This is a genomic window from Planotetraspora silvatica (assembly GCF_016863315.1).
Classification (GTDB): domain Bacteria; phylum Actinomycetota; class Actinomycetes; order Streptosporangiales; family Streptosporangiaceae; genus Planotetraspora; species Planotetraspora silvatica.
This window is the reverse complement of sequence record NZ_BOOQ01000001.1, coordinates 1-57,671: the sequence shown is the minus strand read 5'-3', so window position 1 is coordinate 57,671 and position 57,671 is coordinate 1. Positions and strand designations below refer to the sequence as shown.

Annotated in this window: 52 protein-coding genes and 1 tRNA gene; 35 read left to right on the top strand and 18 right to left on the bottom strand. The window is 67.6% G+C overall.

Annotated elements, in window-relative coordinates; translation table 11 throughout:
* Positions 1–160: 160 nt before the first annotated feature.
* Both pruA and Psi02_RS00260 read right to left on the bottom strand, forming a co-directional pair.
* Entirely contained in the window at positions 161–1,852 is a 1,692-nt protein-coding gene (pruA, locus tag Psi02_RS00265) for an L-glutamate gamma-semialdehyde dehydrogenase (protein ID WP_203970600.1), read from the bottom strand.
* Positions 1,853–1,883: 31 nt separating this feature from the next.
* Positions 1,884–2,795, bottom strand: coding sequence for a proline dehydrogenase family protein (locus Psi02_RS00260; RefSeq protein ID WP_203970599.1), 912 nt, complete (start codon positions 2,793–2,795; stop codon positions 1,884–1,886).
* A gap of 83 nt (positions 2,796–2,878) precedes the next feature.
* Here Psi02_RS00260 and Psi02_RS00255 point away from each other — a divergent pair, with 83 nt between their 5' ends.
* Entirely contained in the window at positions 2,879–3,934 is a 1,056-nt protein-coding gene (locus tag Psi02_RS00255; protein ID WP_239094476.1) for a PucR family transcriptional regulator, read from the top strand.
* A gap of 37 nt (positions 3,935–3,971) precedes the next feature.
* Here Psi02_RS00255 and Psi02_RS00250 read toward each other — a convergent pair whose 3' ends face one another.
* The 4 genes from Psi02_RS00250 to Psi02_RS00235 all read right to left on the bottom strand — a co-directional run bounded on the left by Psi02_RS00250 (position 3,972) and on the right by Psi02_RS00235 (position 8,718).
* Positions 3,972–5,021, bottom strand: a complete 1,050-nt coding sequence (locus Psi02_RS00250; RefSeq protein ID WP_203970597.1) for a glycosyltransferase — start codon at positions 5,019–5,021, stop codon at positions 3,972–3,974.
* A 112-nt stretch (positions 5,022–5,133) separates the two neighbouring features.
* Entirely contained in the window at positions 5,134–6,060 is a 927-nt protein-coding gene (locus Psi02_RS00245) for an anti-sigma factor RsbA family regulatory protein (RefSeq protein WP_203970596.1), read from the bottom strand.
* Entirely contained in the window at positions 6,048–6,869 is an 822-nt protein-coding gene (locus Psi02_RS00240) for an MEDS and STAS domain-containing protein (RefSeq protein ID WP_239094478.1), read from the bottom strand. Before Psi02_RS00240 ends, Psi02_RS00245 begins: the two co-directional genes overlap by 13 nt.
* Positions 6,870–6,912: 43 nt before the next feature.
* Positions 6,913–8,718 (bottom strand): SpoIIE family protein phosphatase, encoded by a 1,806-nt coding sequence (locus Psi02_RS00235; RefSeq protein WP_239094475.1) that lies wholly within the window; start codon positions 8,716–8,718, stop codon positions 6,913–6,915.
* A gap of 98 nt (positions 8,719–8,816) precedes the next feature.
* On the opposite strand from Psi02_RS00235, the gene Psi02_RS00230 reads away from it, so the two are divergent.
* A complete protein-coding gene (locus Psi02_RS00230; RefSeq protein ID WP_203970594.1) occupies positions 8,817–9,524 on the top strand; it encodes a GAF and ANTAR domain-containing protein in 708 nt (235 codons plus the stop codon).
* Positions 9,525–9,591: 67 nt separating this feature from the next.
* Here Psi02_RS00230 and Psi02_RS00225 read toward each other — a convergent pair whose 3' ends face one another.
* Entirely contained in the window at positions 9,592–9,960 is a 369-nt protein-coding gene (locus Psi02_RS00225) for an STAS domain-containing protein (RefSeq protein ID WP_239094474.1), read from the bottom strand.
* Positions 9,961–10,149: 189 nt separating this feature from the next.
* Between Psi02_RS00225 and Psi02_RS00220 the strand changes: the two genes are divergently transcribed.
* The 3 genes from Psi02_RS00220 (at position 10,150) to Psi02_RS00210 (ending at position 12,804) form a co-directional block, all read left to right on the top strand.
* Entirely contained in the window at positions 10,150–10,929 is a 780-nt protein-coding gene (locus Psi02_RS00220; RefSeq protein ID WP_203970592.1) for a SigB/SigF/SigG family RNA polymerase sigma factor, read from the top strand.
* Between the two features lie 135 nt (positions 10,930–11,064).
* The gene (locus Psi02_RS00215; protein WP_239094473.1) at positions 11,065–11,478 is read left to right on the top strand and encodes an ATP-binding protein; all 414 of its coding nucleotides are present in this window, start codon (positions 11,065–11,067) and stop codon (positions 11,476–11,478) included.
* 27 nt (positions 11,479–11,505) lie between these two features.
* On the top strand, positions 11,506–12,804 hold the full coding sequence (locus Psi02_RS00210; RefSeq protein WP_203970590.1) for an NAD(P)/FAD-dependent oxidoreductase: 1,299 nt from the start codon (positions 11,506–11,508) through the stop codon (positions 12,802–12,804).
* 100 nt (positions 12,805–12,904) lie between these two features.
* Here the strand turns inward: Psi02_RS00210 and Psi02_RS00205 are convergent, their stop codons facing one another.
* From Psi02_RS00205 to Psi02_RS00195, 3 genes are read right to left on the bottom strand one after another with little or no spacing between them, the layout of a single operon-like run.
* A complete protein-coding gene (locus Psi02_RS00205) occupies positions 12,905–13,093 on the bottom strand; it encodes a hypothetical protein (protein WP_203950691.1) in 189 nt (62 codons plus the stop codon).
* A gap of 7 nt (positions 13,094–13,100) precedes the next feature.
* Positions 13,101–13,943 carry a hypothetical protein gene (locus Psi02_RS00200; protein WP_203970589.1) on the bottom strand — a complete coding sequence of 281 codons (843 nt, stop codon included), beginning with the start codon at positions 13,941–13,943 and terminating at the stop codon, positions 13,101–13,103.
* Positions 13,943–14,536 carry a hypothetical protein gene (locus tag Psi02_RS00195; RefSeq protein ID WP_203970588.1) on the bottom strand — a complete coding sequence of 198 codons (594 nt, stop codon included), beginning with the start codon at positions 14,534–14,536 and terminating at the stop codon, positions 13,943–13,945. Before Psi02_RS00195 ends, Psi02_RS00200 begins: the two co-directional genes overlap by 1 nt.
* Before the next feature lie 120 nt (positions 14,537–14,656).
* Here Psi02_RS00195 and Psi02_RS00190 point away from each other — a divergent pair, with 120 nt between their 5' ends.
* Positions 14,657–14,989 (top strand): DUF6458 family protein, encoded by a 333-nt coding sequence (locus Psi02_RS00190; RefSeq protein ID WP_203970587.1) that lies wholly within the window; start codon positions 14,657–14,659, stop codon positions 14,987–14,989.
* A gap of 165 nt (positions 14,990–15,154) precedes the next feature.
* Here Psi02_RS00190 and Psi02_RS00185 read toward each other — a convergent pair whose 3' ends face one another.
* Entirely contained in the window at positions 15,155–15,628 is a 474-nt protein-coding gene (locus Psi02_RS00185) for a helix-turn-helix domain-containing protein (protein ID WP_203970586.1), read from the bottom strand.
* 84 nt (positions 15,629–15,712) lie between these two features.
* On the opposite strand from Psi02_RS00185, the gene Psi02_RS00180 reads away from it, so the two are divergent.
* The 8 genes from Psi02_RS00180 (at position 15,713) to Psi02_RS00145 (ending at position 27,560) form a co-directional block, all read left to right on the top strand.
* Positions 15,713–15,786, top strand: a tRNA-Pro gene (locus tag Psi02_RS00180).
* 647 nt (positions 15,787–16,433) lie between these two features.
* Entirely contained in the window at positions 16,434–17,480 is a 1,047-nt protein-coding gene (locus tag Psi02_RS00175; RefSeq protein ID WP_203970585.1) for a LacI family DNA-binding transcriptional regulator, read from the top strand.
* Between the two features lie 132 nt (positions 17,481–17,612).
* Positions 17,613–19,712 carry a beta-galactosidase gene (locus Psi02_RS00170; RefSeq protein WP_203970584.1) on the top strand — a complete coding sequence of 700 codons (2,100 nt, stop codon included), beginning with the start codon at positions 17,613–17,615 and terminating at the stop codon, positions 19,710–19,712.
* 57 nt (positions 19,713–19,769) lie between these two features.
* The gene (locus Psi02_RS00165; protein WP_203970583.1) at positions 19,770–21,131 is read left to right on the top strand and encodes an ABC transporter substrate-binding protein; all 1,362 of its coding nucleotides are present in this window, start codon (positions 19,770–19,772) and stop codon (positions 21,129–21,131) included.
* A 101-nt stretch (positions 21,132–21,232) separates the two neighbouring features.
* A complete protein-coding gene (locus Psi02_RS00160) occupies positions 21,233–22,159 on the top strand; it encodes a carbohydrate ABC transporter permease (protein ID WP_203970582.1) in 927 nt (308 codons plus the stop codon).
* Positions 22,156–23,058, top strand: a complete 903-nt coding sequence (locus tag Psi02_RS00155) for a carbohydrate ABC transporter permease (RefSeq protein ID WP_203970581.1) — start codon at positions 22,156–22,158, stop codon at positions 23,056–23,058. Before Psi02_RS00160 ends, Psi02_RS00155 begins: the two co-directional genes overlap by 4 nt.
* 404 nt (positions 23,059–23,462) lie before the next feature.
* A complete protein-coding gene (locus Psi02_RS00150; RefSeq protein WP_203970580.1) occupies positions 23,463–26,126 on the top strand; it encodes a chitinase N-terminal domain-containing protein in 2,664 nt (887 codons plus the stop codon).
* A gap of 354 nt (positions 26,127–26,480) precedes the next feature.
* Positions 26,481–27,560 (top strand): LacI family DNA-binding transcriptional regulator, encoded by a 1,080-nt coding sequence (locus Psi02_RS00145; protein WP_203970620.1) that lies wholly within the window; start codon positions 26,481–26,483, stop codon positions 27,558–27,560.
* Here the strand turns inward: Psi02_RS00145 and Psi02_RS00140 are convergent.
* Positions 27,507–28,208, bottom strand: a complete 702-nt coding sequence (locus Psi02_RS00140; protein ID WP_203970579.1) for a hypothetical protein — start codon at positions 28,206–28,208, stop codon at positions 27,507–27,509. The genes Psi02_RS00145 and Psi02_RS00140 overlap by 54 nt on opposite strands.
* 325 nt (positions 28,209–28,533) lie before the next feature.
* Entirely contained in the window at positions 28,534–30,273 is a 1,740-nt protein-coding gene (locus Psi02_RS00135) for a pentapeptide repeat-containing protein (protein ID WP_203970578.1), read from the bottom strand.
* 567 nt (positions 30,274–30,840) lie between these two features.
* Between Psi02_RS00135 and Psi02_RS00130 the strand changes: the two genes are divergently transcribed.
* The 3 genes from Psi02_RS00130 (at position 30,841) to Psi02_RS00120 (ending at position 34,232) form a co-directional block, all read left to right on the top strand.
* Entirely contained in the window at positions 30,841–31,260 is a 420-nt protein-coding gene (locus tag Psi02_RS00130; RefSeq protein ID WP_203970577.1) for a hypothetical protein, read from the top strand.
* Complete coding sequence (locus Psi02_RS00125) at positions 31,257–32,714, top strand: relaxase/mobilization nuclease domain-containing protein (RefSeq protein WP_203970576.1); 1,458 nt, start codon at positions 31,257–31,259, stop codon at positions 32,712–32,714. The genes Psi02_RS00130 and Psi02_RS00125 overlap by 4 nt, the downstream gene beginning before the upstream one ends.
* 108 nt (positions 32,715–32,822) lie before the next feature.
* Positions 32,823–34,232 (top strand): hypothetical protein, encoded by a 1,410-nt coding sequence (locus Psi02_RS00120; protein WP_203970575.1) that lies wholly within the window; start codon positions 32,823–32,825, stop codon positions 34,230–34,232.
* A gap of 68 nt (positions 34,233–34,300) precedes the next feature.
* On the opposite strand, the gene Psi02_RS00115 is transcribed toward Psi02_RS00120, so the two are convergent.
* Positions 34,301–35,239 (bottom strand): MarR family winged helix-turn-helix transcriptional regulator, encoded by a 939-nt coding sequence (locus Psi02_RS00115; protein WP_203970574.1) that lies wholly within the window; start codon positions 35,237–35,239, stop codon positions 34,301–34,303.
* 230 nt (positions 35,240–35,469) lie between these two features.
* Here Psi02_RS00115 and Psi02_RS00110 point away from each other — a divergent pair, with 230 nt between their 5' ends.
* From Psi02_RS00110 to Psi02_RS00035, 16 genes are all read left to right on the top strand, one after another.
* Positions 35,470–36,522, top strand: coding sequence for a cupin domain-containing protein (locus tag Psi02_RS00110; protein ID WP_203970573.1), 1,053 nt, complete (start codon positions 35,470–35,472; stop codon positions 36,520–36,522).
* Between the two features lie 58 nt (positions 36,523–36,580).
* On the top strand, positions 36,581–37,750 hold the full coding sequence (locus Psi02_RS00105; protein WP_203970572.1) for an FAD-dependent monooxygenase: 1,170 nt from the start codon (positions 36,581–36,583) through the stop codon (positions 37,748–37,750).
* Positions 37,747–38,634, top strand: a complete 888-nt coding sequence (locus Psi02_RS00100) for a fumarylacetoacetate hydrolase family protein (RefSeq protein WP_203970571.1) — start codon at positions 37,747–37,749, stop codon at positions 38,632–38,634. The genes Psi02_RS00105 and Psi02_RS00100 overlap by 4 nt, the downstream gene beginning before the upstream one ends.
* A gap of 155 nt (positions 38,635–38,789) precedes the next feature.
* Positions 38,790–39,911 carry a cytochrome P450 gene (locus Psi02_RS00095; protein WP_239094472.1) on the top strand — a complete coding sequence of 374 codons (1,122 nt, stop codon included), beginning with the start codon at positions 38,790–38,792 and terminating at the stop codon, positions 39,909–39,911.
* Between the two features lie 25 nt (positions 39,912–39,936).
* On the top strand, positions 39,937–40,140 hold the full coding sequence (locus Psi02_RS00090) for a ferredoxin (protein WP_203970570.1): 204 nt from the start codon (positions 39,937–39,939) through the stop codon (positions 40,138–40,140).
* Complete coding sequence (locus Psi02_RS00085; protein ID WP_203970569.1) at positions 40,137–41,327, top strand: NAD(P)/FAD-dependent oxidoreductase; 1,191 nt, start codon at positions 40,137–40,139, stop codon at positions 41,325–41,327. The genes Psi02_RS00090 and Psi02_RS00085 overlap by 4 nt, the downstream gene beginning before the upstream one ends.
* Positions 41,324–42,271, top strand: a complete 948-nt coding sequence (locus tag Psi02_RS00080; protein ID WP_239094471.1) for an amidohydrolase family protein — start codon at positions 41,324–41,326, stop codon at positions 42,269–42,271. The genes Psi02_RS00085 and Psi02_RS00080 overlap by 4 nt, the downstream gene beginning before the upstream one ends.
* A 121-nt stretch (positions 42,272–42,392) precedes the next feature.
* Positions 42,393–43,376: an ABC transporter substrate-binding protein gene (locus Psi02_RS00075; RefSeq protein ID WP_203970567.1), complete on the top strand. Its 984-nt coding sequence runs from the start codon at positions 42,393–42,395 to the stop codon at positions 43,374–43,376.
* The gene (locus tag Psi02_RS00070; RefSeq protein WP_203970566.1) at positions 43,373–44,236 is read left to right on the top strand and encodes an ABC transporter permease; all 864 of its coding nucleotides are present in this window, start codon (positions 43,373–43,375) and stop codon (positions 44,234–44,236) included. Before Psi02_RS00075 ends, Psi02_RS00070 begins: the two co-directional genes overlap by 4 nt.
* The gene (locus Psi02_RS00065) at positions 44,233–45,018 is read left to right on the top strand and encodes an ABC transporter permease (RefSeq protein ID WP_203970565.1); all 786 of its coding nucleotides are present in this window, start codon (positions 44,233–44,235) and stop codon (positions 45,016–45,018) included. Before Psi02_RS00070 ends, Psi02_RS00065 begins: the two co-directional genes overlap by 4 nt.
* 9 nt (positions 45,019–45,027) lie before the next feature.
* Complete coding sequence (locus Psi02_RS00060; RefSeq protein WP_203970564.1) at positions 45,028–45,810, top strand: ABC transporter ATP-binding protein; 783 nt, start codon at positions 45,028–45,030, stop codon at positions 45,808–45,810.
* Positions 45,810–47,009, top strand: a complete 1,200-nt coding sequence (locus Psi02_RS00055) for a M24 family metallopeptidase (RefSeq protein ID WP_203970563.1) — start codon at positions 45,810–45,812, stop codon at positions 47,007–47,009. Before Psi02_RS00060 ends, Psi02_RS00055 begins: the two co-directional genes overlap by 1 nt.
* A 1-nt stretch (position 47,010) precedes the next feature.
* Complete coding sequence (locus Psi02_RS00050; RefSeq protein WP_203970562.1) at positions 47,011–47,925, top strand: NAD(P)-dependent oxidoreductase; 915 nt, start codon at positions 47,011–47,013, stop codon at positions 47,923–47,925.
* Positions 47,922–49,055 carry an alpha-hydroxy acid oxidase gene (locus Psi02_RS00045; protein WP_203970561.1) on the top strand — a complete coding sequence of 378 codons (1,134 nt, stop codon included), beginning with the start codon at positions 47,922–47,924 and terminating at the stop codon, positions 49,053–49,055. Before Psi02_RS00050 ends, Psi02_RS00045 begins: the two co-directional genes overlap by 4 nt.
* A 62-nt stretch (positions 49,056–49,117) precedes the next feature.
* A complete protein-coding gene (locus Psi02_RS00040; RefSeq protein WP_203970560.1) occupies positions 49,118–49,351 on the top strand; it encodes a hypothetical protein in 234 nt (77 codons plus the stop codon).
* A gap of 1,465 nt (positions 49,352–50,816) precedes the next feature.
* A complete protein-coding gene (locus Psi02_RS00035; protein ID WP_203970559.1) occupies positions 50,817–51,404 on the top strand; it encodes a hypothetical protein in 588 nt (195 codons plus the stop codon).
* 216 nt (positions 51,405–51,620) lie between these two features.
* Here Psi02_RS00035 and Psi02_RS00030 read toward each other — a convergent pair whose 3' ends face one another.
* From Psi02_RS00030 to Psi02_RS00015, 4 genes are read right to left on the bottom strand one after another with little or no spacing between them, the layout of a single operon-like run.
* Positions 51,621–52,250 carry a hypothetical protein gene (locus Psi02_RS00030; protein ID WP_203970558.1) on the bottom strand — a complete coding sequence of 210 codons (630 nt, stop codon included), beginning with the start codon at positions 52,248–52,250 and terminating at the stop codon, positions 51,621–51,623.
* Complete coding sequence (locus tag Psi02_RS00025) at positions 52,219–53,280, bottom strand: toprim domain-containing protein (protein WP_203970557.1); 1,062 nt, start codon at positions 53,278–53,280, stop codon at positions 52,219–52,221. Before Psi02_RS00025 ends, Psi02_RS00030 begins: the two co-directional genes overlap by 32 nt.
* Before the next feature lie 11 nt (positions 53,281–53,291).
* Positions 53,292–54,137, bottom strand: coding sequence for a DUF2637 domain-containing protein (locus tag Psi02_RS00020; protein WP_203970556.1), 846 nt, complete (start codon positions 54,135–54,137; stop codon positions 53,292–53,294).
* On the bottom strand, positions 54,134–54,412 hold the full coding sequence (locus Psi02_RS00015) for a hypothetical protein (protein WP_203970555.1): 279 nt from the start codon (positions 54,410–54,412) through the stop codon (positions 54,134–54,136). The genes Psi02_RS00020 and Psi02_RS00015 overlap by 4 nt, the downstream gene beginning before the upstream one ends.
* Before the next feature lie 141 nt (positions 54,413–54,553).
* Between Psi02_RS00015 and Psi02_RS00010 the strand changes: the two genes are divergently transcribed.
* Both Psi02_RS00010 and Psi02_RS00005 read left to right on the top strand, forming a co-directional pair.
* Complete coding sequence (locus Psi02_RS00010; RefSeq protein WP_203970554.1) at positions 54,554–54,988, top strand: XRE family transcriptional regulator; 435 nt, start codon at positions 54,554–54,556, stop codon at positions 54,986–54,988.
* 990 nt (positions 54,989–55,978) lie between these two features.
* Positions 55,979–57,232 carry a hypothetical protein gene (locus Psi02_RS00005; RefSeq protein ID WP_203970553.1) on the top strand — a complete coding sequence of 418 codons (1,254 nt, stop codon included), beginning with the start codon at positions 55,979–55,981 and terminating at the stop codon, positions 57,230–57,232.
* Positions 57,233–57,671 lie beyond the last annotated feature (439 nt).

Below are 57,671 nucleotides of genomic sequence, written 5' to 3'. Positions count from 1 at the left end.
CCGGCGCCCGCGCATCCGTCGCCCCGCGCCGTCAGCCGAGGGCCGTCAGCCGCGCCGCCAGAAGGCACTCCCTCGTACGGCACCGCAGGGCGTTCATATGACGGCGCGAGCCGCTCGGGCGACGTTGACCGAGCGGCTCGCGAGCGAAAGGGGCCGTCCCTTATCCGGCGGCGCCGTCCGGGTAGCCGAGGCCGCCCAGGTCGGGCTGCGGCGAGCCGCTCTGCGGCACGTCACCCCGGTACGGCCCGTCGACGACCGGAGGGACGAACGCCTCCTTGATCGTGCGGGCGTTGACCCACCGGATCAGGTTGAAGATCGAGCCGGCCTTGTCGTTGGTGCCCGAGGCCCGCGCGCCGCCGAACGGCTGCTGGCCGACGACCGCGCCCGTGGGCTTGTCGTTGATGTAGAAGTTGCCCGCCGCGAAGCGCAGCCGCTCCGTGGCGTCCGTGATGGCGTGCCGGTCCTGCGCGATGATCGAGCCGGTCAGCGCGTACGGCGCGGCGCTCTCCATCTGGTCGAGCACCGTGTCGTACGACGAGTCGTCGTAGACGTGGACCGACAGGATCGGGCCGAAGTACTCCTTGACGAAGATCTCGTCCGTGGGGTCGGAGCACTCCAGGATGGTCGGCTTCACGAAATAGCCCGTGGAGTCGTCGTACGACCCGGTGAGCACGTCGATCGAGCCGGTCGCGCGGGCCCGGTCGATGGCGTCCTTGTGCTTGGCGAACGCCCTCGCGTCGATGACGGCGCCCAGGAACGTGGACAGGTCGCCGGACACGTCGCCGATCGTGAGCGACTCGGCCGCGGAGACCAGGTCGTCGCGCATGCGCGACCAGAGCGACCGCGGCACGTACGCCCGGGACGCCGCCGAGCACTTCTGGCCCTGGTACTCGAACGCACCCCGGATCAGCGCGGTCGACAGCACGTCGGCCGACGCCGACGGATGGGCCACGACGAAGTCCTTGCCGCCGGTCTCGCCGACGAGCCGCGGATAGCTCCGGTAGCCCGTGATGCCCTCACCGACCGTGCGCCACAGGTGCTGGAAGGTCGCGGTGGAGCCGGTGAAGTGGATGCCGGCCAGGTCGGGATGCGGCAGCGCCACCTCGGAGACCGCCGCACCGCCGCCGGTCACCATGTTGATCACGCCGGGCGGCAGGCCGGCGGCCTCGAACAGGCGCATGAGGAAGTGCGCGGAGAACTGCTGCGTCGGCGACGGCTTCCATACGACGACATTTCCCATCAACGCCGCAGCAGCCGGCAGGTTCGCGGCGATGGAGGTGAAGTTGAACGGCGTGATCGCCAGAACGAAGCCCTCCAGCGGGCGGTACTCCATCCTGTTCCACACCCCGGCCGACGACAGCGGCTGCTCGCTGAGCAGCTGCCGCGCGTACGACACGTTGAAGCGGAAGAAGTCGATCAGCTCGCACGCCGCGTCGATCTCCGCCTGGTGGGCCGACTTCGACTGCCCGAGGATCGTCGAGGCGTTCAGCGTCGCACGCCACGGCCCGCTCAGCAGGTCGGCGGCCCGCAGGAAGATCGCGGCCCGCTCCTCGAACGGCAGGGCCCGCCATGCGGGCGCCGCCTGGGCCGCCGCGTCGATCGCCGCGCGGACGTCGGCGGGCGTCGCGTCGGCCGTGGTGCCGAGCACCGAGGCGTGGTTGTGCGGCTGGACGACGTCGATCGGAGCGCCCCCGCCGAGACGCCGCTCGCCGCCGATCGTCATCGTGAGGTCGAGCCGGGCCCCGGTGAGCTCCTTGATCCGGTTCTCCAGTTCGCCGCGCCCCGCGGTGCCGGGCGCGTAACCGCGCACCGGCTCGTTGGCCGGTACCGGAACACTGGTGATCGCATCCATGGCTGACCCCTCTATTTCGCCGATCAGAGAATTACTTGCCGCTCAGGGAGCGGAGGAAGAAACCGACATTGGCCGGACGCTCGGCGAGGCGGCGCATGAAGTAGCCGTACCAGTCGTCGCCGTAGGGAACGTAGACCCGGGTCTGCGACCCGGCGCCGACGAGCGCCTCCTGCTTGTCGGTCCGGATGCCGTAGAGCATCTGGTACTCGAAGCTTTCGCGGTCCCGGTCGTTCCGGTCGGCCAGCAACTCGGTGATGGCGATCAGCCGGTCGTCGTGGGTGGCCACCATCGGATAGCCGGTGCCCGCCATGAGGATCCGGAGGCAGCGCACGTAGGCCATGTCCACCTCGGTCTTCTTCTGGTGGGCGACCGAGGCGGGCTCACGGTAGGCGCCCTTCACCAGGCGCACCCTCGACCCGGAGAGATCACGGCAGTCGGCCTCGCTGCGGAACAGGTAGGCCTGGATGGCGACACCGGTCTCGGGAAAGTCCTCGCGCAGCGCGCGCAGGATGTCCAGCGTCGAGTCGACGGTGGTGTGGTCCTCCATGTCGAGCGTCACCGTGGAGCCGCAGTCGCGGGCGGCCGCGGCGATCTGCCGGGCATGATCGAGTGCCATGGTGGCGTCGAGCGCCTGCCCGAGCGCCGACAGCTTCACCGACACCTCCGCCTGCCGGCCGAGATCGAGCGGCCGGAGCGCGCCGAGCAGGGTCACATAGGCCTTGACCGCGTCGATCGCCGCACCCGTGTCGCGGACCTCCTCGCCGAGGTGGTCGATCGTGACCGAGAGCCCGGCGTCCGTCAGGCGCCGGGTGGCGGCGACGGCGTCGTCGGGTGACTCACCGGCGACGAAACGGTCGACGACCTTGCGGGTCAGGGGGAAGCCCGACACCGCCCGGCGGGCGAGCGGGCTCCGTGAGCCTGCCAGAAGCAGCGAACCGAACATGGGGAAAGAGTAAATCCGCAGCTCACAGGTGGTCCACGGACATCCGCCACAGCGTTTTCATACAGATGCACAACAATGGAGGGATGCAAGACATCGCCGACGAGATCGCCCGGATCCTCGACGCCTCGGTGACGCTGGAAGACCGCTCGTTCAATCTTCTGGCGTACGGCGCGCAGAGCGGGGACATCGACACGGTCCGCCAGGAGTCGATCCTCCGCAGGCGTGCCACCGACGAGGTGCGCGCCCACTTCGAGGCGTACGGCATCGCCACCGCCGAGGGCCCGGTCCGGATTCCCGGCCTTCCCGGCATGCTCGGCCGGGTCTGCGTGCCCCTGCGGCACGGCGGGGTGAACTACGGCTACCTGTGGCTGCTCGACTCGGGAGCGCTGACCGACGAACGGCTGGCCTCGGTGACGCCGCTCGTGGACCGCGCCGCCGCGCTTCTCGCGCACGAGGCGCGGGGCAGGCACGCCCGGCTCAGGGACTTCTTCTCCGCCGACTCCGCCACCCGGGCCGCCGCGGGGGTGGAGGCGGAGGGCCCCGTGGTCGCGATGGCCGTACGGACCTCGCCCGGGCGGGCGGCCGCGCTGTGGACGCTCCCGCGCGGCGTGCTCGCCGAGCCGGCTCCGGACGAGGCGCTTCTCGCGGTGCTCGCACCCGCGTCGCAGGCCGGCGAGGTCGCGCGGAGGCTCCAGGAGATGTACGGCACCGCCGCCGGGGCCGGAGGGGTCAGGGACGACGCGGAGGAGGCGTGGGAGAGCTGGCGGGAGGCCGTAGTCGCGCTGCGGGTGGCCGAGCATGTGGAGCGGCACGCCCCGGTCGCGACCTGGGCCGACCTCGGCGTCTACCGCCTGCTGGCCAGGCTCGCCCACCGTGAGCTCGCCGAACTGGCGGCCGAGTCGGCGGCGCTGACAGCGGCAGGGGGAGGGCTGGCCGCGACGGTCGAGGAGTATCTGGACCGGTCCGGTCACGCGGGGGAGACGGCCGGGCGGCTCGGCGTCCACCGCCAGACGCTGTACTACCGGCTCCGCAAGGCCGAGCGGCTCACGGGCCTCGACCTCGCCGACGGCGAGAACCGCCTGCTCCTCCACCTCTCGCTGAAGGCCGCCGCGATCACCGGTCCCCCGCGGGGCGTGTAGCCCACGGGGGACCGGTGATCGCGGGAACGGCTCCGGGCTAGGCGCAGGTCCGCTCGTAGACCCGCAGGAGCTCCATGCTGATGCGCTCGACCGAGTACCGCGAACGGGCCCGGTCGGCGGCCGCGTAGCCGATCGCCGTCCGCAGGGTCGGGTCGCCCAGCAGCTGACGGATCCGGCCCGCCACCTCGGCCGGGTGGTCCGGGCGGATCAGGAAGCCGGTCACGCCGTCGACGACCGAGTCGAGGTGGGCGCCGGCGGCCGAGGCGATCACAGGGATCCCGCACGCCATGGCCTCGAGCGCGGCCGTGCCCGTGGGCACGCTGGAGGGCAGCGAAAGGATCAGGTCGGCGCTGCGCATGAGCTTCGGCATCGCGGTGTGGGGCACCATGCCCAGCAGCTCCACCCGGTCGGCGACGCCGTACTCGCCGGCGAGGGCGCGCAGCCGCTCGACGCTGAGGTCGTCGCCGCCCGCGATCACGAGCTCGGCCTCGGGGACGGACGCCAGCGCGTCGACGGCGCTGGCCGCCCCGGCGTGCCCGACGTGGAGCAGGCGGGGCATGTTCCCGCGCGGGAACGCAGGCCCCTGACGGCGGAAGCGCTGCGTGTCGACCCCGTGGGGCACGACGGAGATGTTGCGCCGGGGGACGCCCATCCGGATCAGCTCCGACTCCTCGTCCGCGCACGCGGCGATGACGGCGCGGGCCCGCCGGCCGATCGCGCACTCCAGCCGGCGCACGGTCGCGGGCGTCGCGCTGTCCCCGTGGCCGTGGAACGTCTGGGTCACCGGCACGCCGAGCCCCTCGGATCCGGCGATGGCCGCGAGCCCGCTGGACCAGGAGTGGGCGTGGATGATGTCGGGACGGCTCTTGCTCCACCGCCGCCGCAATCCGTCGCTGAAGTCCGAGATGTACGGAAGAAGGTCGCTCTCCGAGAGCTCCATGTCGGGCCCGGCCGGGACATGTTCCACTCCGGCACCCTTGGCCTTGGAACGTGTGTATACGGTGACCCGGTGGCCCCGCGCCAGCTCGCGTGCGAGGGCGGGGGTGTCGGGAGTGAGCTCGTGAGCGGAGACGATCGCGATATCCATGGCACACCTCAAGGCAGAAAGGCGCTTGAAAAGGTGTGCCTGCGTCTTAGGCACGATCTATGTAAGCGTGTTTACCGTAGCCTGGATCGAGCTAAACACCTAATCGGGAAAATCATCCCGTCTGCAGCCGCGGTCCCGCCGTCTGGAGCCTGATCGTGCAGCCCGTGGCGTCGGACCGGACATCCACATGGTCGCAGACCTGCCTGGCCAGCCAGAGCCCGTCCTCGGCCCGCTCGATGGGACCGGGGGGCCGGAATCCGGCGAGCGGGTCGGAGATCGCCTTCCCCGGCCGCCGCAGGTCGCAGACCACCGCCCCGAAGTCCTCCCACATGCCCGCTGTCAGCGGGGTGCCGAGATAGCGGGCGGCCTCGTGCGCCGCCACGGCCAGCAACGAGGCGCTCTCCTCGGTGAGACCCCGGCGGCGCGCCTCCGCGGCCACGAACCGGCGGACGTCGTTGATCTCGTCCAGGGGGGCGCTCACCGAGCCCGCCGGGGGCGCGGCCAGCGGCGCCGCGTCGCACCGGCCGATGAAGTCGAGAGGATCGGCGTAGGTGGCCGAGGGCCGTGCCGTCCTGCCGTCTGCGCTGACCGACGGATGGGTCCGCAGCGCGTCCTCGGCGATGCCCGCGCCGACCGCACGCGTGTCGTAGGGGCAGATCATCCAGATCCCGGTGTCATCGAGCAGGACGTTGAGACCGGACTCCATCCGCTTCCACGCCAGCACGTCACGCGTCGACTTGCCCTGCCACACCGGCTCGGCGAGGATCCGCACCCGCCGGTGACCGCTGTTGCGCCGCCAGTACCGTGTGAACGCGGTGGCGCGCTGGGCCGTCCTGCGGCCGTAGTAGGCGGTCTCCGCGTGGTCGACCCGGGTGGCGTCCTCGCCCAGCGCCTCGCCGAGCAGTTCGAGGTTGCCCGACGTGGTGGTCACCAGGACGGGCTCGCCGTTGGCCAGGCCGTCCCGCACGAACGGCACCGCCATCTCGAGGAACTCCTGATCCGAGCCGTACAGGCTCGCCTGATGAATCATCTGCTCCATCGGGCGTCCCCTCCTCGCACGCGCAGCCCCGGCGCCTTGTCCCAGCCGATCAGGCCGATCAGCTGCGCGACGTGTTCCGGCACTCGATCCAGCACGAGGGACCTGCCCTGTTTCAGAGACGTCGCCGTGTCGACCAGGGCCCTGAGGCCGGACAGGTCGATGAACGATATCCGGCCCATGTCCACGTGCACGTCGCCCGGCTCCCGGCGCACGGCCGACGCCAGCGCCCTGGTCAGCTCGTCGACCGCGTTGGCGTCGATCTCGCCGTCCAGTTCGAGCCCCGGCGGGTCGACGCTGCGGCGGATGCGCAACAGGGCGCCGTCGAACTCCAGGTTCACATCTGTTCCCCGGTGCAGGCGCTGCAGCTCCGACAAGGTGACGGGCGGGAAGACCCGCCGGTCGTACTGGCAGACCCCCATCGCGACGCCCGAGTCGAACAGGGCCTGGACCTTGGTCTCGAAGGCGGTGAGGCTGTCGGTCCCCTCACGGACGGCCCAGCTCATCTCGCCGGTGAAACGCAGCGCGCGGTACCCCTCGTCACGCGCCCGGTACGCGGTCTCGGTGAGCTGGGCGACCATCACATCGGGGTCGGAGGTGCCCAGCGTGCGCACCTCGAGCCGTCCCGCGTGCGCGTCGGGGTCGATGCCCCAGCCGCGCAGCAGCCCGGTCGCGACGGCGGGATGCGTGACGTCGGTGACGTAGAGCACCTTGTCCCGGCCGGCGAGCCCCTCGTGGACGAACGGCGCCAGCACGGGCTCGAGTTCGGCCTCGTCGGAGAAGGCCACCGACCGGTGCTCTCCTGGTGCCATGCGCAGCACGGCGGACCTCCTCAGTCTCGGCCGGTTCCGTGGATCACCGGGATTTCCTGAGCACGAGCACGGTGATCTCGTCGATGACGTGGCTTCCGCAGAAAGCCTGGTGGTCCTCTTCGATGGCCTTGACCACCGTGCCGGGCGGCTGGCCCACGCAGCGGGCGAGGACCTCGGTGAGGCGGCCCTCGCCGTAGACGGTCCCCTCGTCGCTCTGGGAGCCCACCAGGCCGTCCGAGTAGAGCACCAGGGTCTCACCCGCCGACAGGGTCAGCTCCTCCGTGGCCGGCTCGGCCCCCTCCTCGAAGCCGAGCGGGACCCCGCCGCCTCCGGAGAACCGGACCTGCCCGTCGGTTTGAAGCAGGGCCGCGGGGTGATGGCCGGCCGAGGCCAGCCGTACCTTGCGGCCGCGCACGAACCCGGCGGCGGCCATGACGAACAGGCCGGTGTTCTGCACGACGAGCGCGTCGTTGACCTTGCGCAGAGCCTGACCGGGGTGGTCCTCCCAGACGCTGAGCACGCGCATGCCGTTACGGACCATCGAGGTGACGGCGGCCGCCTCCTCGCCCTTGCCGGCCGCGCTGCCGATGACGAAGCCCCAGCCGTTCTTGACGGGGAACACGTCGTAGAACTCGCCGCCGATCGCGCGGAGGGCCGATCCGGGGTGGTAGATGGCGGCGGTCTCGAAACCGGGCAGGTCCGGCAGATTGCGGGGGAGCACGCCCGTCTGCAGAGTGTCGGCCGCGAGCGACCTGCGCTGGAAGCTCCGCTGGGCCCGGATGGCGAGGCCGAGATGGAGGCCGATCTCCTCGAGAAGTCCGAGGTCCGCCAGGCCGAACGGCCGCCGGTCGCGCGATCGCACGAGCGTGAGGACGCCGCCGATCCGGTCCCCGGTGGTGATCGGCACGCTGAGCAGCGAGCCGGCCTCCATCGCCTCGAGCACGTCGTCGCCGAGCAGCGTGTCGTCGGACAGCATCTCGTTCACGATCCCGCTCTGGGTGGTCAGGACCTGCCCGACGATCGGCACGGCGGCCGGATCCATCCCTTCGAGGTCCCGCTGGAGCCGGCCGGGCGGCTGGTCGGCGGGACCGACGACGGCGGCTCTGTGCGGCCGGCCGTCCCTGATCACATCGGCGATCACCCAGTCGGCCGTCTCGGCCGCGAGCAGGCGGGCGGCCCGGATGAGGGCCACCGGCTCGCGCAGGCTCTCCTCGTCGAGCAGCAGCCGGGTCAGCTGGGACAGCAACTCGTGCCGGTGCGCGGCGGCCATGATCACCGCCTCGTCCGGGTCGCCGGACGATTCCTGGGCCTCCGGCAGTTGGACCTCGGTGGGCAGGACGACCGCGGCGATCATCTCCTGCGGTTCGCCGGGCATGCGGAGCGTGCTGAGGACGAGCCTGACCGTGTGCGTCCGGCCCTGGTGGGCCAGGCGGGTCTGGAAGGCCGCGCTCTCCTCGCCGCGCAGGACGGTGGTCAGGTGGGAGCGGAAGGCGGCGCGACCGGAGACGTCGACGAGAAGCGGGAAGGCGCGGCCGATGAGATACCCGGCGGGGCTGCCGAGGAGGCGGGTCGTCTCGTTGTTGATGCGGCGGACCGTGGCGCCGGTGTCCATGATGATCACCGGTATGGGCAGCGCGCGGAAGATCTGGCGCAGCAGCTTCTGCTCGCGCTGGTTGCCGCCGTCCTTGCGCCTGCGGCTTCTGGCCAGCTCGCCCAGCGCGTTTCGGAGCAGCTCCTCGGCGTTCTCCAGCTCGCGCAGCGCCGCGCCGGACCCGGGATCGTCCCGGAGCACGGCGATGCGGTCGGCGAGCCCGCTGAGCGAGCGCTCAAGCTCGGCGATGTCGGCCAACGCTGCCCCCTCTCTAGAGATTAGACGCTACGCCAGACAGCCGATCTAATCGATGCAGCCTGGATTAACACCAGAACTATGGGAATGGTCTTTCTACCATGGAGACAACGTCCATCCTCGCCCGTGATCTCGCCGCTCTCGGCCGTGTGACAGAAGGCGCGTCGGCTGAAAGCGTCCTTCGCGGAATCACCGAGGCCATCGCCCGCGGTGTGCCCGGATGCGCCGGCGGAACGGCTGAATTGTGGATGGAGGGGCGGGTGCTGCTCGCCGCCTCCCACAGCGAACTGATCACTCTGACCGACCGGGAGAGCGACCTGCGGGAGGGCCCGTCGAGGGAGGCGCTGACCTCGGGCCGGCCGGTCACCGTCACGGACGTCATGCGCGACTCCCGCTGGCCCCGTTACGCGGCCACCGCCGTACGGCACGGCGTGCGGTCGGTGCTGATCCTGCCGATCGAGGTCGACAACGCCGTCGTGATCATCGGCCTGTACGGCGTGCGCACCGGTGTGCACGCCGACGGGGAGGCGCTGATGTCCCTGCTCAAGGAGCAGGTGACGGTGGCTCTCGCCAATGTCTGGGAGTTCGACGACGTCCTCACCGGGGCCGCGCAGATGCAGGAGGCCCTCGCGGGACGCTCGGTCATCGACCAGGCGAAGGGCATCATCATGTCGAAGAGCGGCTGCTCGGCCGAGGCCGCGTTCGACGAGCTCAGACGGGTGTCCCAGCACCATCAGGTCAAGGTCGCCGACCTGGCGCGGCTGCTGGTCACCGAGCACCAGCAAAAGCACGGGGGAGCCACGCCGTGACCGGCCGCGCCCGGATCAGCCGTTGACCATCGGGGGCCGGATCCAGGGCCGACGCTTCGGGCGGGGGTCAGGACTGGGGGTCGGCGGCGAAGGCCGCGAGGGCCTCGTCGAGCGTGTCGAACAGGGGCAGGCGTTGCGACAGGCCTGTCACCCACATGACCTTGGAGCTCGGGTACTGCACCGCCACGAGGGCGAAGTTGCCGCCCGCCGTGGTCGACCGCTGCCAGTGATGGACGATGAGGCCGAGCGCCCGGGAGTCCATGAAGGTGACGCCGCCCAGGTCGAGGATCATGTCCGGGCCGTGGTCCTCGGCCTCGGTGTCCAGGCGGTCGGCGAACTGGTCGCGTGTCGTGGCGTCGAGAATGCCATCGATGTGGACCACCACAATGGTGCCGGCCATGGTCGATCGCAGAGACAGCAGACCGTTGTCGGACACGTCGCACCTCCTCGACGGAAACATTACTGGTGCCGCGGGGGTGGTGATACTCCCGAAATTCGGGCAATATACTGCGTCAGAGGTCCAGCAGAGGGCCTCGTCTCGAAACTGTAGCGAGGCGCGCCTTCTGCACGGGTGACTTCCCAGGTCGGCGTAGCCCTCGCAAGACATACGAGGGGATATGCGCAGATGTCTGCCGATATCCGAGTAGCGACCATCAGCGAGCCGACCACCGAGGAACTCCTGATCGAGCTGGTCCGAGATGATGTGTCCGAACAGCGGCGGGAGCGCCTGCGGGAGATCATCGTCGAGATGCACCGCCCCATGGCGCGGGACATCGCCAGGAGATACCTGAACCGGGGCGAGCCCATGGAGGACCTCCTCCAAGCCGCCTACGTGGGACTGATGAAGGCCATCAACGGCTTCGACGCCAGTCTCGGGCACAGCTTCAGGGGCTATGCCATGGTCACCATGACGGGTGAGGTCAAGCGGCACTTCCGCGACCGCACCTGGGCCGTCCGGGTCCCCCGCCTCTACCAGGAGCGGCGCTCGGAGCTGAACCGGCACGTCGCCGACATGACCCAGCAGCTCGGCCGGTTCCCCACGGTCGCCGAGCTCGCCGAGAAGATGGGCATCTCCGAAGAGGACATGCTGCTGACCATGGACGCGTCGGCGGCCTACAGCACCCTCTCCCTCGACGCGCCGATGGGTGCGGACGGCGACTCCGCGCCGCTGGGCGACGTGATCCCCGAGCAGGACGACGCCCTGTCCGCCTTCGTGGACAGGGAGGCCGTGATGCCGCTCATCGACCATCTCCCCGAGCGCGACAAGAACATCCTCCTGCTGCGCTTCTACGGCAACATGACCCAGGCCGAGATCGCCGCGGAGTTCGACATATCCCAGATGCACGTCTCGCGGATCCTCCGCAAGACGCTCGACCAGCTCCGATCCGAGCTCGTCGCGAGTTGACGATGAACCCGCGACGATCACGCGATACCCGGGATATCGCCGCCGACCCGGCGACGTCCCGGGGTATCTTCGTCCGTATGCCACGGCTCACCAGGTCGTACGGCTGAGTCAGGTCCGGTGGGAGGCGTTTACCGGGTGAACGAAGACGGCGTTCCTCCGTCCGCCGCGGCGACGGCCAAAGAGCTCACGTTCTCCTTGGCCGATCTGCCCGACGTGCGGGAGTTCGCCGCTGCGCAGGCACAGGACCGGGGCATGAGCGCGGACGCGGTCGGCGACTTCCTCGTGGCCCTCAACGAGGTGGCCACCAACGCGGTGACGCACGGGTCGTCCAAGGCGTGGCTGCGACTGTGGACGGACGGCGGCTCGCTCGTCGTCGACGTCCACGACGACGGCCGGCTCTGGCATCCGGAGGCCAGGCCCGGTCACACGCCGCCGCCGGAGAACGCCACCAGTGGGATGGGACTCTGGGTCGCCCGGATGCTGAGCCATGAAATTGTTGTCCGTACTGGGGCAAATGGGACGACCGTTTCGATGCGTTTCCTGGTCTAGCGGGTGTCCAGCGGGTAAGGGCCCCGTATGGCTGTCCCACGGATTCTGATCGTCGGCGGCGGTTACGTCGGCATGTACACGGCGCTGCGCCTTCAGCGCAGGCTCCGGCGCGGCGAGGCCCACGTGACGGTGGCGGACTTCGGCTCGTACATGACCTATCAGCCCTTCCTGCCCGAGGCCGCCGCGGGGAACATCGAGCCCCGGCACGTCGTCGTCCCGCTCCGGCGGATTCTCCGATCATGCGAGATCCTCAGCGGGACCGTCGAGTCGGTCAGCCTGGCGGACCGCACGGCGCGGTTCCAGCCGCACGAGGGCCCGGCCGTCACGATCGGGTACGACTACGTGGTCGTCGCCCCCGGTTCGGTCTCCCGGCTGCTGCCCATCCCCGGGCTCACCGACCACGGCATCGGGTTCAAGACCGTCGAAGAGGCCATCCACCTCCGCAACCACGTGCTCGGCAAACTCGATCTCGCCGCCTCGACGCCTGACGAACGGGTGCGGCGCCGCGCGCTCACCTTCGTCTTCGTCGGCGGAGGCTACGCCGGGGTGGAGGCGCTCGGCGAACTGGAGGACATGGCCGCCGACGCCTGCAGGTACTTCGAGGGGATCGGCAGGGGGGACATGCGCTGGATCCTCGTCGAGGCCACCGACCGCATCCTGCCCGAGGTCGGCGAGGACATGGCCCGGTGGACGGTGCAGGAGCTGCGCGGGCGCGGCATCGAGGTCCGGACGCGGACCCTGCTCACGTCGGCGGAGAACGGCCACATCGTGCTGGACGACGGGCAGGAGTTCGACGCGGAGACCCTCGTCTGGACGGCCGGCGTCAAGCCGAACCCGGTCGTCGCGGCCGGAGACCTGCCCCTCGACGAGAAGGGCCGGGTCAAGGCCACCGCCTATCTGCGGATCAAGGGCACCGACTTCGCCTTCACCGCGGGCGACGCCGCCGCGGTGCCGGACCTCACCCGGCCGGGCCTGCTCTGCCCGCCCAACGCCCAGCACGCCGTACGGCAGGGCCGCAGGCTGGCCGACAACGTGCTCGCGACCATCAGGGGCCAGACCTGCACGCCGTACCGGCACAGGGACGTCGGCTCGGTGGCGAGCCTCGGGCTCTACCAGGGCGTGGCGCAGATCTACGGCCGGCAGATGCGCGGGTTCCCCGCGTGGTTCATGCACCGGACCTACCACCTGATGAGAATGCCCACCTTCAACAAGAAGTCGCGCATCTTGATGGACTGGACCCTCGGGCTGCTCTTCCCGAGAGAGATCGTCTCGCTCGGCGCGCTCCAGCGGCCGCATGCGGAGTTCAAGCTCGCGGGTCGCTCCTGAGGCGGGCCGTCCCGAGATGCGAATGTGCCGCGTGGCCCGGGGCCACGCGGCACATCGTTCTCAGGAGGCTTTCGTCAGCTGTTGTGCTCAGCCGTCGTGCTCAGCGGCGGGCGCGGCGCCAGTTGCCGCGGTAGGAGCTCACGCTGGCCGTTCCGATGCCGGCCTGGTGCAGCGCCAGCAGGCACAGTCCCAGGGCGATCAGCGCGGTGAGGCCGATGCCGATGCTGGCATTGAGAAGGTCGAGGAGAAAGGCGATGCCGAAGACGATCGCCGCGGCGATGGCGAGCATGGTTGTCTCACTTTCCGGTCAGTTGGGCGAGGAGGGTGTGGTACTCACGCAGGGCCAGGCGCAGCGCCTCCGTGTCGGCCTGATCGCTGTTCTTCCACTGGTCCAGCAACGACTGACGGCGCATGGTGAACACGGCCACCGCCGCCTCGACGAGCGAGTCGGCCTGCTCGACCGAGGCGCGCGGGTCGTCGACGAACCGGGCCTTGATCTCGTGCCAGCTCTGCTCGAAGTCGACGTCGTCCACGGGCTCGAGGTCGTCCACCGGCTCGAGGTCGTCCACCGGCTCGACGGCGCCGCGGGTGCCAGGCTCCGTCGCGGCGGATGCCGCCACGAGGACGTCGGCGTCCCTGTCCTCCGGCGCCGGGACCGCGCCGTCGTCCCGGACGAGGCCGGGCGACAGGACGTCGTCGCGGTCGTCCACGGATTCGACGGCCTCCCGGGAGTCGGCGTTCTCTGAGCCGTGCCGGTCGACCGGGACGCTCTCCGGACCGTCCTGCACGCCGGTGCGGGTGCCGGTCCCGGCGGTCGCGTCGTCGTCGGTGTTCCGTACGGCGTCGCCGTACCCGGCGTGGTCGGAGTCGTCGGCGTCCCTGAGCGCGGAGTCACGGGTATCGAGTTCGTCGGCCTCGGAGTCGTCATCGGTCCTTGAGCCGAGCGCGTGGATCCGCCGGGTCTCGTTCGAGGTCGCGTCGTCGGCGCCTTCCGCGGAGTACACCGGGCCGGGGCCGTCGTGATCGTCACGCCGCTCGCCTGCCAGTGCCTCATCCCTCCTGGCGTCCTCAGCCTCGGAAGGTTCGGGAACCGGCTGTTCCGGCGTGCCGTACCGGCTTTCGTAGGGGTTGCTTTGCATCAGAGGTCAGCCTCCTCGGCGTTGGAGCGTTCGGCGTGACGGCCGTTCACGGGAGTCTCGGCGGAGTCCGCGAGCAGCTCCTGGAAGAGCGCGCGGTAGTGGACCATCGCCTGGCGGAGCTCCTCGGTGGAGGCGTCCTGCCGGGCGGCGCGGCTGCTGATGTCGTGGGCCGCGCGGTAGTGGTCGAGCGTGGCGCCGTGGGCGACGGACAGATCGCTCAGCCGCTGCTCGAACTCGTTGGTCGGATATCCGCGGTCGGCCATGACAGAGGTGACCAGGGCGTCCGCCTCGGTCACGGCGAAGCCGGGCGCGTCGACGAAACGCTCCTGGACCTCCGTCCACTTCGTGGCGTAGGACTCGCGGGTCTCCGGGTCGAGCGGTCTGATGTCGAGCTTGGCGTGGCGCTCCTCACGGGCGAGCAGGTCCTGCTCGGCCTCCTTGCGGCTGTCGCTCTCCTCGACGGTCCTGTCATATTCCGGTCCGAAGCGGCTCTGCAGGTGCCGGCGGCGATTCTGGCCGGAAACGAGGTAGCCGACCACCAGGATCACGGCCACCGCGACTACGACGACGGCCACCCATGCAATGGCGGACATATCTGCCTCCAGGGTGATTGTGCGTTGTTCGTTCGCACTGCCCTGGAATGCACCCTTCACGCATTGCGTAATGCGGGATTTGCGGGGTAGAGGCGCTGATCACCGTCTGAGGAGGTAATCATGGGCTTCGGAGCCAGTCTCGCTTTCCTCGCGATCGGCGCGGTGCTCGCCTTCGCCGTCAAATGGGACGTCCCCGGGATCGACCTGCAGATGATCGGCTGGATCCTCATGGCCGTCGGTGCCGTCGGCGCCCTGCTCACCGGTCTTTACACGCGCCGTCCTCACGCGGAGGACACGGTCGAGACCATTGAGCCCGACGTGATGTACACCGTGGACCCGCCGGCCCAGCCGCAGGTTGTGCACGAGACGGTCCGCGAGACCGAGGTGCGGCCGAGTGAGCGGCATGTCTATGTTCAGGACGAGACGACGCCCATCAAGCGTCAGGACGTTTGACCGCCGGGTTCCGATCGCGGTCCTGAACCGTAGTGAATCGATGGATCCGGGACCGGAAACGGTGACTCCGAACAACAGGAAGACGGCGTCATCGGGGATCGGGGCCACCACGACCAGAGACTGCCGATCACCGCCGGGCTCGGGGACGGCCGTGTGCTGGTGGGTTCACATCTTTGGAGTGGCGTCCGGTGGGCGATCGGTTACGTCCTGATCGTTCGGAGTCGGCCGCATCGCCTGTTCCGCTTCCGCGAGCACCATGGCGATGTGCGAGGAACCGCGGGCGGGCGCCTCCTGGAATCCCCGCTCGGGGTCGTAGGTGACGTCGAGATCGTTGTCGACCAGGCGGCTCGCCCAGCGGAGGGCGGTGTTGAGCTTCTCCTTCGGGATCGTCCGGCCCTGTGCGACGGCGGACAGGTTGCGAAGGTTGGTGGCCGGCCCGCTCTGGCTATGCTCGCGGGTCAGTTTCCAGGGCAGCGCCCGGCTGTGGTCGGTCATCGGCTTGGACAACCCCGCGGCCCGCTTCGCCTGCAGGATCCCGGAATCGGTCACCCCGAAGTGGGCGGCGAGCTGCGAGTTCGACCAGCCCTCCGCGATCAGGCTGCGGAGCTCGTCTTGATCGATGCGAGGTTTCCTACCCATGATCCACAGCCTAGGTCCGGAGGGGTAAGCCTGTACGCACGTGCCCTCAAACTGCGCTAAGGTTGGTGAAGCCCGAACGGGCAGCGGGACGTAGCGCAGCTTGGTAGCGCACTTGACTGGGGGTCAAGGGGTCGCAGGTTCAAATCCTGTCGTCCCGACACTGTTTCGGCAGGTCGGAGCCACAGTATCCATGATCGGATACTGTGGCTTTTCGCTTGTGTCACCCAGGTGTCACCCAAGCTCGACGTCTCGGGGGCTGCCGTTGGGTGACAAATTTCTCTCCAGCGTGTCAGCGCATTCGCTGGTCTCGCGTGTCGTCGAGCAGGCCGTGTTCAAACGAAAAGCGAATCTACGTCGTAAAGGGCGCGGCATTTGGGCTCGGCCCTGACGGGCCGCGGGGTCCGCCAGGTGGCCGTCACCTGCCTACAGACCCACTTGAATGGCAGGCCGTCCGGGACTGCTGGAACTGAGCCCAGGTGACCGAGCTGTAATTTCACACAAGTTCTCAGGCTGATCGTCTGCCCAGGGACTCGTCCGTAGGCGATCAGGGATCGCTCGGCAGGGCGTGGTTGTGCGAGACGGTACGGCGGTGCTTCTCGGGGCCGGAGTTCCGCACGAAACGTGAGCGGTAACGTTTGCGTCTTACGCTAATGCAGGTGCTGCTCTTCGGGGCTGGGCAAGTTGAAGTCTTTCGTAGTGCAGGCGCGGGCGGGCGAGTCCCCCTGAGGCCCGTTGGTGACGCCTTTTCGCCGCCTGCGTCGATGTTGAGCCGCCCTACACTAAGCGGACCGAACTGGAGGTCGGGATGAGCAGCGAGAGCGCCGAGCAGGGCGCGTCGATGGCAAGAGCGGGTGATGGGCGCTCTCCGACGATCTACGACGTTGCCAAGGTCGCCGGCGTTTCGCATCAGACCGTGAGCCGTTTGCTGAAAGGTGAAGGCGTTCGCCCGAAGAACCGTGAGCGCGTCCTGCAGGCGTTGGAGGAACTCGGGTATCGCCCCAACCTGGCTGCGCGCTGGCTGGCCACCAACAAGTCGCATCGCGTCGCGGTCTTGACCCAGGAAATCGGTCAGGTCGGACCCGGCCGGATACTCCAGGGGGTCGGCGCGGAGGCGCGACAGGCGGGCTACCTGCTGGACATCATCACCCTGGACGTCAGCGACCGCTCCGCCATCGACGAGGCAATTGGGCAGGTCAACGGGGAAGACATTGCGGGAATCCTCGCGTTGGCCTCCACCGACGAGATGATTGCCGCGTTCGCCCACGCGGAGTTTCGCGTCCCGGCCTTCATCGGTGCCGAAGAGGACGACGCCTTGGGAGAGCATCCAGCCCAACGCAACGCGCGAGGACTGGATCAGGTCGTCGACCATCTCGTTGGCCTCGGCCATCGCCGTTTCTTCCAGATCGCCGGTCCCCGTACCTGGGTAGCCGCCCGCAACCGCGAGCTTGCTTACGAGCGCTCGCTGAGTCGGTACGGGATCGCATCGCTCGGCACCGCCTACGGCGACTGGTCGGCGGCCAGCGGCTATGAGGCGGCACGCAAAATTCCATCAGAGCTCGGCATCACCGCTGTAGTCGCCGGCAACGACCAAATGGCCCTAGGGGCGATTCTCGCCCTGTCCTCCTCAGGCCTGGACATCCCAGGGGATGTCTCCGTCACCGGCTTCGACGACATCCCTGAAGCTGCATATCTCTGCCCGCCGCTCACAACCGTCCGCCTGGACTTCGAGGAGCAGGGCCGTGATGCGTTCCGCCGTCTCGTCACCCAGCTCGAAGGGCGTTCGTCGGCGCCTGGGATCATGACCGCTGAGCTGGTCGAACGCGCTTCCAGCGGCCCTGCGCGGAGCGGCTAGGCCCTAAATCGTTACCGGTAACGAATTCATCACGCCATATTGTTACCGGTAACGAAGTGGGGGTAGCGTGCCCGTCAGCCACCCCGTAAACGGTGCCGTCGGGCATCCCTTGAACGACAACGGAGTCCTTGCGTGAGTCTTGTGCCGCCCTATCGGCCGACCGGTGTTCTCTTCGGCGCCGCGTACTACGCCGAGTACCACCTCAGCGACCGGGTCAAGCAGGACCTGGACCTGATGAAGCAGGCCGGGTTCACGGTGATCCGGGTGGGCGAGTCGGTCTGGTCGACCTGGGAGCCGGAGGACGGGCGCTTCGAGCTGGAGTGGCTGCTACCGGTGCTGGACAGCGCCCATGAACGCGGCATCAAGGTCATCCTGGGAACGCCCACCTACGCCGTGCCGCCGTGGCTTCAGCAGGCCTACCCCGAGATCGCTGCCGAGCGAGCGACGGGAAATCCGATTCCCTGGGGAGCACGCCAGGAGGTCGACTACTCGCATCCGGCATTCCTGTTCCATGCGGAGCGGGTGATCCGCCAGGTGGTGGGCCGCTACGCCGACCACCCCGCCGTCATCGGCTACCAGGTCGACAACGAGCCGGGCCTGGAACTGTTCCACAACCACGGGGCGTTCACCCGCTTCGTGCGCCGGTTGAAGGCGCAGTACGGCGACGTGGACACGCTCAACCGGGAGTGGGGCCTGACGTACTGGTCCCATCGGATCGCCGACTGGTCCGAGCTGTGGCGCCCTGACGGAAACAGCCTGCCGCAGTACGACCTGGCCTGGCGGCGATACCAGTCGGAGCTGACCACCGAGTTCATCTCGTGGCAGGCGGACATCGTGCGCGAGTACGCGAACGAGGACCAGTTCGTGACCACCTGCATCAACTACCCGCGCAAGGCGCACGACGACCTGAAGCTCTCCGCGGCGCTCAACGTGACCGCCGGGAACCCCTACTACTCCATGCAGGACCACCTGGACCCGACCAAGGAACTGGCCCCGCAAACGGAGTGGACCACCACAGGCGTCGCCGGACTGTTCCGGCAGGCCGACCGCCTGTTCTCGTCGCGGCAGGAACGCTTCCTGGTCACCGAGACGAATGCTCAGAGCATCGACGGCAGTGCCAACAACCTGCCCCCGTGGCCTGGCCAACTGCAGCAGGCGGCTTTCGCCCTCATCAGCCGCGGCGCCGCCATGATCGAGTACTGGCACTGGCACACCATTCCCTACGGCGCGGAGACCTACTGGGGCGGTGTGCTCCCGCACTCCTTGCAGCCAGGCCGTGTGTATCAGGAGGTGTCCGCCATCGGCGCCGCGCTTCGGAACCTCGGGGACGCACTTGACGGCTTCGAGCCCGACGGCGACGCGGCATTGTTGTGGTCGAACGACTCGCGGTGGGCATTCGAGTTCTTCCCACCGCTGAGCGTGGAGGGCCGCCCCGACCCGGCATCCTACGAGCGCATCTTCGACGCCTTCCACCGTGGCGTCATCGACGCGGGCGCGCAGGCGCGCATCCTGCACGCCCACCAGGCCGTCGAACTGGGCGCAGCCGAGTTGGCGAAGCGCTACCCGGTGCTGATCGCGCCCGCTCTCTACGTGGCCGCCGACCGCGAGCTGGAACTGCTACGCGACTACGCGGCAGCCGGCGGGCACCTCATCATCGGCATCCGCACCGGATACGGCGACCACGAAGCCCGCGCCCGCGTTGACGTCGCGCCCGCGATCCTGCGGGAGCCGGCCGGAGTGCACTACGAGGAGTTCTCCAACGTCGAGGAGCCGATCCCGGTCACCGGCCGCGGCGACTTCGCCGCCCCCGCGACTGCGGCAGCGACCTACTGGATCGACGGACTCATCCCGGACGGGGCCGAACCGATCGCCGAATACAGTCACCCGCGCTTCGGCGCCTTCCCCACCGCAGTGACACGAGTCCATGGATCAGGTCGCATCACCACGGTCGGGACCGTCCCAGACCCGACGCTGTCCGCGGCCGTGGTCTCCTGGGCGCTGGCGACGATGATCGCTGACGAGCTCGCTCCGTCCCGCGCGCTGCCCGTCACGATCTCGTCCGGGACCCTGCCCGACGGCAGACGCGCCTGGTTCATCTTCAACTGGAGCTGGGACGAGACCTCCATCACGATTCTCCGCTCCACCACCGACCCGGTGGCCGGCACCGCTCACGAGGCGGGAGCCTCCCTCTCTGTCCCCGCATGGTCCACGCGGATCCTGCTCGACACCTGAGTCCGTCCGGGTCACCGAAACCCTCGCACCGTCACCCCCACGAGAAGAAGAACACACATGCTGAAAGCAACAAAGCGGGCAACGGCCCTCGCGGCGAGTGTTGTGGTCACCGCGCTCACTCTCGCCGGCTGCTCCTCCTCAGATAACGGCGGTAGCCCTGTTCCCAGCAGCAGTAAGGCCGGCCAGGCCGAGATCGACAAGGCGATGAACACGCCGACGACGCTCACCTTCTGGACCTGGGTGTCGGACATCGACGACGAGGTCAAGCTGTTCGAGCAGAAGTACCCGCAGATCAAGGTCAACGTCGAGAACGTCGGACAGGGGCCGGACCAGTATCAGAAGCTGCGCACCGCCCTGAAGTCCGGAAACGGCGCCCCCGACCTGGCGCAGATCGAGTACCAGCACATCCCGTCCTTCACGATCACCAAGTCGCTGCTGAACCTCACGCCCTACGGCGCCGGCGACCTGAAGAGCAACTACCCCGAGTGGATCTGGAACCAGGTCTCCCAGGACGGCAGTGTCTACGCCGTCCCGCAGGACTCCGGGCCGATGGGGCACCTCTACCGCTCGGACATCATGAAGAAGGCTGGCATCACTTCCCCGCCGAAGACATGGGATGAATACGCCGCCGACGCGAAGATCGTCAAGGAAAAGACCGGCTCCTACATCGGCGACATCGCCTCCAACGAGCCCGTCGGCATGGTCGGACTGCTGTGGCAGGCCGGCGCCCAGCCGTTCGGCTTCGACGGCAACAAGACCGTGACCATCGACGTCAACAGCGCAGAGGCCAAGAAGGTCTACAGCTACTGGCAGAACCTCATCCAGCAGGATCTGGTCTCCACCGACCCGGATTTCAACGACCAGTGGTACCAGGGATTCTCCAACGACAAGTACGCCGGCTGGGTGACCGCCGCCTGGGGCCCGCTGTTCCTCCAGGGAACCGTCAAGGACACCGCCGGCAAGTGGGCCGCTGCGCCGCTGCCACAGTGGAACGCCGGCGACAACGTCTCCGGCAACTGGGGCGGTTCCACCAACGCGGTCCTGTCGACTACGAAGAACCCCATCGCGGCCTACGAACTGGCGAAATTCATCAACACCGACCCGGCCTCGACCAAGTTGCTGAACACACAGCAGAACCTGTTCCCGGCGATGAATTCCGTGCTCAACGAGGCGTCGTTCACCGACGCGACCTCTGATTTCTTCGGCGGGCAGAAGATCAACGAACTGTTCGCGCAGATATCCCCGACGGTCAACACGAAGTTCCAGTGGCTGCCCTTCATGGACTACGCCTACAGCGAGTTCAACAACACGGTCGGCAACGCCATGACGAACAAGGGCGACCTGTCAGCTGCGGCAGATCAGTGGCAGGACAAACTGGTCGGCTACGCCAAGCAGCAGGGCTTCACCGCTCAGCAGTGAGCGCCCTGGAAAGTGGGGCGACGCACCGCCCGGCGTCGCCCCCACCAGATCGGATCGAGCATCCGACCCGCCACTCGAGAGCCTCGGAAACAGGAGCCCCCATGACCGTCAGCGCCGGCCCGGTGCCGCGACGGAGCGCCGGCGCGACGGCGGCCCGCAGGCAGAATCGCGCCGCCTACGCCCTCGTCTTGCCGTTCATCATCGTCTTCGCGGCGATGCTCATCGTGCCGTTGGCCTACTCGGCGTACCTGAGCTTCTTCCGTACTCAGCTGGTCGGCGGGGAGCAGTTCGCCTGGCTCGCCAACTATCTGCGTGCCTTCACCGATCCTTCGTTCCTCGGTGGACTCGGGCGGATGGCGATCTTCTTGGTCATCCAAGTGCCGATCATGCTTGGTCTCGCCCTGTTCTTCGCCCTCGCCCTCGACAGCGGCCGCATCCGGGGGTCCAAAGCTCTGCGGCTCCTGTTCTTCGTCCCCTACGCGGTTCCCGGTGTTGTGGCGACCCTCATGTGGGGTTACATCTACGGGCCCGACTACGGTCCGATCGCGCAGGTCGTGCGCGCCATGGGCCTGGCCGCGCCCAACTTGCTGTCCTCCCACAGCATCCTCGGCTCGATGATGAACATCGTCACCTGGGAGTACGTCGGCTACAACATGATCATCATGTACGCCGCGCTCCGCGCGATCCCGCAGGAGCGCTACGAGGCAGCCGAGATCGACGGCGCCGGCCAGTTCCGCATCGCCTGGAGCATCAAGATCCCCGCCATCCGCTCAGCGATCATGCTGACCGTCATCTTCTCCATCATCGGCACCTTCCAGCTCTTCAACGAGCCGAGCCTCCTGCACACCGCGGCCCCCAACTCGGTCGGCGACGACTTCACCCCGAACTTCTACGCGTACAACGTCGCCTTCGTGAACCAGGACGTCAACTACGCCGGTGCGCTGGCCTTTCTGCTCGGCATCGTCATCGCGGTCATCTCCTACTTCGTCCAGACCGCCCAGAACCGACGGCAGGGGGAGAAGCGGTGACCGAAACCCTGACCCGCACCGAAAGGAAGGCAACCTCAGTGCCGCAGCGCCGGGACAGCCGCCGCAGCAACCTCCTGTCCATACTGCTGTGGCTCTGCGCCCTGTACTTCGTGCTTCCGCTGGTGTGGCTCCTGATCGCCAGCACCAAGGACAACTCTGATCTGTTCTCCACCTTCGGCTTCTGGTTCGGCCGCGGCTTCTCCCTCTGGGACAACCTCGTCTCGGTTTTCACCGTCCGCGACGGCCAGTTCGCCCGCTGGGGCCTCAACACGATCATCTACGCAGGCGTCAGCGCGATCGGCGCTTCTCTGCTGGCCACGATGGCCGGCTACGCCTTCGCCAAGTACAAGTTCCCCGGCGCCACCGCGATGTTCAGCGTCATCCTCGGCGCCATCATGATCCCCCTGACCGCCCTCGCCCTGCCCACCTACCTGATTTTCAACTCCATCCACCTGACCAACACGATGTGGGCCATCATCGTGCCGTCCTTGGTCAGCCCTTTCGGGGTCTACCTCATGCGCGTCTACGCCGCCGACTCCGTCCCCGACTCCCTTCTCGAGGCGGCCCGCATGGACGGCGCCGGTGAGCTGCGCATCTTCTGGCAGGTCGGCATCCGCCTGCTCAGCCCCGGCATCGTCACCGTCTTTCTCTTCTCTCTCGTGGCGACCTGGAACAACTACTTCCTGCCGCTGATCATGCTCAACAGCTCCGACCTGTATCCACTCACCGTCGGCCTGGCTCAGGAACAGTCGGCCAGCGCCGCAGGAGGCGGCGCCCAAGCACTGTTCTCCACCGTCATCACCGGATCCTTCATCTCCGTGGTGCCGCTGGTCATCGCCTTTCTCTTCCTCCAGCGTTACTGGCAGTCCGGATTGGCCACCGGCAGCGTCAAGGGATAGCGCACCACTCCTTTGCCGGTCCCGCCGTAGTCCGGCTGGCGCCACGCCTCCTTCAGAACAAGTACGAACAACGTTCACGCCCGTCGACCCGACTCGTCTGGGCGGCCGCCGCTTGCCCTCTCTCTTCGAGCAGTAAGAGCGAGGATCGGCAGCCACTACGGACGAGTCATGGCAGGCAGCATCGGCTGGCTTTCGTCCTCCGGCTGCCCGAAAACAGGCGGAGCCCGGTCTCACCGGAAACGGTGCGTCCTCGCATCCAGACCAGTGTCGATCGCGCAGCTGCCCCCCTGACAGCTGCGTGCCGCGGCTCACGCCGCACATCCCGTCACCCATCCCCCACAGGAGTGGCAATGAAAACAAGAAGGTTAGGGACGTCTCTAGGAGTCGTCCTCGCAGCATCCGCGATGCTGCTCGTGCCGGTGATCCCCGCACAGGCGTACAGCCCGACGGGCGGGATCATGTACCAACTCGGCAGTGACCCGTGCCTCAAGGGGCGGGGCAACTGTGCGATCTACCCGAAGTCGGCGCAGTTGCCGAGCGGGCGTCTGGTCGCATCGTTCGAGAAGGCCACCGTCGTACCAGAGACGGGAGGCGCCGACCGGGAGACCCTGCCGATCTACAAGAGCGACGACTACGGAACCACGTGGCAGTCGTTGTCTGAGGTCAAGGCGCCGGCGTATCTTTCCAGCGACCCGCAGTACGCGAAGTACACGAGCAACTGGACGAATCCGTATCTCTATGTGCTTCCGCAGGATGTCGGGAGTCTGAAGGCGGGCACGCTGCTCCTGGCCAGTGTCGTGTCAGGAGACGACTACTACTACAAGGAGCACAAGGCGGCCGACCCGACCTGGTCGCCATCGAGTGATGGCGACCGTAAGGATCTGGCGATCGCGCTCTACTCGAGCACCGACGAAGGCGTGACCTGGAACGTCGTCAACGTCATCGCGACGGGTGGATGGCAGGGTGGCAGCGCGGGTGCGATCGGCAGGAACGTCGCCGGCGCGAACACGTACAAGCAGGTGGATCCGCTCTGGGAACCGTACCTGATGGTCTATGACGGCGAGCTCATCTGCTATTACTCCGACGAGAACGACTACATCGGCTTCGACCCCGCCACCGGTGTCGCGACGCTGGATCCGAACAACGACACGGCTACCGATTCACAGGGCCAGGTCCTCGTCCACAAGACCTGGGACGGCAGCAGCTCAGCGTGGAGCGATCCCGTCATCGATGTCTCCGGACTCACCCAGAACATGGGCGGCGGCAAGGCGGAGATCGGCGGGGGACGCCCCGGCATGACGAACGTCGTCCCGACGATGGACGGCAAGTGGCTCATCACCTATGAATACTGGGGCGGTGGAGCCAATGTCAGGTACAAGGTCGCCGATGACCCATTGAAGTTCTATGCGGACGGCGATCCGGCTGGCACCCCTATCACCTCTTTGCCGGTCGACTCCGGTTCCAAGAAGCCGGCGACAGGAGGCAGCCCTGTCACCATCAAGCTTCCCGATGGGCGCCTGGTCTACAACGCCTCCGGCAGCGGCGACGTCTGGGTCAACCAGAGCGGGCGCAGCGACGGCGTTTGGAAGGAGTACCAGACCAGCCTGGGATCCGGTTACAGCCGCAATCTGCAGTACGTCAACGGCACCGGCCGCATCGTCATCCTCCGCAACCAGGGCACCTCGACGATCGCCTACGGTGAGGTCGACCTCGGACACTCCGAAGGCGCCTACTACCGGCTCGTGAACCGCAAGACCGGCCAGGTGATCGGCACCGGAGGCAAGACCAACGACGCGAACATCGGCAATGGTGACGTCCCTGACGTCGTCCTGGAGGACGCCGGCTCCGCGGTGAGCAAAGACACCCAGTACTGGCACATCTTCACGGCGCCCAATGGCGGCGTGTCTTTGCTGAACAAGTCGGGCGGCCGTGCGGCAGCCATCTGGACCGGCAACGCCACCGTCGGACAGAAGATCGGCCAATGGGTCGACAACAGCCCGACCGGCAGCTGGAATCTGATCAAGTCCGACGACGGGTATTACAAGCTCCAGGCGGTCAAGAACACTGGCGTCTACCTGACCGGCTCGACCACAGGGGCCGCGCTCACCTTGCAGAACGCGGTCAGCGACGGCTCCCAGGAGTGGCAGTTGGCCCAAGAGGCTCCTGCTGCGGACGACCTCACCTCGGGCGACCATTCCGCGAGCCTGATCTCGTCAGACACGATTGCCCAGAACGGCACCCTGTCCCTCAACGCGACGGTGACGCATCCTGTCGTGTCGCATGCGAACGTGACCGGTCACGTCTACGCGTTAACGCCGGGCAGCAGCACCCCGGTCGACCTGGGCGCGGTCTCTTTCGGCTCCGACCAGAAGGCGACGGTCTCGCTTCCCGGCGCGCTCAAGGCGGGAGACTCCAAGATCGCAGTCGTCTTTGACGAGACGCCCATGATGTGGGACAGCGTCTATGTGCTGCCCGGTGACGGAGCCGCATCCGCACCGGCGAAGGGAGTGCTTTCGTCCAACAACGGATGGGACGACGGCCTTCGGGACGGCGACTACACCATCACCATGAACCTCTGGTGGGGCCAGAACGCGGACCTGATCAAGCTCTATGAGAACGGTGAACTCGTAGCCACCAGGGACCTGACATTCGGTGGCGACGACGCCCAGAACGTAAGTGTCGACATCAGCGGCAGGCCCAATGGTGAATACAAGTACACCGGCGTGCTGGTCAACTCGAAGGGTTCCACGGAGACCGCCCCGTTGACCGTCAAGGTGACCGATGCCAACCCGGGCAAGCCGGTGTTGTCAGCCGACAACTGGGACGGCGATGGGACGTACACCGTGACCGCCGATCTCTGGTGGGGGCAGAACGCGACCTCCTACCGATTCCTGGAGAACGGTGCCGTTGTGGCCACTGGAGACTTCGCGTCCAACACTCCTGCCGCGCAGCAGGCCAAGCTAAACGTCTCGGGCAAGGCCGCAGGCACGTACGTCTACACCGTCGAGTTCAGCAACGCTGCTGGAGCCACGACGAGTAGTCCCCTTACGGTCAAAGTGACCAACTGACCGCCACCATGCTGCTCTCGCTGGGTCGAATCAACCGGCGAGAGCAGCCCATCGGGGACGGTCGGCCACGTCGGGTACAGAAGACCTCCAAAGGCCATGCCGCTGGTGATGCGGTGGCTGGATATCCCCGTCCGGTACTCAGGAAGAGGGCCCGCATCGACGGTCGCGATCACCATTGAATTCGTCATGCCCGTCCGGTGAGAAAGCTCGTGGCGTTGATGTGTACCGGCGCCCCAGCGGCGCGCTCACCTTGCTGCTGGGGCGCTGATCCACATTCCCCTGACGAAGGAGACAGCTGTCCCGCCGGAGAGGAGCATCCAGTTGGGCACGTCCCCTGATCGCCGTACGCCGGTCATGGCGGACGTGGCCAAGCTCGCGGGAGTGTCGCCACAGACCGTCTCCCGAGTGCTCAACGACCATCCCCGCGTTTGTGCGGAGACCCGCGCCCGGGTCGTACTCGCCATCGAGCGGCTCGGGTACCGAAGGAATCTGACGGCTCGGGCGCTGGTCACTCGGCACTCTCGCAGGCTGGGAGTGGTGAGCTTCGACGCCACCCGGTACGGCCGGGCCGGGATCGTCTTCGCGATCGAGCAGGCCGCCAGGGAACGGGGTTACTCTGTCAGCATCGTGAACCTGCGCACCCTCGACCGGGCCGGTATCGACGCCGCCGTCGGCCACCTGGCCGAACAAGGGGTCGAGGGAGTCGTGATCATCGGTCCCCGGAGTTCGGCGACCGGGGCGTTCGGCGGCCTCCCGGAGGGAACGCCTGCGGTGGTCGTCGAGGGCTGGGGTACCGGGGGAGTTCCCGTGGTAGGCGTCGACCAGGTCGAAGGGGCCATGTTGGCCACTGGCCATTTACTGGAACTCGGGCATGAGACCGTGTGGCATGTCGCCGGGCCCGCCGGCTGGCTGGAGGCCGACGGACGGGTTCAAGGCTGGCGCGCCGCGCTCCGTGCGGCAGGGCGGCAGGTTCCGGACGTGCTGATCGGAGACTGGAGTCCCCGATCTGGATATCAGGCAGGCAAGCTGCTGATGACACTTCCTGGCCGGGTAACCGCGGTGTTCGTGGCCAACGATCAGATGGCGCTGGGCGTTCTGCGGGCGTTGGCGGAAGCGGGCGTGCCCGTTCCCGGCCAGGTGAGCGTTGTCGGCTTCGACGACATTGCCGAGTCCGAGTTCTTCTCACCACCCCTCACTACCGTCAGGCAGGACTTCGCTGCCGTTGCCCGGGACAGTGTTGACGTCCTGCTGGCGCAGATCGAGTCCGACGGCCCCGCCGAACGTGAGCGGCTCGCCGTTACGCCCCAACTCATTGTGAGAGGCAGTGCGGCCGTGATGTTCGATGCCTTTCAGGAGGGCCGGCGGCCGCCGAACGCGGTATCAAGCCGGGTGGGCGAGAACTCTGCGGAGGACGCCGAGGTTGTAGGCGCGTAGGGTCTGCTCCGGCTCCTTGGGTTCGTAATTGGTGTAGTCGAGGGCGAGAATGACCGGTCCGCGCTGAAGGATGAGCACGGTGCTGACGGATGTGCGTTCGCCGTTGACGTTCATGAGTTGCTCGATCTGCTGGCCGTGCCAGCCGAAAGCGTCAGGCTCATAGGTCTGGGGGCGGGAGACGCCGCTGATCCGCCTTGTCGGGTCGACTGGGTCGTTCGTGGATCCGCTGTAGCGGCATTGGGGGAGTTTCCGGTTGACCTGCTTCATGAGGGTGGAGGCGGCGGCCTCGCTGGGCAGCACCCAACCCTGTTGCGTGAGGCGCCCCTTGTAGGGGACGGTGAACGCTTCCTTGGCCGTCGCGTACTGCTTGTCGACGGGTACTCCGGGGGTGTTCAGCGGGTTGAGTGGTACGCAGATGTTGAGCCTCGAGAGGGTGCCCTCAGGGACGGTTTGAGTCTCGCCGCCGGATAGTCCGGCTTCCGCTGGATCAAGGAAGAGCGCAGTGACATCCTCGCGGGTTTCAGACTGTGCCGAGTAAGCGATTGGGCTGGGCTTGGCGGCTGAGGGAGTGTCGATGTGGGGAGCCCTCTCGGTGCTCGCTCCGCACCCGGCCGCCATGAGGGCGAATAGCCCGACAAACGAGGTCACTCTGCGACTCATTTCAGCACTCCGCTCTGCCGGTTCTGCACACCGGAGTGACTCTGAGGCAAAGAATGGGCCGTCGGAGCTTTGACCCCGCAATCTTGAAGGTCCTTTGAATGGTCCTTAGCCAGTAGGTGATCTTGGTGCTGGACAAGGAGGCTCCGACTTGGACGAGCGGCCGAAAATTGAGATTGCTTCCCTGACGTAGTTGGCCCCGTGGGTCCTTGTGACTCGGATTGAAGCGGGTCGCTGTAACCCTTTTCGAATCGCGCGCGATCGAAAAAGGGACTGCCTGCTCGAAGGGGATCACGTGCGAGTAGAACAGAGCGTTTCAGGAGCGATTGAACGCGCGTGCGGCAGCGGCGGCGACCGTGGTGACCAGGACCCATCCCGACACGATCAACACCATGGTGATCATCTTTGCCAGGCCCGTGGGGTTCCATGTCGCGTCGTGTCCGAGGCTGACCAGCGGGATCAGTAGATCTAGAGAGTAGATGAACGGGTCCCAGTCGGGGTGTTCGTCCGCTTTGATCGGGCAGAGGCCGTCCGTCCGGGCTGCACCGGTGCCGCACGCCACGGTGGAGAAGTAGATGGTTCCCAGGGCGAGCAGGCCGATGACGCCGATGATCGCCCGCCACGGCTGATATCCGTACCCCAGAGTGAGGTCCTGGATGAAACCCCAGAGCCGCCAGAGTCGGCCTCGGGCTCGGGCCACGCGCCGCAGCTTCTCCCGCAGTACCCGACTGGCGTCCCGCTCCCGCCCTGTGGCGCGGTAGCAGTCGGCGAGCTGGTTGTATGGCCCGGGCTCGGTGTTCGGCGTTCCTCTGGCGAGCCACGTGATGCGCTCCTCCACGGCCATGTTGCCGGCCAATGATCGGTAGCTGAACTGGTCCAGCTCGACCCGCCCGGTCTCCGTGGGCCAGGAGGCGCGGTCGTCGTCGAAGATCTCCACCGCCGCGTGACCGAGTTCGATCCTTCCTGGAGGCCGTACGGGCGAGAAGGTGAACCTGCGAGCGACGAGTCCTCCGGCGCGAAGGGAGACGCCGTCCTGCTCTCCAAGCGTGGCGTCGGCGAGGTCCACATTGCCCTGCAGTACGGCAGAGCTGACATCCAGCAGCCCGGAGAGATTGGCCTTGCGCATGTCCAGGTCGCCGGAGATGGAGGCTCCTGCGAGAGCGACGGATCCGGGGCTTTCCTCCGCCCCACTGACCACGGTTTCCGTCAGGACGACTCCGCCGGTCACTTGGGACATGGACAGGTCGAGGAGGCCCGCGAGATGCGCCTGCCCGGCGGTGACACCCCCATGAACGGCGGCTCGGCTCAGCCGTACCGATCCTTCGGGTGCCGGGCACGTCAGAGTCGCTCCAGCCAGGTCGAACACACCAGAGATCTCCGCACCGCGCATGTCGATGCTTCCTTCCACGACCAGCCCTTCGCCGGCGTAGAGGTCACCGTTCAGGCGAAGCGCCATGCCGACGAAGGCACGTTTCCCCGGCCGGGACAGGGTCGCGTTTCTGAACGCGATCGGTCCCGCGACCGTCGAACCGAAGAGGTTCACCATGCCCTCGGCCCGGAACCCGTCGCGGGCATAGAAGCCACCGTTGCCGATGATCATCTGGGCTGCCTGGACGATGGCGTTCTCACCCACGATCTGCGCCTCATCCAGGAAGACGCCTCCCACCGCGGCAGAGTTCAAATACCAGCTGCCTTCACATCGCATCCCTCTGGCGGAGACGTTCCCGCCGACGGTGACGCCGTCCGCGTCGATCCCGATGCGGTCGTGAGGCATGATCCGCGTATGGGCCAGGACGAGGTCGGCGCCGATCCTGGCACTCACCAGATCCACCTGTCCGTTGATCTGACAGGCCCGCAGTTCGACGTCGCCTTCCACCGCGACTCCATTAGCTGAGAGCCCCGGCAGAGTGCAGTTGTCGAAACTGATACTCGTCATCCTGGCCTTGTCGAAGCAGGGTGCCGTATCGAAGACGCAGTCCTCGAAGAAGATCGGGATACCGACATCGCCCCCGGCCAGGTCCAGGCCGTTGTTGATCCGGGCACCTCGCACCCGCATCTGAAGCATGTGTCCGTCGGCGGGAGTCGGCGGTGTGAGCAGTAGGTGCCGGATGACCGAGCTCCGGATACGGGGGCCCACCGTCTCTTCGCCCGGCTTGGCAGGCACGTCGAACCAATCGCCGCTTTGGAAGGCCTTCCATAAACGCCGTTCCAGCACGCTCCATGTCCGGGGCGCAGACGATCGGAGGGCAGCCGGCATCGAGATCGTCTCCTCGTGGACGGATCGGCAGGCGTCGGCCAATCCAGTGAGTGTCTCGACTCAGATCATTTGCTCAAAGGCCGACGTCGTCTACTCCTGTGGGACGCATCACGCTCAAATCCGGTCGGCCACGTTCCCGGTCGGCGGTTTCCAGCTCGATGTGACATCTTTCGGCGACATCGCGGACCAGAGTCAAGCTGCAGGCAGCGGAGCGGAGCAAGATATTCGTAATGTCCCATTACCTCTGAATCCGGCGGGATCCAGAGGGGGACATAGTTGATCAGAACCACCCACTTCCGCAGATGGCGCGGGGGTGGGTTCTGATCAACAGGGACCGGGCGCGGTCGTCGGGGGAGCGGTCGAGGCATGTCCGATGGGGGAGTGGAAGCAGGGTCCAGGAAGGTACGGCAGCGGCGGCGGGAGCGGCAGGCCGTGCCGAGGCCGTACGTGGTGAAGTTCGTGCTGACCGAGCAGGAGTACGCCGACTTCCGGGCGGCGGCGGAGCGACTTGGGTTGGCGCAGGGGGCGTATGCGGCCGAGGCGTCTTTGGCGGCGGCGCGGATGGCGAACCCGCCGATGCCGGACCCATTGCGGGAAGCACTGATCGAGCTGATGCAGGCGTCGGGCCAAGTACGGCGCATCGGCGTGAACCTCAACCAGGCAGTCGCGGCGCTGAACGCTACAGGGGCTGACCCAGGAAACCTCCTTCCGTACGCGGCCGCCTGCGTGCGGGCGGTGCAGCGCCTGGACGGAATCGCGGAAGCCGTTCGGAAGCGCATCCGATGATCGGAAAAGTGCTTCGCGGGACGCGCGTCGAGGGGCTGCTCTATTACCTGTACGGCCCGGGCCGGGCTAATGAGCATGTGAACCCGCACATTGTGGCGGGGTGGCGGCATCCGGTCGAGTTGGAGCCGGCTCTCCGTGCGGATGGTGGGCGGGATTTCCGGAATCTGATCGGATTGCTGAATCAGCCTCTCGCCGCCCTCGGCGGCGATGGTTACGACGAGCCGGTGTGGCATTGCGTCGCCCGAGCCGCTCGCGATGATCGAATCTTGGACGACGATGAGTGGGCTCAGGTCGCCTACGAGATCATGAACCGGACCGGTCTTGCCGCCAGCGGGGATGATGATGCGGTGCGCTGGGTCGCGGTACGGCATGCCGATGACCACATTCATATCGTGGCCACGCTCGCGCGTCAGGATGGGACCAAGCCGAAGACCTGGAATGACTTCTACCGGGTGCGGGAGGCCTGCCAGGCGGTCGAGCGCCATTACGGGCTGAAAGTGACGGCTCCTGGCGATCGCACGGCTGCCCGGCGGCCGACGCGAAGTGAGACTGAGCAGGCGCGGCGGCGGCGCTGGGCTGAGGTGCCGAGAATCGCGCTTCGGCGGCATGTCACCACGGCCGCGGCGGGGGCTGCTTCGGAGGAGGAGTTCTTCCGCCGGCTGGAGGCTTCCGGAGTGCTGGTCCGCAAGCGGTTCAGCCAGCGGACCCCCGGTGAGGTCACCGGCTACGCGGTGGCCCTGCCGATCCAGCTCAACCGCACGGGAGAACCGGTCTGGTTCGGCGGTGGGAAGCTGGCTTGCGATCTCACTCTTCCGAAACTCCGCACGCGCTGGAACGGCGGAAGCGGCGCACCTGCGGGCGCGATCGACTCGGCTGACCGGCGGCAGGTGTGGGATCACGCTGCTGAAGCCGCGGCAGCGGCCGCCGCTCACATCCGGCGAGTGGTGGCCACTGATCCGAATGCCGCAGCAGACATCGCCGGCGCCACCTCCGACCTGCTGCATGTCGCATCGAGCGTGCTGAAGGACCGACGACTCCGGAGCGCGGCGGATGCCTTCGACCGGGCGGCGCGGGAGCCGTATGCGCGGATCGGAGGTACGACGCCGGCTGGGATCGCCCTGAGGAGGGCAGCACGAAAGCTGGCTTCCGCGGGGACGACACGGTCGGGTTCGACGATCGCTGCCGGCGCCATGGTCGCCAACATCGTGGCTTTGATGAATGCGGTGGCACAGTTGCGGGCCGTTCAGGGTCGGCTCGCTCAGGCGGTGGCGGCTCGGTCAGCGGTCCAGTGCCTGAGCCGAACCGCTGCTTCCGGTGTCGCGGCCGTTTCACTGCTGGCTGCGGCCGACTTCCCGCGTACCGGCGTTCCGCTGGATTCCGCACCGGTTCCGGGCAAGTCCGGCCGTTCCGCAGCTCGACCAGAGCCGTCGGCTGGGCGGCGCCCTCGACTTTAGAGAAGGCGAACAGTCCTTTGCTCAGCTGGGGGAGTGCAGTCTTGGCTGGCGGGGCAAATCGGCAGGCGGGTTAGTTGATCATGCCTCGGGCGTGGTCAACGTTCGGGGGTGACCGTCGTGCCGATCATGGCTTTGTCCGCTGCGTGTCGCTGGGCAGCCATCGGGCTGCTCGCCGCGATGAGCGTGCCTGCTGTGAGCGCCACGCCGGCGCTCGCCGCTGCGGGATGTCCGCATCTGGGGGAGACGGCCAACCGGTACATCGACGAGGAAAAGCTGTGCGTGAACTTCCAGCAGGAAGTCGCGAACTGGATCGCCACCGGCCAGCAGCCAGATCTCGGCCGGGCCTTGAGTAAGTCGGCGAAGGGATCCACGGTGCAGGTGGTCCCTCAGCAAGCGAACCCGATCCAGTCGCCTGGAACTCCTTCGCAACCTGTTAAGGAGAACAGCGGCCAGGCGCAAGCGAAGAAACCTGCCAGGCGACACCGGCACACCACCCACCATCCCGATGTGGCGGGTACGGATCGCCGTCCCGAACTTTCCACCGACCGCCCCGATGTTGCGACACCCACTCCCACACTCCGATCCGGAAAGATGCATCACCCGGAAACGTATGGCCATGGCCGCGACGTTGCCGGAGCTCGAGGTGACAGGATCCGGCGCGCAACGGGAAAACACCATCCAGCGCTCAGGACTTCGGGCGTAGAGCCGCGTTCCGCGCCTACCGCGGTGAACCCGGGCGCCGGACAGGTGCTAAGCCACGAAACGGCGCCCGCCAGCCCTTCTCCCATGGTCATCTCGGCCGCCGTGATTGCAGTGCTACTCCTGGGCATCGCCTTCTCGTTCCGGCGCCAGCTGCGAATGCGGTGGAGAAGGAACCGCCTCGCCCGCGATGGTGACCGCCTCCTTCGCTCCAGCTCCCCGACGGAGATGCTGCCTCCTGCCGAGGAGGAATCGGCGACGTCGATCGGCTACGCGGTCGCCCTGTCGGCGCTCCGCGGGATGGGGCTTACGGGGCCCGGCTCTGACAGTGTGGCCCGCGCCATGATCGTGGAGCTGCTGACCAGCGGTCATATCTCGGCCCGAGTGCTCATTTCGCATGACGACATGGCTCGCCTGTTCGGGGACTACGCGAGCGAAGAGCTCCGGCACGTTCCGGGCCTGACCGTGCTGAACAGCCTTCTGGACGTAATCACCGAACTCGAAGTGGAGATCGTTCGCCGAACAGGACAGCGGTCAGACTCCGGAGCACCCGCTGACATGCCCTGGCTATTCGCCTTCCTCTCTCCCGGCGCGGCGGCCGAGCGACTGCACCGCATCATTCAAGGCGGTGCGGAAGACCTCATCCTCGGTGTGCTCTTGGAGGAATGGCCGTACGGCATCACGTGCACGGTCGACGTGAACGGCCTGATCGCTGATCTCGACGGAAGAAGCGCTCCGGCGTGGGTGGGTCGCCGGCTTTCCGTCTACCCCAGGGCCCTTGCCGCAGACCGGCTGAAGGCTCTGGGCGCGTCGGTGTAGGCCGTATCTCCAGCTTTGAGATCACGCTCCGGCTCTGGTGGCGGTATCGAGGCACTCACAGAGCCGAATCAGAGCGAAGGGGAGTGGTAGGCGATCTGATGGAGGAGGGCGATCAACCGCTCCTGCTCGTCGTTCGAAAGAGGGCTGGCCAGATCCTGTTGGACAGTTTGTACGGCGGGAGTGACCTCCGGCATGATCCGGACGGCGTCCGGGGAAAGGGAGAGACGCTTGCGGCGGCGGTCCGAGTGGTCCGGGGTCAAGACGATCAGACCTCGCCGGACCAGGCGGGCGACGATGTCGGCGGCGCTGGACTTGTCCAGAGAGACCAGGTCCCCTGCCGCCGTCTGGTCGGTTCCCGGGCGCTGGGCCAGCACGCACAGCAGGGCGTACTGCGAGGGCGTCACGGTAGCGCCTACATGCGTCGCCCACAGCACGCCGTGCACTTGCTCGGCACGGCGAAGCAGGTGGCCGGGCGTGGTGCTGAGGAGCAGTACGCTGACCGGCGCGTCAGGGGCCTCCTCGATCGGCGGCGGGCCCTTATAGGCGACCCGACCGAGCAGGTCGACGAGGGCGCCCTGATCCGCGGAGTCGAGGGGCTCGATCAGCCGAGCCTGCACCCGGCGCACCCTCGGAGTGATCTCACGGAGGGCCGCGTTCGCCACCCGGGTGAGCGTAAGGGTATAGCGACGGCCGTCGAGCGGGTCGCGATCCCGTCTGATCCAGCCGTTCCGCTCCAGCCGGGCGACGACGTCCGCGGTCGTCGACTTGTCCAGCGAGGCCAATTGCCCGGCCGACCGCTGGTCCAGTCCGGTCGCATTGGACAGCGCGCTGAGCAGTGCGTACTGCGGGCCGGTCAGATCACCCTTGAGCTCGGCCGACCACAACGCGGTGTGCACCTGCTGCGCACGCCTGATGAGGTGACCCAGGGTCGTGGCGAGCTCCAGCACCGGCACGGTCACGGGTGACAGTTCGCTGTCGCCGGTGTGGCCGGACATCTGTATGGACACGGACTTTCCCCTTCTGCGTGCCCGACGGATTTGAACGTGCCAGAACATGGACGGCGATGGGACGCACCCGTACAAGTGCACCGTAACCGATAACAGCCGCAATGCACGCCTCCTGGCCTTGACTGTCGATCCGGGCGGGGCCTACGCTCCATCAAAAGTACTCCGTATGCGGACTAGTTGGGCGAAAGGCCCGGTTGGTCGCTGTGCTTGAACGGACGGAAGACCATCGAATGACCGCAACGCCTCGCTTCACCGATCCAGACCCCGACCTCGGCGCGCTCTACGGTGATCTCGCCGACAACGACCTGCAGCCACTGTGGAAGCTGACCGGCCTGCTGACGCCGGAGCCGGTCGTCCGGACGCGGCCGTACCGGTGGCGCGCCGACATGTTGCGCCGGATGGCCGAACGAAGCGGACAACTGGTCGGCATCGACCGGGGCGGCGACCGGCGGGTGCTCGCCTGCGCCAACCCCGGCCTCGGGGGCGCTCCCTATGCCACCTCGTCGATGTGGGCGGCGGTGCAGTATCTCGGCGCGGGCGAGTCCGCTCCGGCGCACCGGCACACCCCGGCGGCCCTGCGGTTCGTGCTGGAGGGCGAGGGTGTGTGGACTCTCGTCGACGGCGACCCCCTGCGGATGTCGACCGGCGACCTCATCTTGACCCCGAGCATGACCTTCCACGAGCACCACAATCCCGGCGGCGAGCCGATGATGTGGATGGACGTGCTCGACCTGCCGATGGTGGCCGGCCTGGACGCCGTGTTCTTCGAGGAAGGGCCGACCGAGGAGCCCACACTCCGCACCGGAGAGATGTCCGGCTCCGAACGCGTGTGGGGTGGCGGCCCCGGCCTGCTGCCGGCGCGGGGGAAGTCCCGGCACACACGGCCGCACTCGCCGCTTCTGGCCTACCGCTGGGCGGACACCGATCGTGCGCTCGCCGCGAGCCTCGCGGACTCCGGCGGCGCGGATGCCGAGTTGCGCTTCGCCGACCCGACGAGCGGCGGGGACGTGATGCCGACGATGCGCTGCGAGATGCGACGGCTGCGCGCCGGCGGACGCAGCGGGTTCCGGCAGCAGACGGGATCCCGCGTGGCGACCGTGCTGAGCGGCACGGGGACCGCATCGATCGGCGAAGAGAGCTTCAGCCTGGGGCCCGGCGACATCTTCGCTGTGCCGTCCTGGGCCCGATACGGCCTGGAGGCGGACGAGGAGCTGGACGTCTTCAGCGTCACCGACGCGCCGGTGCTCGAAGCGCTCGGCCTCTACCGAGAGCAGGACTGTTGACCCGCCCGGCCGCCGGTGCGCGGCCGGAACCCCTCACCACCGTGCCTGTTGGAGCGAGATGACGACAACACATGTTCCGGTGCTCATCGTCGGCGGCGGGATCGGCGGGTTGGCGACCGCCCTCGCCGTCGCCAGGAGCGGCCGTGCCGTGCACCTCCTGGAGCAGGCGTCCGAGTTCACGGAGATCGGCGCCGGCCTGCAGATCGGTCCGAACGCGACCCGTGTGCTGGACCGTCTCGGTCTGCTCGACCAGCTCCTCGAGGTGTCCGTGCTGCCGAGGAATGGGGTGATGCTGGACGCCGTAACGGGGGAGCCGCTCACCGTTCTCGACCTGGGGCAAGGTTTTCGGGACAGGTACGGCTACCCGTACGTGGTGGTCCATCGCAGCGACCTGCTGGGCATGCTGGTCGCCGCGTGCCGGGCCGAGCGGCTGGTGCACCTGGAGAACGACCGGCAGGTGGTCGAGGTGTGGAGCGACCCCGATTCGGCCGGCGTGCGTTGCGCGGACGGGTCCACTTACACGACCGACCTGCTCATCGGCGCCGACGGGCTGCGCTCGAAGGTCCGTACCCTGATCTCCAATGACGAGCCCGTCTACAGCGGGTTCTCGGCCTGCCGGGGCACGGTCCCGATGAGCGAGGTCCGTACGGACGTTGCCGAGAACGACGTCGTCTTGTGGGTCGGGCCGGGCATGCACCTGATCCAGTACCCGGTGCGGCGCGGCGAGGTGTACAACCAGGTGGCGGTGTTTCGCAACGAGAACCCTGCCGACTTCGGCGAAGAGATGCGGGAGCGGTTCTCGAAGGCCTGCGCGCCGGTTCAGGGACACGCGGCCCGGATAGCACGGGACCGCAACTGGCCGATCTATGACCGCGACCCGCTGCCGACTTGGATCTCCGGACGCGCGGTGCTGCTCGGCGATGCCGCGCACCCGATGCTGCAATACCTCGGCCAGGGTGCGTGCCAGGCGCTGGAGGACGCGCTCGCGCTGGGACAGGAACTCGCACGGCACGACGAGGACGTCGACAAGGCGCTCGTCGCCTACCAGGACAGGCGGCTGCCGAAGGCTACGCGGTGTCAGCTGTCCGCCCGCCCCTGGGGCGAGGTCTGGCACAGCGACAACGCGGCGATGCTCGGCCTGCGCTCTCGCGTGATGCGGTCGCGAAGCGCCGACGACTACACCGAGTTGGACTGGCTCTACGCCGCGGAAGAGGAGCTCGCCTCATGAGACTGATCAGCTACCTGCATCCGGACGGGACCGAGCGCGCCGGCGTCCTGCGCGGCGACGACGTCTTCGACGTGAGTCAGGGCGCGGGCGCGATGAGGACGCTGATCGCCGCCTGCGGGGGTGATCCGGCACGGGTGACCCCCGAGGCCTCGGCCTCTGCCGCGATCGGCGAGGTGACGCTGCTGCCGCCGGTGACCGACCCCTCGAAGATCGTCGCGGCCCCGGTCAACTACTTCGACCACAAGGCCGAGATGAACGAGAGCGCGCACATCGACAGCCTCGGTGTGTTCCTCAAGGCACCGTCCTCGCTGATCGGGCAGGGCGCCAGGATCAGGTTGCCGTACACCGACAGGCGCTTCGACCAGGAGGGGGAGCTCGCGCTGGTCATCGGGCGGACGGCCCGTGACGTCGCCGCCGCGGACGCGGACGCGTACATCTTCGGGTACACCTGCCTGCTGGACATCACCATGCGGGGCGGCGAGGACCGGTCGACCCGTAAGTCGTTCGACACGTTCACGCCGATGGGCCCGGCACTGGTCACCCGCGACGAGATCGGTGACCTTGCAGACCTCCGGCTGACCTGCTCGGTCAACGGAGTGCTCCGCCAGGACGCTGACATCAAGGACCTCATCTGGGGTGTGCCGGCCCTGATCGAGTACGTTTCGTCCGTGATGACTCTTTTCCCGGGTGACGTGATCTCCACAGGCACGCCCGCGGGTGTCGGCCAGATCTTCGACGGTGATCGGATCGGCGTGAGCATCACCAGAATCGGCGCGCTGGCCGTGGAGGTCGGCGCCGAAGACGCCGTGGCGTGCCCGACGAAGGGCGCCGGCCGCGGACCGGTGCCGCCGGCTGAGCTCACACCGGTCCGGTCGGCAAAATAGTAAGTACACGGAATAGTTCGCCCGCTGACACGGGGGCAACACCCTGTGCCTCGTTCTGGAGGTGCGTCATCATCACTCCCCATATTCCGGAATATCCCCTACAGCGATCGGCCAAATGCCCCTTCGACCCACCGGAGGACTTCGAGCGCCTCCGCGTGGAGCAGCCCGTCTCGCAGGTGCGCCTCTGGAACGGCGGCCTCGCCTGGATGGTCACCCGCTACGACGACGTCCGCGAGGTGCTGGCCGACCCGCGGCTGAGCTCGGACATGAGCCGGCCGGGTTTCCCGGCCCACAACGCGAGCGTCGCCGCCACCCGGCAGAAGCATCGGACGTTCCTCAACATGGACGACCCCGAGCACGCCAAGCAGCGCCGGATGGTCACGCGGGACTTCATGATCAAGCATGTCGAGGCGCTGCGGCCGCGCATCCAGCGGCACGTCGACGCGCTGATCGACGAGTTCAGCGCCGGGCCGCAGCCCGCCGACCTGGTCACCGGCATCGCGCTGCCGACGTCGTCGGCGACCATCTCCGAGTTGCTCGGCGTGCCGTACGAGGACCACGAGTTCTTCGAGAGTCGCAGCCGGACGATCTCCTCTGGTGACGTGGAGCCGGTGGAGGCGTTGCAGGCCTACGAGGAGCTGCGTGAGTTCCTGCGCGGCCTGGTCGACCGCAAGCGGGCCGAGCCGGCACAGGACGTGATCAGCCACCTGGTGGAGCTCGAGACGCGTGGCGACATCGGGATCGACGAACTGCTCAACATGCTGCGCCTGCTCCTCGGTGCCGGGCACGAGACCACCGCGAACATGATCGCTCTCGGCACGCTGGCGCTGCTGGAGCATCCGGAGCAGCTGGAGCGGCTGCGTAACGACCCGTCGCCGCAGCGCGTGGCGGCCGCGGTCGAGGAGCTCCTGCGCTACCTGACGATCAGCCATTTCGGCCGGCGACGCATTGCCGTCGAGGACCTCGAGATCGGCGGGCAGACGATCAAGGCCGGCGAGGCGGTGGTGGTGGCCAACGACTCTGCCAATCGCGATCCGGACGCCTTCCCGGACCCGGACGTCCTGGACCTCGAACGGGACGCGCGCCACCACCTGACCTTCGGGTACGGCGTGCACCAGTGCCTCGGCCAGCCGCTCGCCCGGGTCGAGTTGCAGGTCGTCTATCCCACGCTGTTCAGGCGGCTCCCGGACCTGCGCCTCGCCGCGCCGATGAACGAGTTGCCGTTCAAGACCCACTCGGTCTTCTACGGCCTGTTCTCGATGCCCGTCGCATGGTGACCACGACTATTTCCAGGAGGTCGGCGTGAAGGTCGAAGTAGAGCCGGACAAGTGCATCGCGTCCGGGCAGTGCGTGCTCATCGCCGGGTCGGTCTTCGACCAGAACGAGGACGACGGCATCGTGGTGCTGCTCGGCTCCGAGGTCACCGGTGGCGAGGAGGACGCGGTGTTGTCGGCGGCCAGGGTCTGCCCCGCCCGGGCCATTCACGTCCTCGACGGGCAGCGATGACCGGCCTGATCCGGGACGTGCTCATCGTCGGGGCGGGCGCCGCGGGACTCACCGCGGCGGAGTGCCTGCGGGAGGCAGGTTTCGACGGGCCGATCCGCCTCGTCGGTGAGGAGGCTCACCTGCCCTACGACCGCCCGCCGCTGTCCAAGCAGGTCCTGCTCGGCTCGATGGAACCGGACCGGCTGGCCTTGCGCCCACCGCACAGCTATGACGAGCTCGGCCTGGACCTGCGGCTCGGCCGGACGGCGAGGCGGCTGGACCTCACCGACCGGCGCGTGCTGCTCGACGACGGCGAGGCTCTGAGCTTCGACGGGCTGATCATCGCCACCGGTGTGCGGGCCCGCCCGCTTCGCGCCGCCCGTCCGGGCACCGACGTCGCCTACCTGCGCACGATCGAGGACGCGCTCCGGCTGCGGGAGCGGCTCGCGGCGGCCCGGACCACGGTCGTCGTCGGTGCGGGTTTCCTCGGCGTCGAGATCGCCTCGGCGGCGGCGCGGTACGGGTCGCGGGTGATCGTCGTGGAACCGCAGTCGCAGCCCATGCTGCGCCAGTTCGGACCCGTGATCGGGGAGCTGGTACGGCAGGCGCACGAGGAGCGCGGCACCGAGTTCCGGCTCGGCGTGGGCGTCCGCGACATCGAAGCGCTACCGGACGGCCGGACGCTCGTTCAGGTGGACGACGGGACCGCGATCACGGCCGACGTCGTGGTCGCCGCGGTCGGATCCGTCTGCGACACCGATTGGCTGGCCGGTTCGGGCCTGCGGCTGGGCGACGGCGTCGGCAGCGACGCCGACTGCCGGGCGGCCGACCGGGTCTACGTCGCCGGCGACATCGCGAGCTGGCGCGATCCCCTGACCGGCGAGGCGCGCCGATTCGAGCACCGGATGAACGCGACGGAAATGGGTCGCTCCGCCGCGCTCAACCTGCTCGGCGCCGGTGAGAAGCTTCGTCCGACCCGGTACTTCTGGAGCGATCAGCACGGCTTCCGCATCCAGGCGGTCGGCGCCTTTCCCCCGGACGGCACGCTCGACGTCGTCTCTGGCAGCGTCTCCGACGGGAGATTCGTGGCGACACTCTCCCGGGACGGCGCGGTCGTGGGCGTGCTGGGGTGGAACGCCGCCCGCGATTTCACCCGATGGCGCGCCTCGATCGGCGGAGCCCAGGTCGCGAAGGCGGTCAGCCAGTGAACAGGATCGACACCCATCACCACATCGTCCCGCCGGTCTGGGCCGACGCGCTTCGCGCCCACGACTACTTCGGCGGCCAGGCGACCCCGGTGTGGAACCCGGAAGCCGCGATCGACCTCATGGACGAGCTGGGCATCGGCACCGCCGTCGTCTCTGTGGGACGTCCCGGTGTCGCGCTCGGTGACGCAGCGGAGACGCGTGTCCTCGCGCGCGCCGTGAACGAGTACGCCGCAGGCATGGTGCGCGACCACCCTGGCCGGTTCGGGTTCTTCGCCACGCTTCCCCTGCCCGACGTGGCGGGCTCGCTCGCCGAGATCGAGCACGCCTTCGACCAGTTGTCCGCCGACGGCGTCATCCTGCTCGCCAACTACGACGGGGTCTACCTGGGCGACCCGATGTACGAGCCGGTCATGGCCGAGCTCGACCGTCGATCGGCGATCGTCTTCATCCACCCGACGGCGCCACCCGGGCCCGGTGTCCCCGGTGTGCCGCCGTTCAGCGCCGACTTCCTGCTGGACACGACCCGGGCCGCGCTCAACCTGGTGCGTCACGGAACGGTCGGGCGCCGGCCGCACCTTCGGATGATCCTGTCTCATGCGGGTGGCTTCGTCCCGTACGCGGCTCATCGCATGGCCTCTCTCACTGAGGGCGCGAACGGGCACACCGTCACCCGGGAGGGCTTCCTGCGCGATCTGCGCACGTTCTGGTTCGACACGGCACTGTCGGCCAACCCGTTCACGCTGCCCAGCCTGCTCGCCTTCGCCGACCCGTCCAGGGTGCTGTTCGGCAGCGACTGGCCGTACGCCCGGGGGGACAACGCGCAGTACTTCACCGGGCAATTGGACGAGTACCCACTGTCCGCCGAACAGCGCGTCGCGATCAACCGGGACAACGCCCTCGCCCTGCTCCCGCGATTGTCACAGGGCTCCTTGACTGCTGGTTGATGGCCTATTTCGAGCGGATCCGTCCGTATTCAAATCGTTCCCGAAACTAATGCACACGGTATTGCGTGGCGCTGTGAGCCCCGTCTAATGTCCGTATACGTACTAATTTAAGGAGCCGGCAGTGTTCCGTACGAGAACCAAAGCCGTCTTTGCGATCAGCGGGCTCGCCCTGCTGGTGGCCGCCTGCGGTGGAGCGGGCGGAGAAACGGCCGCGGCGGGGACCGGCGCCGACGGGCTGGTCACGATCACCGCGGGTGTCGCCGCATCCCAGTCGTCGACCGCCCTGCTCATGGGCCAGTCGAAGGGCTTCTTCAAGGAAGAGGGCATCGACCTCAAGATCGGTAAGGCGGCGACCGGAGCGGGCGCCATCACCCAGCTGATCAATGGCCAGCAACAGGCGGCCCTGGGCGGCATCTCACCCGTCGTGACGGCCGTGGCGTCCAACATCCCGGTGCAGATCGTCTCGGGAGCCGTCAACGACAAGCCGTCCCCGGACGGCACGCAGTACCAGACGATGGTCCCCGCTGACAGCCCGGTCAAGTCGTTCAAGGACCTGGCAGGCAAGACGGTCGCGGTGAACTCGCTCAAGTGCTGCTGGGAGTTCTGGATGCGTGAGGCCGTTCAGAAGGACGGAGGCGACCCCAATGCGCTGAAGCCAGTGCAGTTGTCGTTCCCCGACCAGATCACCGCGCTCAAGCAGGGCAAGGTCGACGCGATCAGCACCGCGCAGCCGTACGCCACGGAACTGCGGCAGCAGGGCTTCCGCGACGTCGGCGACTCTCCCGCCTCGGCCTTCGACAACCCGAACAACGGGAACACGGTGTTCTACATGGCCAAGTCGTTCGTGGCCGATCACCCCGGCATCGTCGACAAGTGGCGCCGCGCCTTGCAGAAGTCCAGCGACTACGCGAACGCGCACCCGGACGAGGTCAGGGCCACGATCATCAAACAGACCTCGGCCAACCCGGATCTCGTCGCGAGCGCTCCGCTGCCGGAGTACACCGCGAAGCTCGACCAGGGCACGGTCGAGAAGGAGGTGCAGTTCGCCGTGAAATACGGTGTGATCAAGCAGGCGCCCGCCTACACCTCCCTCGTAGTGCCGTGAACACCGGCACAAGGGCGGCCGAGCTCCCAGCGGAGACGATGACGCTCGAGGCCGAGGCGCGACCCGGGACGGACCCCACCGGTCGGGATCGCTCGAGCGCGGCGGCGAGGTTGCTGCCTTGGGGGACCTCGATCGCGCTGCTCGTCGTGTGGGAGCTGCTGTCGCGGGCGAAGGTGTTCCCCAGCGAGATCCCGCCGGTGACGGAGATCGCGCGGGCCCTCATCAAGCTCGTGCCCACGCACGAGTTCGGGGCCTCGCTTCTGGCGACCATCGAGCAGTTCGTGGTCGGACTGCTGGTCGGCGGTGTGGCCGGAATCGTGCTGGGCGTCCTGCTCGGCGCGGTTCCGCTGCTCTACCAGCTGACGCACTACCTGCTGGACTTCCTCCGGTTCATCCCCGCCGTCGTCTACCTGCCGGTACTGATCCTGTTGCTGGGCTCGACGCCGGGAGTGGGCTACGTGCTCGGTGCCGCCGGCGCGATCTGGCCGATGTTGTTCCAGACGTACTACGGCGTCACCGGCGTGTCGGCCATCTTGCGGGACACCGGCAGGGTGTTCGGGTTGCGGCCCCACCAGCGGCTGCTGCACATCACGCTGCCCGCAGTGTCGCCGTTCGTCGCCACCGGCCTGCGGATCGCCGCGTCGCACGTCCTGGTCGTGGTCACCGCGGTCCAGATCATCAGCTCGGTCGCGGGGCTGGGCAGTGACATCGCCGCGTATGCGTCCAACGCGGTGTACCCGCAGATGTACGCCCTGCTGGTCGTGGTCGGCGCCCTCGGCGTCCTGATGAACTTCGGCCTGGAGCGGCTTGAGCGCAGGCAGCTCCACTGGCACACGTCGTATCGGGAGGCGGGCAGATGAGCGTGATGGCCACCACCGGCCGCAGGTGGTATGCCAAGCCCGCCGGCGTGATCGTCTCCATGGTCGTGCCCGTCGCCGCGGTGTTGCTGTGGTGGTTCGCGTCTCTGGACAGCACCTCGCCCTTCTTCCCTTCCCTGCAGGCGATCCTGTCGGCCTTCCAGGAGACGTGGCTGTTCACGCGGGTGGGCTCCGACGTCGTGCCGAGCCTGGGACGGATGCTCGCGGGCTACGGCATCGCCGTCGTCGTGGGCGTCGGCCTCGGCATCCTGTTCGGCCGATTCCCGCTGCTCCACCGGGCGTTCAACCCGGCGTTGCAGTTCTGCCGGGCGCTGCCCGCGACCGCTCTCGTGCCGGTGAGCATCGTGCTGATGGGCATCGGAACCGCCCCCAAGGTCGCGCTGATCGCCTTCGTCACCGTCTTTCCCGTGATGCTCAACACGATCGACGGCGTACGCGCGGTTGACGAGGTCCTGGAGGACGTGTCGCGGTCGTTCCGGCTGACCCGGCTACAGCGCGTCTTCCACGTCCAGCTACCTGCCGCCGCGCCGCAGATCGTCTCCGGCATGCGGATCGCGCTCAGCGTGTCGTTCGTCCTCATGGTCGTCACCGAGCTGGTCGCCGCCACCGACGGGATCGGTTACGTCACGCTGCAGGCCCAGCAGAGCTTCCAGGTGCCGCAGATGTGGGCGGGAATGTTGCTGCTCGGGATCCTCGGCGTCCTGTTCAACGGAGCGTTCGTGCTCCTCGAGCGCCGCCTGCTGCGCTGGTACTCGCACGACTAGGAGAAATGCATGCTGAGTGTCGAACACCTGAAGAAGTCCTACCCGCACTCCGGTGGCTCCCTCGAGGTGTTGCGGGACATCTCCTTCACGGTGGAGGCCGGCGAGTTCGTCACCATCGTCGGGCCCTCCGGCGCGGGGAAGACCACGCTGCTGCGATGCCTGGCGGGGTTGCTGCCCCGATCCGGTGGCTCTGTGACCCTCACCACGAGCGGCCGGGTGGTCGACTCACCCCCGCCGGAGATCGCCTGTGTGTTCCAGGACTACAGCCGCTCGCTGATGCCGTGGTCGAAGGTGGGGCGCAACGTCGAGATCCCGTTGAAGAACAAGATCCGCGAACGCGGGAAGCGTCACGAGCAGGTGGAGCGGGCACTGCGCGAGGTCGACCTCGACGGGTTCGCCGACAGTTACCCCTGGCAGTTGTCGGGCGGGATGCAGCAGCGCGTCGCGATCGCTCGAGCCCTCGCGTACCGGCCAGAGTTCCTGATCATGGACGAGCCGTTCGCCTCGGTGGACGCGCAGACGCGGGCCGATCTGGAGGACCTGATCCTGCGGGTGCGCCACGACGCCGGCCTCACGATCGTGCTGGTGACGCACGACATCGACGAGGCCGTGTACCTCGGCGACCGGGTCGTCGTGATGTCCGGCCGGCCGACCACGGTCGTCGACACCGTGACCGTCGACCTGCCCCGCCCTCGGAGCCAGATCGCCACCAAGGCCTTGCCCCGTTTCGCCGAGCTACGCACCGAAGTGCTCAAACTGATCACTCGCGACGGCGCGGAGGTGACCGCCTGATGAGCGGATTGTCGGAACGGCTCAACTTCCCGGTCAGCCGGGACGAGCTGGAACGCCGCTGGCGTGAGGTGCGCGCGGCCATGGAGGTGCAGGGCCTCGACGTGCTCGTCATGCAGAACAACAACGACTACGTGGGCGGGTTCGTCCGCTATTTCACGGACATCCCGGCGACCAACGGTTACCCCGTCACCGTCGTGTTCCCCCGCGAGGAGCCGATGACGGTCATCCGGCACGGCCGCCGAGGCGAGGACATGGACGTCGACCCCCACGGCGACTCCGTCCTGCGCGGCGTGGGCCGTGCCATGGCCAGCCCATACATCAGCTCGGCGCCCTACACCCGGCTGGACGACGCCGCTCTCACGCTCGACGCGCTGCGCCCGTTCAGGTCGGCACGGATCGGCCTGGTCGGAACCAGCACGATCCCCCTCGCCTTCGGTGAACACCTGAAGCAGGAGTTGCACGGCGCGGTCTTCAGCGAGGAGTCCGACCTGGTGAACCGGGTGCGCGCGGTCAAGTCGGAGGAGGAGCTCGACTGCGTCCGTGCGACCGCCGCGCTGCAGGACGCCGCGATGGCCGCCGCCTTCGCGGCCGTTGCGCCCGGCCGCCGCGACAGTGAGATCGCCGCCGTCGCCCAGCACGCGGCCCAGGACCTCGGGAGCGAACAGGGCATCTACTGGTGCGCCTCTGCGCCGCCGGGGGAGCCCGCCAGGGTCGCCCATCCTCACAGCCAGCACCGGGTGATGGGGGAGGGGGACCTCTTCTACCTGATGATCGAGGTCAACGGTCCCGGTGGGATGTACACGGAGCTCGGCAGGATCTGCGTCCTCGGTTCGCTGTCGCAGCAGATGAAGGAGGAGTACCAGTTCTGCCTGGAGGCGCAGCGGTACTGCATGAGCCTGCTCAAGCCGGGCGTCGCCGCCGGCGACGTCTGGACCGCCTACAACGAGTTCCTGCGGCGGAACGGCCGACCGGAGGAAGATCGGCTGCACTGTCACAGTCAGGGCACCGACCTGGTCGAGCCGCCGATGATCCGGTCGGAGGAGCCGTTCGCGATCCAGGCGAACATGAACATCGCCTGCCATCCCCGTTATGTGGCGGACGGCTTCTGCGCCTGGGTCTGCGACAACCTCATCACCAAGGCCGACGGCAGCGTGGAGGAGATCCACAAGTTCGACAAGCAGATCGTGGAGCTGGGCTGACATGGCCGTCATCGCCGCGGTGCCGCCCGATGCCGTGTCCGTCCTGAGGGCCGCGGCCCCTCCCGGGGTCGAGGTCGTCGAGGTTCCGGAGGCAGGCCGGGCGGACGTGACCGAACGGCTCGCCGGGGTCGAGTTCCTCGTGCTCGACCATGAGCGGCGGGACATCGTGGCCCTGCTCGGCCGGCTTCCCGTCTTGCGTGTCGTCCAGTCGCTGATCGTCGGAACCGAGTGGGTCGTGCCGTTCGTGCCGCCCGGCGTCATGGTGTGTCGGCCAGTCGGCGCCCGCGACAACGGGGTGGCGGAATGGGTCGCGTCCTCGCTGCTCGGTCTGGCGAGCGGGTTGCTGCCCGCCGTACGGCACCAGGACGAGGCGGCCTGGAGCCGGGTGCCGTCGCGGGAGCTGCGTGGCCGGCGCGTGATCGTCGCCGGGCAGGGAACGACCGGGCGGGCCGCTGCCCGCCTGCTCCGTGGCCTCGGTGTGGACGTGGTATCCGTGGCCTCGCGCGCCCGTGCCGATGTGCACTCGGCGAACGAGCTTTCCAAGCTGGTCGCGGACGCCGACGCGCTGGTGCTCCTCGTACCCGCCACGCCGTCGACCGAGCGGATGGTCGACGCGGAACTGCTGGCCCGCATGCCCGACGGCGCCGTTCTGGTCAACGCCGCCCGCGGCTCCGTCGTCGACACCGATGCGCTGGTGGCGGAGCTCTTGACCGGCCGGCTGCGTGCCGTCCTCGACGTGACCGATCCCGAACCACTCCCCGCCTCGCATCCGCTGTGGAGGCTCCCAGGCTGCTACCTCTCGCCGCACGTGGCAGGGGCGACCCACGAGGGGCGACGGCGCTCGATCGAGTACGCCGCGGAGCAACTCGTCCGATATGCGCAGGGACACCCTCTCCGCGCTGTCATGGCCGGATGAACATGTCGGTGGCGCGGGCCGTAAATGTCGACGAGGTGCGCGAGCTCGCCAGGCGTCGGCTGCCGCGGCCGGTGTTCGACCTGGTGGAGGGCGGCGCCGAGGACGAGATCACGATGCGCGGCAATCTGGACGCCTTCCGCCGTCATCGACTGCTGCCCAGGGCGTTCGCCGATGTCGCCTCCCGGGACAGCGGCACGACCGTGCTCGGCACCAAGCTGCGGGCTCCGATCCTGCTCGCCCCGACGGGGGCCGCCCGCGTGCTTCACCGGGACGCCGAGCTCGCTGTCGCCCGCGCCGCCCGCGCCAGTGGCCTGGGCTACGTGCACGGCACGGTCAGCGGTCACACGCCGGAGCAGGTGGCCGCCGTCGACCCGTTCTGGTTCCAGCTGTACGCGTCCGGCGATCGCCCCCGGCTGCTGGAGACGTTGAAGCGGATCGCCGACGTCGGATTCCGCGCCCTTGTGGTCACCGTCGACGTCCCCGTGTTCGGAAACCGCGAGCGGGACCGCCGCAACCGCCTGACGATCCCGCTGAGCTTTTCGCCTGTCGCGATTCTGCGCTGCGCCACCCGGCCTCGCTGGACCGCCGAATTCATCCGCGGCAACTTGCCTCAGCGCGCCCAGCCCGACGGCCGCGTCTCGCCGTTCGGTACCCAGCGCCAGATCCTGAGCAGTCTTTACCCCGTCACCGCCGATGACCTGGCGTTCATCCGGGACCACTGGCAAGGCCCTCTGTTGGTCAAGGGGATCCTGCATCCCGCCGACTGTGAGACGGCCATCGAGCGCGGGGCCAACGGGATCATCGTGTCCAACCACGGCGGCCGCCAACTAGACAGGGCCCCCGCCGCCCTCGACGCGCTGCCCGTGATCGTCTCGGCCGCCGCCGGCCGCGCGGAGGTCCTCCTCGACGGCGGTGTTCGCCGCGGCACCGACATCCTGACCGCACTCGCGCTGGGCGCCCGTGCCGTCCTCGTCGGTCGCCCCTACCTGTACGGTCTGGCCGCCGGCGGGCAGGAGGGCGTCGAACGGGTCCTGGAGATCCTTGTGACCGAGTTCGACCGGGCCATGGCCCTTACCGGTTTCGCTTCCACCGAGCAGATAGACGGCACCTGCCTGATGCCTGTCCAGTAGCCGGCTCCGCACTCGTCCACCTCATGGAGACGAACATTCGACAGACCAAGGAGACCAGCATCGTGCCTGACCAGGTCCTCGTCCCTCTCGCCGTGGGCGACGAGGCCGAGCTCGTCACCGAACTCCACCTCGCGCAGGCATCGCTCCGGGTCCCCTCTGCGCGCATCGCCGAGCAGGCCGACCCGCCCGAGAGCGAGCTACCCGGCCGGCGCTTCACGCTCAGCTCGTCGCGGACAAGCGAACGGCACTGCGATGGTCAACTCGCTGAGCCGTACGATATCCGGGCTGATCCCTGAAGAACCGCATGGATCGAAGTTGGCCCCCGCCTCCGCCATCGCCTCGTTTATTGAGGCCGGTCAGGTCTTCCTGGCCGCTCCGGAGCTCGTCCCCTGGGTCGGAGCGTTCGTCGATGAGCACGCCGGCTACCGCTCGGCCGCGCATGACGACCAGGTCGGCGCCATGTCGCAGGCGCTCAACCGGCTGCTCCTGGCGCCGCTCCTTGCACTGGCCGGTCAGTTGCTGCTCAAAGCCCCGCGGCGGCTGGCTGAACCGCGGCGCCCGCTGCTGGCCGCGGTGTGTCAGCTGGGCGCGTCGTGGCGTATCAGTTGGAGTCGTCGTGGTCTTTCAGTAGGCGGGGAAGCAGTCCGAGAGTGGCCCCGCCAGCCGCCCCGCCGCTTAGCAGAGCTGTGGGCCACAGAGCGCCGGAGGACAAGACGAGCGCGCAGGCAATGGTCGCGACCACCGTGGCGCCAATGAGGGTGAGGAGGGCGGGCAAGGAAAACATGCTCGTTCACCGTCTTTCCTGAAGCTGCAGGGGGTTCCCGGTGGCGGTCTGCTCATCCGCCCAAAAGTCGATCAGCTGTTCCGGGGTCAGGTGATCGGGGGTGTCGGCTGGGAGTCGGCCTGTGTGAAGGGCCCACATGGTCAGCAGTAACGAGAGCAACTCGTCATCGGGTGACATCCAGGGGGCGGGGAAGATGCCCTCTCGGAGGTAGTCGGCCGGTGGGACTGGGATGACACGTGGCGCTAAGACGGAGCGCAGCATCAAGAGAGCCTTCCTGGGAGCGGGGGGTGATGGAATCAACGATGCGCGCCCCCACCGGCCGTCGCCACTACTCCAAACGTGCTCGGACGACTCCGGAGAACATGGCCGGGCCGACCCGTTTGGGGCATATGAGTGATGCGTTATCCGGGGCCGTCCGAGCGGTTCCGGTCCCGTCCGGGCTTATCCGGTTCTGTCCGGACCTTGCTACCGGACTGGTCCGTACGGCGTGGGATGAGATGGGAAACGGCGATTCGACCCGTCTTGGCCGCCTTCTGATGGGAGCATGATCCCGCCACACACCGTAGATCATTGATCACTCTCCACTCATTCCGGCTGAGGCGATGGCTGAACAACATGACGTTGCGCGCAGTGTCTTCGTCGGCCAGCTCAACGCGCTGCGGGAGCTCGCCGGCTCCCCACCGCTCTCCGAGCTGCGCAAGCTTTCGGAGCGACCTGGCACAGGAGGTACCCGGCTTCGAGTGCTCGCCGAGAGCACAACGCACGACATCCTGACGGGGAAGCGTTCACGTCTGCCTGACTGGCCGTGGGTTGCGTCTTACGTCGCCGCATGCCACGCGGCAGCATCCATAACCGGCCTCGATGCGACTTCCATGGGTACTGTTCGGGACTGGCACGCCCGGTGGAGTGACGCACGTGCTCCTCTGCCGGCCTTCGCTACGGCGTCCCCGCTTGCGCCCGATACTCAGGAACCCCGAGTGCCTGAACAGATCACTCATGGGGTCGAGGTTCTCGACGACCATGAGGCCGTGGCTAGCGTCGCGAAGTCTGACCCACCGATCTCAGGACAGATGCGCCGCTACCGTACTGCCTTCGGCCGCACCGGAACCCGGCTACTTCGACAAGCCGAGGCCGGGGATGCCGATGCTTGTGTCCGGCTGGCCGTCGTCACATTGCTTCACGGATGGCAAGGTGAAGCGCGTGAGTGGTTACGCCGCGCCCGGGTGGAAGGCCACCGCGACGCGCGTGCGCTGCAGCCGGACGCTCGCAAGCTGGCCGCCGATCTTGCGTTTCAGTACGGCTGTGAGTACGAAGACTCTGAAACCGACAAGACCAGTATCGCTATGCTCTTTCACCAGCTGGCAGCAGGCGAGGGTCATGCAGAGGCCGCGTTTCAGCTCGGCAAGATCTATGCCCAGAAGGGTGATCAATGGTCCGCCGCTACCTGGTTCAGCCGGGCCGCGAATCACGATCACACCCACGCCGCCGCCAAGTTCAACGCCATCTCCAAGCAGCTCAGCAGCGCACCCTGGAGCGATGACGGCGTGCCGATCGACCTGATCTAGACGACTCGCTGCGAGCAGTGCCGTCGGCCAGTCGATGCAGGTCAGGCCTCCGATGAGGTTGACCGTGATGAGCAGCGGTAGGTGCTAGACCCCGCGCACGAGGCCGATCAGGCTGTGGAGTAAGTACGCGGTCGCCAGCAGCAGGACGAGTGCGATCCAGAGGGTGTAGCTGCTGGCCAGTGTGGCTACGACGTCGGTCCTTCCATATTCGGATGGTCACGCTTTGGGTTTTGGCGTTGCTCGATGCATTGGCCGTGCTGACTGAATGGCTGGAGCTGCGGCCGGTTTCGCACCCAGGACGTCGGCCATCGGCATCGGGAAGTCTTGCTGGGCCAGTTCAACGGGGGAGAGCTCTCGCCATCGTGGCGCAGCGTGGCCGGTGCGCGGGTTGGGTTCCCGAGAGAAGAAGGGCGCGGCTTTGCGCATGGCCGGTTCCGGTGCGAAGCCTTCGCCTCGGAGTCGGTCGTATTGGCGCATGCCGTACGGATGGAGTTCGCGAAGCCGTTCCTCGCACTTGAGACGGGTGCGTTCGGCGGCCTTGTCTTCAGCGATGTACGGAATGGTCGCGGCCCATGCCTGGAAGACGCGGTTGAGGTCTGCGCTTTTCAGCCAGGCTGGGTCGTTGGCGGGTAGCCATTGCAGGCGCGCCGCATGCCGTGCTGCCCGGTGTGCGGTTCGGGACTGACGAGCGAGTCGCTGTTGCTGTTCGGCCTGTTCCCGTGCGCGTTCTGCCTTCATCTGCACGCGGACCTGTGCTGCGGCGCCGGCGACGGAGGTCAGCTGGACAGCCCGCTCAAGGCCTTGCGCTGCCGCTTCACGGAATGGGTCCTCGTGGTGGTCGTTCATTCGGCTTCCTTCCCGAGTGGCGTGCAGTGGTGTTGCCGGCGGTGGGCGACAGAGGGAAGTCGCGGATGGCCAGGTGGGCGCTCACGGCGTCGACGGTGGTTGCGGTGACCATGGCGTGGTCGAAGTTGAGCTGGGCGGCTACGCGGGCGACTTGCCGGGGGACGTCGTGAGGTGGCATTGCGGCGATCGCTTTTCCGGCTGAGCGGAGGGCACCAAGGCGTCCTTCGGCGTACTGGAGAGACTGTTGCCAGGGGGCGATGGCGGCGTCGGTCACCAGATCGGCCAGCGGGAGGACCTTCTCGCGCAGGACTAGGGAGAGGGTCGCGGGTCCGGCGTCGCGGAGGACCGACGCCGGGTCGCAGCCTCGGGGGAGTGCGATGGCGTCAGCGGTACACCTGTCTTTGAACAGGGCGTAGGAGCGAACCGCAGCCTCCTGTCCGGCGCGGTCGTTGTCGAAGGCGATTAGGACGCCGCTGTTGCTGAGGTCTGTGGCTGCACCCAGGGCTTTGACCTGGTCCAGGGTCAGTGCGGTGCCGCACAGAGCGAGTCCGGTCAAACGCCCCTGGCTGGCGAGGGTCACCGCCATCGCGTCGAGGGGGCCTTCGGTGATGACGGGCGTGGAGTGCGTGGTGATCGCGTGGAGGCCGAACAGGGTCTGGCCTTTGGCATAGATGGGTGTGTGCGGGCTGTTCAGGTATTTGGGGTCGCCGTCGCGGTTTCGTCCGATGAAGGCGATCGTCGTGCCGTCGGGGTCCTTGATGGGGAACACCGCGCGGTCGCGGAAGAAGTCGACGAGGGTCTTCCGCGTTGTTCTGCGTGCGAGGCCGGAGGCTTCGATCGCGGTGTCGCCGAAGCCGAGGTTGCGTAGGTGGTTGGTGAGTGTGAGCCATTCGTTGGGGGCGTAGCCGGCTGCCCACTGCCGCTGCGTGACGATGTCGAAGCCACGCTTCTCCAGGTAGCCGGGCACCCAACTGCCGCTGTGGTGAGCTTGGAAGAAGCGTTCAGCGTGCTGGTGAATGGCGATGAGCATGGGTGTCTCCCTTAGACCGATTCGCGGCGGAGGCCGATGGTGGTGGCGAGCCAGCGCAGCCGTTCGTTGGCGATTCGGTGCCCCTGGGCTCGGAGCTGGGCAGCGAGATCCATCTGACTGAGCCGAATGCCGCGCTGCTCGGCCTGGGAGACGATGGTCTGGGCGGCCTGGATGAGTTGGTCGTCGCCGTCTTGCTGGGAGAGCGGACTGATGGGGAATGCCGCGCCGGCGAGTTGCAGCCGGATGGCGATCCGCTCGGACAGGGGGGCGCGCCATCGCCACAGCCAACGTCCGTGCTCTTGGCGGAGAGTCGAGATCGCGTGCAGGTGCAGGTACTCGAGCTGCAGGCCGCGGGGATAGCTGGTGACGTTCCACAGCACCATGCGCCGCCAGAGCAGGAAGCTCGAAATGGGGGACAGGAGCCAGCGGGTCAGGGGAACGCGCTCGCGGCGTGACCCGGTGGCGAGGCCGACCCAGCGGCGGATGAGATGACGAACGCCTTCGATGACGGTGATGAACAGGACGGGCATCGCCGCGTGCATGACGCCGGCGATGGGGTCACCCTGGGCAGCGGCGACGTTGAGGACGACGGTTGCTGCGATGAATGCCCAGGCAACCCAGCGCAGGATCGGCCAGGACAAGTCGGCGAACTCCATGAGCAGATCCCAGGCCAAGAGTGTGAGGACGCCGACATCGACGCCCAGCGGCACAATCCAGGCGTTGGTTCCGAACCACGGTTCTGCGAGGTCACGGACCGTGGCGAAGGAGCCGATGCCACCGAGGACTGCCAGGGCCAGCACAAGCGGCGCTATGAGGCAGGCCGCGATTATCACGGCCACGGTGAGGCGCCGCGTCACCCCAGGCCGCCTTCCACCAGGCGGTACACCGCAGTGGCGATCCCGTCCTGGTCGGCAGGGGAGAGGATGAGCCCCCGCTTGGTGACGTAGGCGTACACGCCGTCCGCGCCAGCGCAGAGCACGGTGTAGCGCCCTACCTTGAGGACCCATCTCCTGCGGCGGTAGCGGATCAGCCGACTGCGGCAGCGACGGAGGGTGAGCTCTTGGTGGAGCTGCAGGAGGCGTACGCGACGTGCGCTGATCTCGTCAGGTGCTCGCGTGAGCGTTGCTGGCATCGGTAACCTTCGAGCGAGGAGAGGGCCAGGTCCATCAACTAAAGTTGATGACGATGGCCAGCATAATCACGGAGCGTAATCGACTGTCAACTGAAGTGGATGAAGTGGCGAACTTGTTGCTTAAAGTTGATGTGGTGGGCTGTGCCTGACGAGGCGGTCACCAGTTCGCTCGCGGCCAAGATTGAGTGGCTGATCCAGAACCGTTGGCCGGCGGATAGCTCGCCGCCGAAGAACAACGTCGAGGCTGCGGCGGCGATCTCGGAGGCGACGAGGGAGGACCTGTCGTCCACAACGGTCTGGAAGCTGCGGACGGGAAGAGCCGACAATCCGCAACTCAAGACCTTGAAGGCTCTGTCGGCGTTCTTCGGAGTGCCGATCGGCTACTTTGGCGATGATGAGGACGCGGAGGCCACTGCGGACCGTGTTGCCGCTTCGTCTTTAGTCGGGGAATCCGGCCTCAACCGGGAGGCCTTGCGAGCGTTGGTCGAGCTGTCCGATGGTGGCCGTCAGCTCGTCGCCGACTTTATTATCAGCGCCGCCCGCCTAGAGCGTGGGCGGAGGGCAGAAGATCTCTAGCTCCCACAGGATAAGTGACGGCATCACACACGTTCTCTGCAAGAGCGGGCTCGCCGAATCCGACTGACGCGTCGCCAAGATCTTTGGCCGCCCCGAGCTAATCCGGACAAGGCGAAGCCTGACCTGTCAGCCTTGCGACCATGCGGACGCCGTACTCGTGGAGTCGATCGCCGCCGGCGAGGTCCTGGAGGTGCTCTGCCTTGACTGACTCCGGCAGCTTCCGCAACGTTCATGATCTGCGTGCGAGGTGACGGTCGACGTGACCCCCGCTCGGAGAGCGGCTGCCGGGCAGCGCATACCGTTGCGACCATGGTGTGACCCGCAGATGCTCCCCCAAATGGTGCTGTAGCGGTGTACGCCTGTAATGCACGACTTAGCGCGGTTACCGTCAACACATGGGACCGATCGAAGCTGGCCTCTGGGGCCTTGCGGGCGGTACGGCCGCAGGCCTCGTTGCCCTGAGCGCGTCGGTAGTCGCGGCGTCATACACGTTTCCCCGGACCGGCAGAGAGGAAGGACTGGCCCGGCTATTCGTCATGGCTGTCGGGCTGGCCTTGGGGGCGTTGGTGGCGGCCGCAGCGAGTCAGCAGATGAGCGGTCCCTGGCCAGCTTTCATCCTGGGGGTAGGCGCGCCGTCCATGGTGCAAGGACTCTTGGCACGCGTAGAGGTGACCGGGGCCAAACCTGGCGATGCGGCGCAGAATGAGCTGGAGGGAGGTGAGAAGGATGCTGCGCGTGCGGGCTAACACCCTACTCAGCCGACTGGCACGCGGAAACCGGCCGAGGCCGTGGCTGCGGGTCACCTTATCTCCGCGGTGGGCGCGGCTTCTGATCGCCGCTGGGGCCCAGGCTAGCCCCGCCGACAGCATGACGGTCACATTCCTTGATGACCAACTGCAACCATCGCGAAGCAGCATTAGGGAGATCTCCCCAGCATCGGAGATTGGTCAGGCAGGGGGACGGCCCCGTGACCCCGGTGAGTCGGTTCTAGTGCTTTCCCAGCTCCGAGAGGTGCGCGAGCACGCCCATGGGCCGCAGCGGTGGCGCCCCGAAGAGGTTCACCTGCCCGACTGGGCTGCCCTAGAGAGCGAGGTGGAGGCGAAAGGCGCGGAGGACGCCACCAACTCCGGCTTCGACGCGATCACCCTCAGAACACACGGCTTCGAGCCGCCCCATCTTCTCGTGCTCGACGCGCAGCGGCAGCTTGCCATCGACGCGATTCATGCCCACCTCGCCCAGCAGGAACTCGCCGCCCAGACCGCGCAGGTGGAGCACGCCAAGCAGGCGGAGTCCGTGGGCCACGACTACGCGCGGGCGAGAGCCGTGCATGAGACGGCGCGCGGGCGGGTCGAGCGTCTGGAGATCGGGCCTTCGCAGTGGCCGGGGGACGGCAAGCCGAGCTCGATCGCGATTCTCGGGGGCTGGCGCGAGGTGTTCAAGCAGTGGGGCGTGCCTCTGCTCGTGCTCCTCACCGTGGAGGTGCCCATCTATTACCAGACGTTCCTCGGCTGGGGCGGGTCCACGACCATGGCGTACGCGCTCGTGATCGGTGCGATCTTCGTGTTCGTCTTCGGGCCGCATTTCTATGGTCGGAAGTTCCGGGAATGGGAGGAGTTCCGCGGACGACGCCATCACGGGCAGGACATCGGGGACGACACCGGGCGGGACGGTGGGCGGCCGCGGCGAAGAGGCCTCGCTGGGCGGCCAGTCATCCTCTTCCTCACCCCGGTGATCTGGCTGGCCGCGCTCGCAACGGTTGGGTCGCTAAGGCTCCTCATGATCGACAATGTCACTTACGTCGACTCGGAGAGTGTCCTGCGCAAGGCGCCCTGGCTCATCGAGAGGTGGGGACTGATCCCGGCCGGGATCCTCGTCTTCGCGCTGATGATCTTCACGGCGCTCATCGCCACCGAACTCGGCCGCCGCATGGGCAACCCCAACGACCGCGACCTCAAGGAGCAGCGCACCGGCCTGCGCTACGCGACACAGGTCCTGAAAGCCGCGGAAGCACGCCAGGCCGAGTCCGACGCGTACGCGTCCGAACTCGCCCAGTACCTGTCGACCGCCCGGCAGAACCGGGAGACCCACACGATGCGGGTCGAGGGCGGTTTCGACCACCTCGAGACGATCTACATGGACGCGCTGATCCGGCGCATCGACGACCCCAAGGCATTGCTCTATGGACCCTCCGTCCTCGACGGGCACCAGCGACGCCGGCACGACAACAACAAGTCCGACACCTGAGGAGGAGGCCCCGATGGGTGTGAATTTCCAAGGCGGCGACGCCTCGCCACTCTGCTGACAACGACTTTTGATTCCGGCCCCCGGGAATGGAGTAGCGACTCCTTGGCGTATTGGGTGGTCAGCTGGTACGCGCTGGCCAGGAAACGTCACCGAGGAGTCGAATTGAGCCTGTATATATCAAGGGCGGCGCTACGCTCGCTCGGTATGGGGGCCGGGCCCAGCCCCCACACGGTCTGGGCCGCGGTCCAGGCTCATCGATTCCGTCCCCCAGCGGAGTCGGAATTGCGTGGACTGCATAGCTCCAGAACGTACGGTGCTCCCTCCACCTGACCCACACCCACCTGTAAGCAGCCTTCAGACCAAACTGTGCATGCCACAACGGGGTGATCGCCGACCCAGTAAGCGGTTTGATCGCTTCGTGTCAGATTCCATACACGCA

Coding starts and splice junctions, on each gene's coding strand:
- pruA (WP_203970600.1), bottom strand. CDS start 1,852: ATGGATGCGATCACCAGTGTTCCGGTACCGGCCAACGAGCCGGTGCGC.
- Psi02_RS00260 (WP_203970599.1), bottom strand. CDS start 2,795: ATGTTCGGTTCGCTGCTTCTGGCAGGCTCACGGAGCCCGCTCGCCCGC.
- Psi02_RS00255 (WP_239094476.1), top strand. CDS start 2,879: ATGCAAGACATCGCCGACGAGATCGCCCGGATCCTCGACGCCTCGGTG.
- Psi02_RS00250 (WP_203970597.1), bottom strand. CDS start 5,021: ATGGATATCGCGATCGTCTCCGCTCACGAGCTCACTCCCGACACCCCC.
- Psi02_RS00245 (WP_203970596.1), bottom strand. CDS start 6,060: ATGGAGCAGATGATTCATCAGGCGAGCCTGTACGGCTCGGATCAGGAG.
- Psi02_RS00240 (WP_239094478.1), bottom strand. CDS start 6,869: ATGGCACCAGGAGAGCACCGGTCGGTGGCCTTCTCCGACGAGGCCGAA.
- Psi02_RS00230 (WP_203970594.1), top strand. CDS start 8,817: ATGGAGACAACGTCCATCCTCGCCCGTGATCTCGCCGCTCTCGGCCGT.
- Psi02_RS00220 (WP_203970592.1), top strand. CDS start 10,150: ATGTCTGCCGATATCCGAGTAGCGACCATCAGCGAGCCGACCACCGAG.
- Psi02_RS00210 (WP_203970590.1), top strand. CDS start 11,506: ATGGCTGTCCCACGGATTCTGATCGTCGGCGGCGGTTACGTCGGCATG.
- Psi02_RS00205 (WP_203950691.1), bottom strand. CDS start 13,093: ATGCTCGCCATCGCCGCGGCGATCGTCTTCGGCATCGCCTTTCTCCTC.
- Psi02_RS00200 (WP_203970589.1), bottom strand. CDS start 13,943: ATGCAAAGCAACCCCTACGAAAGCCGGTACGGCACGCCGGAACAGCCG.
- Psi02_RS00195 (WP_203970588.1), bottom strand. CDS start 14,536: ATGTCCGCCATTGCATGGGTGGCCGTCGTCGTAGTCGCGGTGGCCGTG.
- Psi02_RS00190 (WP_203970587.1), top strand. CDS start 14,657: ATGGGCTTCGGAGCCAGTCTCGCTTTCCTCGCGATCGGCGCGGTGCTC.
- Psi02_RS00185 (WP_203970586.1), bottom strand. CDS start 15,628: ATGGGTAGGAAACCTCGCATCGATCAAGACGAGCTCCGCAGCCTGATC.
- Psi02_RS00175 (WP_203970585.1), top strand. CDS start 16,434: ATGAGCAGCGAGAGCGCCGAGCAGGGCGCGTCGATGGCAAGAGCGGGT.
- Psi02_RS00165 (WP_203970583.1), top strand. CDS start 19,770: ATGCTGAAAGCAACAAAGCGGGCAACGGCCCTCGCGGCGAGTGTTGTG.
- Psi02_RS00160 (WP_203970582.1), top strand. CDS start 21,233: ATGACCGTCAGCGCCGGCCCGGTGCCGCGACGGAGCGCCGGCGCGACG.
- Psi02_RS00150 (WP_203970580.1), top strand. CDS start 23,463: ATGCTGCTCGTGCCGGTGATCCCCGCACAGGCGTACAGCCCGACGGGC.
- Psi02_RS00145 (WP_203970620.1), top strand. CDS start 26,481: ATGGCGGACGTGGCCAAGCTCGCGGGAGTGTCGCCACAGACCGTCTCC.
- Psi02_RS00135 (WP_203970578.1), bottom strand. CDS start 30,273: ATGCGGGTGCGAGGTGCCCGGATCAACAACGGCCTGGACCTGGCCGGG.
- Psi02_RS00130 (WP_203970577.1), top strand. CDS start 30,841: ATGTCCGATGGGGGAGTGGAAGCAGGGTCCAGGAAGGTACGGCAGCGG.
- Psi02_RS00125 (WP_203970576.1), top strand. CDS start 31,257: ATGATCGGAAAAGTGCTTCGCGGGACGCGCGTCGAGGGGCTGCTCTAT.
- Psi02_RS00110 (WP_203970573.1), top strand. CDS start 35,470: ATGACCGCAACGCCTCGCTTCACCGATCCAGACCCCGACCTCGGCGCG.
- Psi02_RS00105 (WP_203970572.1), top strand. CDS start 36,581: ATGACGACAACACATGTTCCGGTGCTCATCGTCGGCGGCGGGATCGGC.
- Psi02_RS00100 (WP_203970571.1), top strand. CDS start 37,747: ATGAGACTGATCAGCTACCTGCATCCGGACGGGACCGAGCGCGCCGGC.
- Psi02_RS00085 (WP_203970569.1), top strand. CDS start 40,137: ATGACCGGCCTGATCCGGGACGTGCTCATCGTCGGGGCGGGCGCCGCG.
- Psi02_RS00065 (WP_203970565.1), top strand. CDS start 44,233: ATGAGCGTGATGGCCACCACCGGCCGCAGGTGGTATGCCAAGCCCGCC.
- Psi02_RS00060 (WP_203970564.1), top strand. CDS start 45,028: ATGCTGAGTGTCGAACACCTGAAGAAGTCCTACCCGCACTCCGGTGGC.
- Psi02_RS00055 (WP_203970563.1), top strand. CDS start 45,810: ATGAGCGGATTGTCGGAACGGCTCAACTTCCCGGTCAGCCGGGACGAG.
- Psi02_RS00050 (WP_203970562.1), top strand. CDS start 47,011: ATGGCCGTCATCGCCGCGGTGCCGCCCGATGCCGTGTCCGTCCTGAGG.
- Psi02_RS00045 (WP_203970561.1), top strand. CDS start 47,922: ATGAACATGTCGGTGGCGCGGGCCGTAAATGTCGACGAGGTGCGCGAG.
- Psi02_RS00030 (WP_203970558.1), bottom strand. CDS start 52,250: ATGAACGACCACCACGAGGACCCATTCCGTGAAGCGGCAGCGCAAGGC.
- Psi02_RS00025 (WP_203970557.1), bottom strand. CDS start 53,280: ATGCTCATCGCCATTCACCAGCACGCTGAACGCTTCTTCCAAGCTCAC.
- Psi02_RS00015 (WP_203970555.1), bottom strand. CDS start 54,412: ATGCCAGCAACGCTCACGCGAGCACCTGACGAGATCAGCGCACGTCGC.